The 51,242-nt window shown below is 73.8% G+C and carries 46 protein-coding genes, 1 tRNA gene and 1 other RNA gene; 11 read left to right on the top strand and 37 right to left on the bottom strand.

The window, feature by feature from the left end:
* Positions 1 to 213: 213 nt before the first annotated feature.
* On the bottom strand, positions 214 to 3,105 hold the full coding sequence (locus FMEAI12_RS23210) for an FtsK/SpoIIIE domain-containing protein (RefSeq protein ID WP_112107825.1): 2,892 nt from the start codon (positions 3,103 to 3,105) through the stop codon (positions 214 to 216).
* A gap of 491 nt (positions 3,106 to 3,596) precedes the next feature.
* Between FMEAI12_RS23210 and FMEAI12_RS23205 the strand changes: the two genes are divergently transcribed.
* Entirely contained in the window at positions 3,597 to 4,175 is a 579-nt protein-coding gene (locus FMEAI12_RS23205; RefSeq protein WP_235014346.1) for a hypothetical protein, read from the top strand.
* A 61-nt stretch (positions 4,176 to 4,236) separates the two neighbouring features.
* On the opposite strand, the gene FMEAI12_RS23200 is transcribed toward FMEAI12_RS23205, so the two are convergent.
* The 14 genes from FMEAI12_RS23200 to FMEAI12_RS23135 form a co-directional block, all read right to left on the bottom strand.
* Positions 4,237 to 5,049: an ABC transporter permease gene (locus tag FMEAI12_RS23200; RefSeq protein WP_020462472.1), complete on the bottom strand. Its 813-nt coding sequence runs from the start codon at positions 5,047 to 5,049 to the stop codon at positions 4,237 to 4,239.
* Positions 5,046 to 6,083, bottom strand: a complete 1,038-nt coding sequence (locus FMEAI12_RS23195) for an ATP-binding cassette domain-containing protein (protein ID WP_112107824.1) — start codon at positions 6,081 to 6,083, stop codon at positions 5,046 to 5,048. Before FMEAI12_RS23195 ends, FMEAI12_RS23200 begins: the two co-directional genes overlap by 4 nt.
* Before the next feature lie 63 nt (positions 6,084 to 6,146).
* On the bottom strand, positions 6,147 to 6,773 hold the full coding sequence (locus FMEAI12_RS23190; protein ID WP_112107828.1) for a MerR family transcriptional regulator: 627 nt from the start codon (positions 6,771 to 6,773) through the stop codon (positions 6,147 to 6,149).
* Between the two features lie 360 nt (positions 6,774 to 7,133).
* The gene (locus FMEAI12_RS23185) at positions 7,134 to 7,619 is read right to left on the bottom strand and encodes a bifunctional nuclease family protein (RefSeq protein ID WP_006540374.1); all 486 of its coding nucleotides are present in this window, start codon (positions 7,617 to 7,619) and stop codon (positions 7,134 to 7,136) included.
* Between the two features lie 159 nt (positions 7,620 to 7,778).
* Entirely contained in the window at positions 7,779 to 8,594 is an 816-nt protein-coding gene (locus FMEAI12_RS23180; protein WP_071063911.1) for a MerR family transcriptional regulator, read from the bottom strand.
* A 16-nt stretch (positions 8,595 to 8,610) separates the two neighbouring features.
* Positions 8,611 to 9,156 (bottom strand): FHA domain-containing protein, encoded by a 546-nt coding sequence (locus FMEAI12_RS23175; RefSeq protein WP_020572244.1) that lies wholly within the window; start codon positions 9,154 to 9,156, stop codon positions 8,611 to 8,613.
* A 409-nt stretch (positions 9,157 to 9,565) separates the two neighbouring features.
* A complete protein-coding gene (gene gcvH / locus FMEAI12_RS23170; protein ID WP_112107823.1) occupies positions 9,566 to 9,946 on the bottom strand; it encodes a glycine cleavage system protein GcvH in 381 nt (126 codons plus the stop codon).
* A gap of 114 nt (positions 9,947 to 10,060) precedes the next feature.
* The gene (locus FMEAI12_RS23165; RefSeq protein ID WP_112107822.1) at positions 10,061 to 10,912 is read right to left on the bottom strand and encodes a DUF881 domain-containing protein; all 852 of its coding nucleotides are present in this window, start codon (positions 10,910 to 10,912) and stop codon (positions 10,061 to 10,063) included.
* The gene (locus tag FMEAI12_RS23160; protein ID WP_112107821.1) at positions 10,909 to 11,259 is read right to left on the bottom strand and encodes a small basic family protein; all 351 of its coding nucleotides are present in this window, start codon (positions 11,257 to 11,259) and stop codon (positions 10,909 to 10,911) included. Before FMEAI12_RS23160 ends, FMEAI12_RS23165 begins: the two co-directional genes overlap by 4 nt.
* A complete protein-coding gene (locus FMEAI12_RS23155; protein WP_112107820.1) occupies positions 11,256 to 12,173 on the bottom strand; it encodes a DUF881 domain-containing protein in 918 nt (305 codons plus the stop codon). The genes FMEAI12_RS23160 and FMEAI12_RS23155 overlap by 4 nt, the downstream gene beginning before the upstream one ends.
* Before the next feature lie 67 nt (positions 12,174 to 12,240).
* Positions 12,241 to 14,757, bottom strand: a complete 2,517-nt coding sequence (locus tag FMEAI12_RS23150; protein WP_071063728.1) for a mannose-1-phosphate guanyltransferase — start codon at positions 14,755 to 14,757, stop codon at positions 12,241 to 12,243.
* A 26-nt stretch (positions 14,758 to 14,783) separates the two neighbouring features.
* Positions 14,784 to 15,386: a CDP-alcohol phosphatidyltransferase family protein gene (locus FMEAI12_RS23145; RefSeq protein ID WP_112107819.1), complete on the bottom strand. Its 603-nt coding sequence runs from the start codon at positions 15,384 to 15,386 to the stop codon at positions 14,784 to 14,786.
* Between the two features lie 226 nt (positions 15,387 to 15,612).
* Positions 15,613 to 16,656 carry a C40 family peptidase gene (locus tag FMEAI12_RS23140; protein WP_112107818.1) on the bottom strand — a complete coding sequence of 348 codons (1,044 nt, stop codon included), beginning with the start codon at positions 16,654 to 16,656 and terminating at the stop codon, positions 15,613 to 15,615.
* Between the two features lie 395 nt (positions 16,657 to 17,051).
* Entirely contained in the window at positions 17,052 to 18,413 is a 1,362-nt protein-coding gene (locus tag FMEAI12_RS23135) for a class F sortase (protein WP_235014345.1), read from the bottom strand.
* A gap of 351 nt (positions 18,414 to 18,764) precedes the next feature.
* Between FMEAI12_RS23135 and FMEAI12_RS23130 the strand changes: the two genes are divergently transcribed.
* Both FMEAI12_RS23130 and FMEAI12_RS23125 read left to right on the top strand, forming a co-directional pair.
* The gene (locus FMEAI12_RS23130) at positions 18,765 to 19,259 is read left to right on the top strand and encodes a hypothetical protein (protein WP_235014344.1); all 495 of its coding nucleotides are present in this window, start codon (positions 18,765 to 18,767) and stop codon (positions 19,257 to 19,259) included.
* A gap of 144 nt (positions 19,260 to 19,403) precedes the next feature.
* Positions 19,404 to 19,477: transfer RNA gene (locus FMEAI12_RS23125), tRNA-Pro, on the top strand.
* 750 nt (positions 19,478 to 20,227) lie between these two features.
* Here FMEAI12_RS23125 and der read toward each other — a convergent pair.
* The 9 genes from der to FMEAI12_RS23080 all read right to left on the bottom strand — a co-directional run bounded on the left by der (position 20,228) and on the right by FMEAI12_RS23080 (position 29,356).
* Positions 20,228 to 21,616, bottom strand: a complete 1,389-nt coding sequence (gene der, locus FMEAI12_RS23120; protein WP_071063738.1) for a ribosome biogenesis GTPase Der — start codon at positions 21,614 to 21,616, stop codon at positions 20,228 to 20,230.
* A 112-nt stretch (positions 21,617 to 21,728) separates the two neighbouring features.
* Positions 21,729 to 22,658, bottom strand: coding sequence for a 1-acyl-sn-glycerol-3-phosphate acyltransferase (locus FMEAI12_RS23115; RefSeq protein WP_112107816.1), 930 nt, complete (start codon positions 22,656 to 22,658; stop codon positions 21,729 to 21,731).
* Positions 22,655 to 23,485: a (d)CMP kinase gene (gene cmk / locus FMEAI12_RS23110; RefSeq protein WP_071063742.1), complete on the bottom strand. Its 831-nt coding sequence runs from the start codon at positions 23,483 to 23,485 to the stop codon at positions 22,655 to 22,657. Before cmk ends, FMEAI12_RS23115 begins: the two co-directional genes overlap by 4 nt.
* 213 nt (positions 23,486 to 23,698) lie before the next feature.
* The gene (locus FMEAI12_RS23105; RefSeq protein WP_112107815.1) at positions 23,699 to 24,889 is read right to left on the bottom strand and encodes a prephenate dehydrogenase; all 1,191 of its coding nucleotides are present in this window, start codon (positions 24,887 to 24,889) and stop codon (positions 23,699 to 23,701) included.
* On the bottom strand, positions 24,886 to 25,665 hold the full coding sequence (locus FMEAI12_RS23100) for a pseudouridine synthase (RefSeq protein ID WP_071063746.1): 780 nt from the start codon (positions 25,663 to 25,665) through the stop codon (positions 24,886 to 24,888). Before FMEAI12_RS23100 ends, FMEAI12_RS23105 begins: the two co-directional genes overlap by 4 nt.
* Positions 25,662 to 26,396, bottom strand: a complete 735-nt coding sequence (gene scpB, locus FMEAI12_RS23095; protein WP_112107814.1) for an SMC-Scp complex subunit ScpB — start codon at positions 26,394 to 26,396, stop codon at positions 25,662 to 25,664. Before scpB ends, FMEAI12_RS23100 begins: the two co-directional genes overlap by 4 nt.
* Positions 26,393 to 27,379, bottom strand: a complete 987-nt coding sequence (locus FMEAI12_RS23090) for a ScpA family protein (RefSeq protein WP_235014347.1) — start codon at positions 27,377 to 27,379, stop codon at positions 26,393 to 26,395. The genes scpB and FMEAI12_RS23090 overlap by 4 nt, the downstream gene beginning before the upstream one ends.
* A gap of 184 nt (positions 27,380 to 27,563) precedes the next feature.
* Positions 27,564 to 28,253, bottom strand: a complete 690-nt coding sequence (locus FMEAI12_RS23085) for a M50 family metallopeptidase (RefSeq protein ID WP_112107812.1) — start codon at positions 28,251 to 28,253, stop codon at positions 27,564 to 27,566.
* Positions 28,254 to 28,366: 113 nt separating this feature from the next.
* The gene (locus tag FMEAI12_RS23080) at positions 28,367 to 29,356 is read right to left on the bottom strand and encodes a ParA family protein (protein WP_112107811.1); all 990 of its coding nucleotides are present in this window, start codon (positions 29,354 to 29,356) and stop codon (positions 28,367 to 28,369) included.
* A gap of 549 nt (positions 29,357 to 29,905) precedes the next feature.
* Between FMEAI12_RS23080 and FMEAI12_RS23075 the strand changes: the two genes are divergently transcribed.
* Entirely contained in the window at positions 29,906 to 31,006 is a 1,101-nt protein-coding gene (locus FMEAI12_RS23075) for an S-(hydroxymethyl)mycothiol dehydrogenase (RefSeq protein WP_112107810.1), read from the top strand.
* 126 nt (positions 31,007 to 31,132) lie between these two features.
* Entirely contained in the window at positions 31,133 to 31,780 is a 648-nt protein-coding gene (locus FMEAI12_RS23070) for an MBL fold metallo-hydrolase (protein WP_112107809.1), read from the top strand.
* Positions 31,781 to 32,233: 453 nt separating this feature from the next.
* On the opposite strand, the gene FMEAI12_RS23065 is transcribed toward FMEAI12_RS23070, so the two are convergent.
* On the bottom strand, positions 32,234 to 32,737 hold the full coding sequence (locus tag FMEAI12_RS23065) for a lipopolysaccharide assembly protein LapA domain-containing protein (RefSeq protein ID WP_071063760.1): 504 nt from the start codon (positions 32,735 to 32,737) through the stop codon (positions 32,234 to 32,236).
* 120 nt (positions 32,738 to 32,857) lie between these two features.
* Between FMEAI12_RS23065 and rnpB the strand changes: the two genes are divergently transcribed.
* Positions 32,858 to 33,273: RNase P RNA component class A (gene rnpB, locus FMEAI12_RS23060), an RNA gene on the top strand.
* A 231-nt stretch (positions 33,274 to 33,504) separates the two neighbouring features.
* Here rnpB and FMEAI12_RS23055 read toward each other — a convergent pair.
* The gene (locus FMEAI12_RS23055; protein ID WP_235014343.1) at positions 33,505 to 34,719 is read right to left on the bottom strand and encodes an ABC transporter substrate-binding protein; all 1,215 of its coding nucleotides are present in this window, start codon (positions 34,717 to 34,719) and stop codon (positions 33,505 to 33,507) included.
* A 165-nt stretch (positions 34,720 to 34,884) separates the two neighbouring features.
* Positions 34,885 to 35,892, bottom strand: a complete 1,008-nt coding sequence (locus FMEAI12_RS23050; protein ID WP_235014342.1) for a hypothetical protein — start codon at positions 35,890 to 35,892, stop codon at positions 34,885 to 34,887.
* Between the two features lie 427 nt (positions 35,893 to 36,319).
* On the opposite strand from FMEAI12_RS23050, the gene FMEAI12_RS23045 reads away from it, so the two are divergent.
* Both FMEAI12_RS23045 and FMEAI12_RS23040 read left to right on the top strand, forming a co-directional pair.
* Positions 36,320 to 36,946: an RNA polymerase sigma factor gene (locus FMEAI12_RS23045; RefSeq protein ID WP_200835390.1), complete on the top strand. Its 627-nt coding sequence runs from the start codon at positions 36,320 to 36,322 to the stop codon at positions 36,944 to 36,946.
* Positions 36,943 to 37,935 carry a hypothetical protein gene (locus FMEAI12_RS23040; protein ID WP_112107805.1) on the top strand — a complete coding sequence of 331 codons (993 nt, stop codon included), beginning with the start codon at positions 36,943 to 36,945 and terminating at the stop codon, positions 37,933 to 37,935. Before FMEAI12_RS23045 ends, FMEAI12_RS23040 begins: the two co-directional genes overlap by 4 nt.
* Before the next feature lie 103 nt (positions 37,936 to 38,038).
* Here FMEAI12_RS23040 and FMEAI12_RS23035 read toward each other — a convergent pair whose 3' ends face one another.
* The 3 genes from FMEAI12_RS23035 to FMEAI12_RS23025 form a co-directional block, all read right to left on the bottom strand.
* Positions 38,039 to 39,175: a bifunctional RNase H/acid phosphatase gene (locus FMEAI12_RS23035; protein WP_112107804.1), complete on the bottom strand. Its 1,137-nt coding sequence runs from the start codon at positions 39,173 to 39,175 to the stop codon at positions 38,039 to 38,041.
* Positions 39,176 to 39,345: 170 nt separating this feature from the next.
* Positions 39,346 to 40,089 (bottom strand): zinc ribbon domain-containing protein, encoded by a 744-nt coding sequence (locus tag FMEAI12_RS23030; protein WP_112107803.1) that lies wholly within the window; start codon positions 40,087 to 40,089, stop codon positions 39,346 to 39,348.
* 11 nt (positions 40,090 to 40,100) lie between these two features.
* Positions 40,101 to 41,057 (bottom strand): Nif3-like dinuclear metal center hexameric protein, encoded by a 957-nt coding sequence (locus FMEAI12_RS23025; RefSeq protein WP_112107802.1) that lies wholly within the window; start codon positions 41,055 to 41,057, stop codon positions 40,101 to 40,103.
* A gap of 174 nt (positions 41,058 to 41,231) precedes the next feature.
* Between FMEAI12_RS23025 and FMEAI12_RS23020 the strand changes: the two genes are divergently transcribed.
* Together FMEAI12_RS23020 and FMEAI12_RS23015 are read left to right on the top strand one after the other, a co-directional pair.
* Complete coding sequence (locus FMEAI12_RS23020) at positions 41,232 to 41,453, top strand: hypothetical protein (RefSeq protein ID WP_020462551.1); 222 nt, start codon at positions 41,232 to 41,234, stop codon at positions 41,451 to 41,453.
* A gap of 235 nt (positions 41,454 to 41,688) precedes the next feature.
* Positions 41,689 to 43,965, top strand: a complete 2,277-nt coding sequence (locus FMEAI12_RS23015; protein WP_112107801.1) for a hypothetical protein — start codon at positions 41,689 to 41,691, stop codon at positions 43,963 to 43,965.
* Between the two features lie 31 nt (positions 43,966 to 43,996).
* Here FMEAI12_RS23015 and FMEAI12_RS23010 read toward each other — a convergent pair whose 3' ends face one another.
* The gene (locus FMEAI12_RS23010) at positions 43,997 to 44,365 is read right to left on the bottom strand and encodes a hypothetical protein (protein WP_020462553.1); all 369 of its coding nucleotides are present in this window, start codon (positions 44,363 to 44,365) and stop codon (positions 43,997 to 43,999) included.
* A 187-nt stretch (positions 44,366 to 44,552) separates the two neighbouring features.
* Here FMEAI12_RS23010 and FMEAI12_RS23005 point away from each other — a divergent pair, with 187 nt between their 5' ends.
* Positions 44,553 to 45,227: an LON peptidase substrate-binding domain-containing protein gene (locus FMEAI12_RS23005; protein ID WP_071063780.1), complete on the top strand. Its 675-nt coding sequence runs from the start codon at positions 44,553 to 44,555 to the stop codon at positions 45,225 to 45,227.
* A gap of 44 nt (positions 45,228 to 45,271) precedes the next feature.
* Here the strand turns inward: FMEAI12_RS23005 and FMEAI12_RS23000 are convergent, their stop codons facing one another.
* The 6 genes from FMEAI12_RS23000 to FMEAI12_RS22975 form a co-directional block, all read right to left on the bottom strand.
* Entirely contained in the window at positions 45,272 to 45,961 is a 690-nt protein-coding gene (locus FMEAI12_RS23000) for a hypothetical protein (RefSeq protein WP_200835389.1), read from the bottom strand.
* Positions 45,962 to 46,118: 157 nt separating this feature from the next.
* Complete coding sequence (locus FMEAI12_RS22995; protein ID WP_112107800.1) at positions 46,119 to 47,087, bottom strand: ABC transporter permease; 969 nt, start codon at positions 47,085 to 47,087, stop codon at positions 46,119 to 46,121.
* A complete protein-coding gene (locus FMEAI12_RS22990) occupies positions 47,084 to 48,046 on the bottom strand; it encodes an ABC transporter ATP-binding protein (RefSeq protein WP_020462557.1) in 963 nt (320 codons plus the stop codon). Before FMEAI12_RS22990 ends, FMEAI12_RS22995 begins: the two co-directional genes overlap by 4 nt.
* 145 nt (positions 48,047 to 48,191) lie before the next feature.
* Positions 48,192 to 48,836, bottom strand: a complete 645-nt coding sequence (locus FMEAI12_RS22985) for a DUF6308 family protein (protein WP_020462558.1) — start codon at positions 48,834 to 48,836, stop codon at positions 48,192 to 48,194.
* A 306-nt stretch (positions 48,837 to 49,142) separates the two neighbouring features.
* A complete protein-coding gene (locus tag FMEAI12_RS22980; protein ID WP_235014340.1) occupies positions 49,143 to 50,024 on the bottom strand; it encodes a hypothetical protein in 882 nt (293 codons plus the stop codon).
* A gap of 473 nt (positions 50,025 to 50,497) precedes the next feature.
* Positions 50,498 to 51,242 (bottom strand): RluA family pseudouridine synthase (locus FMEAI12_RS22975; protein WP_112107826.1); only part of this gene is annotated, 745 nt, incomplete at its 5' end.

The raw sequence follows: 51,242 nt of genomic DNA, 5'->3' as shown, positions 1-51,242 counted from the left end.
CTGCCGGGGCGCTCCCGCCGCCGCTCACGCTCCCGTTCCCCCGCCCGTGGCCGAGGTTGGGATCGGGACCGGAGCCGGGGTCGGGAGGCCCCAGCCCGCCGCTGGCACCCGCCCCGGCAGCGTCGGGACCCGTCGGGAGTCCATATGGATCAGCCACCCTCCGCGCATTCCCCGCCTCGGGCGGATCACTCACCCCACGCCGGCCCGCGCCGCTCACACCGCCGCTCCGCTCTCGGCCGCCGACCCCGTGCCGAGCGGGGCGAACGGGACGACGGTGCGCGGCTCGGCCTGGGCGTGCCGGTCGAACAGCACCGCCCGGTTCGGCGTCGTGCCCGCCGTGACCGGACGGTGTCCCGCCAGGCCGAACAGGTCACCACCGGGCAGGCCCGTCGCCGCCCAGGCCGCGATGTCGTCCCGGTGCCCCGGGCCGAGGTCGTCGACGAGCCGGGACGGCGCCCGCCACCAGCAGAGCAGGTGCACGCCGGTGGCCGGGCCACGCCGGGTCAGCGTCCGCAGGTCGTCGAGACCGGACCGGCGCGACGCGTCGTCGCGCGCCTCGAGCCCGGCGCGGCCGGCGTCCATCGCGAACACGACGATCAGCCGCATGCCCGCGGCGGCCTCGCCCCGCCCGGCCAGCGCGGCCTCCTCCCGGGCCCGGATCTCCGCCGCGGCCGACCCCAGCACCCCGCGCAGACCGGTGACGTCCGTGACATGGGTGGGATGCCCGGAGCGCCGCAGGACGTCCGCCATGACCTCGGCCGCGGCCACCGTGGCCGGATCGGCGGCGACCACGTCGACGACCAGCCCGCCGCGCGGCGTCTGGGCACCGACGGACACGGCGGCCGCCTGGACCATGCCGACCGCCTCGCGGCGCAGCGGGCCGAGGATCGCCAGGTGCCGGCCCGGCAGCCGGGCGAGCCGCACCCCCACCGCCGGCGGGGCCAGGTCCAGCGGGACGCCGACGAAGGCCAGCGGGTCCCCCGCCGCCTCCCCGGGCAGCGGCGCCGGCCGCCCGGCCAGCGCCTGGAAGGCCGGGTTGTCGGCGAGGACGGCCGGCGCGTGGCCGACGAACACCCGCGGCGCCCGCATCGGCGGGACGGCCCGGGCCACGAGGGCCTCGATCCGCTCCCGCAGCCCGGCGATCACCTTCGGGTCGGGATAGGCCACCCGGACGTGCTCGTTACCGATCGGATGGCCGTTGCGCCGGTTCACGATGGCCTCGCCGACCCCGGACAGCGCGCCCGCCGCCTCGTTCGCGGTCGACAGCAGAACCCGGGACTCGGAGATCGACGTCCGCAGCGCGACGCGCAGCGCGAACTGGCCGAAGATCGATCCGCGCTTGCCCGCGGTCGCGTCCAGGGCGTCGATGCCGGACAGCGTCTGGCTGGCCAGCAGCAGGTGGATCCCGTAGGCGCGGCCCTGGCGGGCGATCACCTCGAGCAGCGCGACCGCCTCCCGGGCGACCGCGTCGAGTGGGGTGAGCATGACCTGGAACTCGTCGATCACGATCAGGGTGCGCGGCCAGGCGGAGCTGCGGTCGGCGGCACGCAGCCCGCGCAGGTCGCGCGCGCCGACGGCCCGCATCGTCACCGAGCGCCGCTGCATCTCGTCCCGGGCGGCGCGCAGCACCGCGACGCCGAACTCCCGGTCGCTCTCGATGCCGACGGTGTCGGCGTGCGGAAGGTAGAAGGGGTCGCCCGGACGCGCGGCGAACTGGGCGAACTCCAGGCCCTCCTTGAAGTCGAGGAGGTGGAAGCGGAGCTGGTCCGGGCCGTAGCGGGCGGCCAGCCCGTAGACCACGTCGAGCAGCAGGGTCGACTTCCCGGCCCCGGCCTGGCCGCCCACGAGGCCGTGCACGGTGTCGTCATCGAAGGCGAGGGTGACCTCGCCGTCCGGGCCGTGCGCCACCGGGACGGAGACCCCGGCCGAGCTCTCGTACTCCCAGAGCCCGGCGGGCAGCAGGCCACCCAGGTCCGGCGCACGGGCGGCGGCGCGCTCCACCCCGGCCGCGACCCGGGCGGTGACGTCCGAGACGACCACCGACGGCGGGGGGGCGTCCAGGACGCAGCCGAGCAGGCCGGACAGGGTGGTGCGCCAACCGCCGGGCATCCCGCCGTCGCTCTCGCCGCGCAGGGCCAGCAGCTCGACCGCGGTGATCGTCTCCGCGTTCGGCAGCCGCCCCGCGGCCCGCCCGCCGGGGACGTCGACCCCACCGCCCCCGGGTTCGACGACCGCGATGACGTGCACCCCGCACGAGGGGCCCTGGGAGGCCACCGCGTCCAGCGCACGGGCGGCCTCGTCGGGCAGGGACGGCCAGCCCAGCAGCACCAGCAGCCGCCACGGCTCCGACCGGGGCAGGCCGGCGTCCTCCCGTTCGCGTAGCGAGTCGAACCGGCCGGCGAGGCGTTCGACGGTGATCCGACCGACCTCGCCGGAGAGCTCGGCGAGGGCGAGCTCGAGGCGCGCGCGGCTGGTCAGCGTCGGGCCGACGACCCCGGCCACCCGCAGCGGGGCGAAAGCGGCGAGGCCGGCCCCGAGCTCGTGCGGGTCGTAGACAGTGATCCGGACGCCACCCGGGGGGACGCTCGCCAGGATCCGGGTGAGCAGGCCGCGGACCAGGCCGACCGCCTCGCCGCGGCGGGGGCGGGTGGTCTCGATCTGGAGGTTTCCCGCGTCGAGCAGCGGCACCGCCAGCGGCACCTCGACGGTGCGCTCGCCGCGGGCCAGCGGCGGCACGAGGATCCGGCCCAGCCGCCACAGCCCCGGCCGGACCGGTGGCCCGGGCGTGGGGTCGGCGCCGCCCGCGGGCAGTGTTCCCCGCCACTCCGGCGCGTCCCAGCCGGCGCCGGCGAACGCGGGCGCCTGCCGCCGGGCGAGCGCGCCGGCCTCGCTCAGCGCGAGCGCGACCTGGTCGAGATCGCCGGCGAGGTCGGCCGGCACCGCGCCGAGCGTCTCCGGGTCGAGCGCGGCGGCCGACGGGACGGGCAGCGCGCCGGAGGCCAGCTCGGTCGCCTGCTCGTCGAGCTGGTCGGCGAGCGCGAGCGCCGCCTCCAGGCTCTCCGTGATGCCGGAGACGAGCAGGCGTGCTCGCCGCGTGCCCGACACCGCGACCTCCTCGCGACAGACGACCGGAACGTCTCCTGACCGGGCCGCGTCCGCGACGCCACGACACCCGCCGCCACCTGACCTGGTGCCAGCTGGCGGATCACCACCAGCGATCAGTCACTGGCACACCACGCTAGCGACCGTTGCGTCACGTCGGGCCGTTTCACCGCATGCGGAACCGGCGACCACCCGGGTGTCTCCGGCCGGTGTCCCCGGCCAGTTCAGCCGATAACCGTGGGAAACACCCGATGATGAACTGGACCGTACCGGATGCCCGCCGGGACACCGACGGTTTATCCGCTGTGTCGCGCGTGTTCAATGGCCCGGCGGAGGAGCATCGACGTGGACGCCGTACGGGAGGCACACAAGTGGCGGATCCGGGGCGCATGTCCGGCCTGGACGCGGGGTCGGAGACCGAACCGGACGGGCTGGCGGGCCCCGGGGCCCCGGCCGGCGTTGGTGGCGGCGGCGGTGCGGGCGACGTGGATAGCGTGACCGGTATGGAAGGCGTGGCTGGTCTCGACAGCGTGGCTGAAGTTGACAGCGTGGCGGGTGGCCCGCTTCAGGCCGCCGCCGCGGCGGAGGCGCCGGCGGACCGACCGCTGGCCGTCATCGACGTCGACGGGGTGGTCGCCGACGTGCGGCACCGCCTGCGCTTCCTGCGGGCCCGCCCCGGTGACTGGGACGCGTTCTTCGCTGCCGCGGACGTCGATCCGCCCCTGGTCGAGGGGGTGGAGCTGGTGCGCTCGCTCGCCCGCGACCACGAGGTGCTCTGGTTGACCGGGCGCCCGGAGCGTTCCCGGGCCGCGACCGAGCGCTGGCTGCGGGAACAGGGGCTGCCCCTCAACGAGCTACGGATGCGCCCGGACGCGGACCGCCGCCCGGCGCGGATCTTCAAGCGCTCCGAGCTGCGCCGGCTCGGCGTGCACCGCCGGGTCGCCGTCGTGGTCGACGACGACCCGGCGGTCGTGGAGCTGCTGCGCGCCGACGGCTGGCCCGTGCTGCGCGCCGACTGGGTCGCCTACGAGCCCACCCTGGGCAACGCCCAGAACACCGAGGGACGCACCTGAGGCCGCGGCCCGCCACGATCGGGCCCTGCCGCGATCCGGGCGGCCTGATCTCGCGGCCTCGTCAGCCTGCGGCGTCCCTTCGGAAGGCCCGGACGGCCAGCGGCCCGAACAGCAGCAGGATCCCGCCGCACCAGGCGAGCGAGAGCAGCAGGTCGTCAGCCACCGGGCCGCCGAGGAACAGGGCGCGCACGGCATCCACCGTGACGGTGACCGGCTGGTGGTCGGCGAACGCCTGCAGCCAGCCCGGCATCGTGTCGACCCGGGCGAAGGCGGAGCTGGCGAAGACGAGCGGGAAGACCCAGATCATCCCGCCGGACTGTGCCGCCTCCGTGCTGCGGACCGACATGCCGATCACCGCCGACACCCAGGAGAAGGCGTAGGAGAAGATCAGCATCACGCCGAATCCCGCCAGGATGGCCGGAACCGTGGTGTCACCGAAGCGGAAGCCGACCGCCAGGCCGACCAACAGCATGATCAGGATGATGAAGGCGTTACGGACCAGGTCGGCGAGTGTCCGCCCGGTCAGCAGGGCCGAGCGGCTCATCGGCAGCGACCGGAAGCGGTCGATCAGCCCCTCCTCCTTGTCGTTGGCGAGGCCGATCCCGGTCATCATCGCGCCGAAGATCACTGTCTGCACGAAGACGCCGGGCATCAGGAAGTCGACGTAGTCGAGATCCGGGCCGACGTCGATCGCGCCCCCGAACACGTAGCTGAACAGCAGGACGAACATCACAGGCTGGATGGTCGCGAAGACCAGCAGCTCGGGCACCCGCCAGGTCTTCATCAGGTTGCGCCGGCACATCACCCAGGCGTCGAGGAGCTCCCAGGTCAGCCGGCTCCGCCGCGCGACGGGTGTCAGGTCGAGAGTGGTCATGCCTTCACCAGATCCCGCTCGTCGTCGCCGGTACGCGGGCCGGGAGGCCCGTCGTCACCGCCCGGCCCGCCGGGGCCGGTCGCACCCGTCGGGGCGGCGCCGTGACCGGTCAGGGTCATGAAGACGTCGTCGAGGGACGGGCGGTGCAGCGCGACGTCGACGATCGTGACCCCGATCTCGTCGAGGCCGCGCACGACCTCGGCGAGGATGCCCGCGCCGGAGACCGGGACGCTCACCCGGCGCTCGTCGGCGTCCACGGTGGCCGCGCCGGTACCGGACCGGGCCAGCACCTCGGCGGCACCGCCGAGGTCGCAGCCCTCGGCCACGGTGATGTCGAGCCGGTCGCCGCCGATCTGGCGCTTGAGGTCGTCGGTGGTTCCCTCGGCGATGACCCGCCCGGTGTCGACGACGGAGACCCGGTCGGCGAGCTGGTCGGCCTCCTCCAGGTACTGCGTGGTGAGCAGCACGGTGGTGCCGTCGCGCACGAGGTCGGCGATCACCCGCCACATCGCCTGGCGGCTGCGTGGGTCCAGCCCCGTCGTGGGCTCGTCCAGGAACAGCACGGCCGGCGCCATGATGAGGCTCGCCGCGAGGTCTAGGCGCCGACGCATGCCGCCCGAGTACGTCTTCGCCTGCCGCCCGGCGGCCTCGGCGAGGTCGAAGCGCTCGAGCAGCTCGGCCGCCCGCGCCCGCGCGGTGCGGGCTGACAGCCGGTACAGCCGGCCGAACATCTCCAGGTTCTCCAGGCCGGTCAGCCGCTCGTCGACGGCCGCGTACTGGCCGGTCAGGCCGATCCGGGGACGGACCAGCTGCGGCTGGCGCAGCACGTCGACCCCGAGGACCTCGGCCCGCCCACCGTCGGCGGCGAGCAGCGTGGCCAGGATGCGGACAGCGGTCGTCTTGCCGGCCCCGTTGGGGCCGAGAACGCCGTGGACCGTGCCCTCCGCGACGAGGAGGTCGAGCCCGGCGAGGGCCGTATGTCGGCCGTAGCTCTTGCGAAGGCCCTCGACGAGGACCGCGGGATGATCCGTCACACGGGGACCGTACGCCAGGCCACCGACAGTTCCCCAATGGTTTTTCCCCGCGGGGCGTGCCGATCAGGCCGAGCTGCGCCGCCGCCGGCGGTGGGCCAGCTCGTCGCCGGGGTGCGTCGCCGCCGGGTTGCCGGGGCGCTCGCAGGGCAGCTCCGCGAGCTGGCCGCGCATGTCCTCCAGCGCCCGCCCGACCGCGATCGCGAAGACGCCCTGACCACCCCGGACCAGGTCGATCACCTCGTCGTCCGAGGTGCACTCGTAGACGGTCGAGCCGTCGCTGATGAGGGTCAGGTGGGCGAGGTCCGCCACTCCCCTGGTCCGCAGATGGTCGACGGCGGCCCGGATGTTCTGCAGCGACACCCCGGCTTCCAGCAGCTTGCGGACGACCCGCAGGACCAGCACGTCGCGGAACGAGTAGAGGCGCTGGCTGCCGGACCCGCTCGCCCCGCGCACGCTGGGTACGACCAGGCCCGTGCGCGCCCAGTAGTCAAGCTGGCGGTAGGTGATGCCGGCCGCCGAGCAGGCCGTCGGCCCGCGGTATCCGACGTCGTCACCGGGCGGCTGCGGGATCTCGTCGCCGAAGAGCTGACCCTGCTCGATCATGGTCGTCCGCTCGGCATCCACCCAGGCGGGATCGGCTTCCTCCGGCGCCACCCGCGCGGCTGCTCCGATCGAGGTGCCACCATTCACCAGTCCCATCCTCCGGACAGTCCGGGAGCCTCACGGCCCGCCCGCTGACGACACCGCCCACACCGGCGCCGCGCCACACGCCCACCAGCCCGGGCCCGCGCCGCGTCGGCGGCGGGGCACCGTGGCCGCCCCCGGCGGCGAACGGCGACGCATCCCCGCGCCGGCCGGCGCACCGGATAGGCAGTCGGTTCGCCCGACCGTAAGGGCGGGGCATCGTCTCTTCAATGATCCAAGCCGGCGTGTCCGTAGTCCAGCGGACATGCTGGCCGCACCAGGACAAGTGTGCGCCCAACCGGACGAGCTACCCCGCTCGGGTCACATCCGGCGCGGCACCGGGCCTCGCGGCCCTCCGAGCCTGGTTCAGGAGCCCGGCGTGTTGAAATCCTCCGGCGAGATGGTGTCCAGGAACTCCCGGAACTTCTCCAGCTCGCTCTCCTGCTCCTGTTCCTGCTCCTCCGGGACGGTGATCCCGGCCTCGGCCAGGACCGCCTCGACCCCGTACACGGGCGCGCCCATCCGCATGGCCAGGGCGATCGCGTCCGAGGGGCGGGCGGAGACCTCCACGCCGTTACCGAACACCAACGTGGCGAAGAAGACTCCGTCCTGCAGGTCGGTGATGGTGACCTGGGTCAGCTCCGTCTGGAGTGCCCGCAGCACATCCCGCATCAGGTCGTGGGTCATCGGCCGGGCCGTGGTGATGCCCTCCTGGGCGAAGGCGATCGCCGTCGCCTCGACCGCGCCGATCCAGATCGGCAGGTACCGCTCCCCGCCCACCTCCTTGAGCAGGACGATCGGCTGCTTCGACGGAAGCTCGACACGCACGCCGACGATGTCCAGCCGATGCACCGATCTACCTCCTAGCGCAGGTGGGGTAGGGCGGGACGCTGTGACCGGAGCCAGAAAACCCCACGGGGAGACAGTATCCCCGCTACCGCCCCGCGTCAGCGCGCCCGCCAGTTCTCACTTTCCGTGGAAGATGGCGCCGTTTTGGGTGACCGTGCCCCGCTAGCCTGGCCGGCTGCCGGTCAACCGGGTCCGCAACAGCGCGGCATGCATGCGCACCAGCAGGGTGGCGAGCTCGTCGGCGGTCTCCGCGGCGCGACCATCCGACTCCGACAGACGACCGGACCGCAGCGGCGCGACCGCCGCCTCGATGAGACCTGCCTCACGATCCGCCGCCGCGCGGGCGGCACGCAGGTGCCGCGCCTGGACGCCGTGCGCCGCGAGCAGGGCCACGGTACGGGCCACCAGCAGGGCGTCGGAGTCGTAGTAGCCGCCGCCCGCGATCGGGCCGACGAGCCCGTTGCCCTCCAGTTCGGCCAGCGAGTCGTCGTCGAGGCCGCTGGCGGCGAGCAGCTCGCGGCGGGACAGACGGACCCGCTCCGCGCCCAGCAGGCCGTCCAGGCCGCGGACAGCCGGCCGGTCGGGCACGGCACGCGGGCCCGTCCGGGGCAGCGGGGTGTCGCCTCGGTCGAGCGCCGCGAGCTCCTCCTTGATCACGCGCAGCGGGAGGTACCGCTCACGCTGGGCGTGCAGCACGTGCCGCAGGCGCATGACGTCGTCGAGCGAGTACTTCCGGTAGTTCGCGCTGGTGCGCGCCGGCTCGACCAGCCCCTCGGACTCCAGGTAGCGGATCTTCGAGAGGGTGATGTCGGGGTACTCGGTGCGAAGTCTGTCCAACACCTCGCCGATGTTCAGGGTCTTCGCGGCATCCTCGGGCCGCTGTCCCGGGCCGCCCCGCCGCGACGATCCCGGCCGGGACTCCTCCGCACGACCGGACGAGCGCATGGGTTCCGCCGCGGCGCTGCTGCCGCCGCTCACCTCGTCGTGGACCTGTTCACCGAACCCCGACCCCCCCATAGGTCGCGCCCGTCAGGAAGACCAGGCGGAACTTGCCGATCTGGACCTCGTCGCCGCCGGTGAGCTCCGCGGAGTCGATCCGCTCCCGGTTCAGGTAGGTACCGTTCAGGCTGCCGACGTCACGCACGGAGAATCCCTTGGTGTAGGGCGACCGGTGGAACTCGGCATGCCGCCGGGAGACCGTGACGTCGTCGAGGAAGATGTCGCTCTCCGGATGGCGCCCGACGGTGGTGAGATCGGCGTCGAGAAGGAACCGGCTGCCCGCGTTCGGGCCTCGCTTGACGACCAACAGGGCCGAGCCGGGCGGAAGCGCGTCGACGGCGGCGACGGCGTCGCGCTCGGTCGACTCGTCGACGTGGTCACCCTCGATGCCGGAGAGCGCGGCGGCCAGGTTGAGCGTCGACGTCTGCTCCGCGGGTCGCTCCGGCGCCACGGGCTCGCCCGGACGCACCAGAGGCGACCCGCACCGCGCGCAGTACAGCGCGTCGGACGGGTTCTGCTGGCCGCACCTCGTGCAGAACACAGTCTCGTCCGCTTCCTGCCGGATGCCCGCAGGCGGGAGCCCGGCCGCTCGGTCCGCCGCCCTGACGGCGGCAGGAATGTTCCCCGACAGGGGCCTGACCCGATGTGATCGGGCACTCACCCCGCGCGAACGGCCGAACGCGGCGGTGTCCGCGGCCGATGCCGTCACGGCGCACTTCGAGGCTAGTGCATCAGGCGCACCGTCGTGAAAAGGGTGCGTCGGGTGTTTGTTCGGCGTGGCGCCACCGCACACGGGCGGTGGCCGCCCTTCACTTGACATCGGACGAGGTAGGACATAACCAGGCCAATGCGCATAGCACCGTCCAATGACCGCGCCCGCCCCGGGAACGCCCGTCCCGGAATGACAGTCCGGCCACGAACTTCACGCCGGCCGCGAACTTCCCGCGCGGCTACTGCTCCTTGACGTGCTCGCGGTAGGCGGCGGCGTCGAGCAGGTCGTCGAGGACGGCCGCGTCCACCACCGTGACCTCGACCAGCCAGCCCTCCCCGTAGGGGTCGGAGTTCACCAGCTCGGGAGCGGCGACGAGCGCCTCGTTGCGGGCCGCGACCTCACCGGAGACGGGCGCGTAGATGTCGGAGACGCTCTTGGTCGACTCGACCTCGCCGCACGGCTCCCCGGCCGAGACGGCCTGCCCGACCTCGGGCAGCGACACGAAGACGATGTCGCCGAGTGCCTCCTGCGCGTACGCGGTGATGCCGACCCGCACCCTGTTCCCTTCGGCCCGGGCCCACTCGTGCTCACGGGTGTACTTCAGGTCGTCCGGGTACACCGGAATCGCCTCCTGCGGTCGTGGTGCCGAGCGCCGGCACGGGCGTCGACGGACGCATGGGACCGTCCGGACGGCCGGCGCCCACCGCGACGGCGTCGTCGCGGGGCACGCCCCTCAACCGGCTGGACGGGCAAAACGGGGGGTCGGAACGGCCCGCAGCGCCCTGATCTCGATCCGATCCGAGTTCGTGACCTCAGCATGCGCGCCATCCCGGGTAGCTACCGTATCGAGCACTCCGCCAGGAATCCGCATTGCCTGGGCAAGCGTGTGCGCGTCCCCGACCACGCGCAGGTCGTAGGGCGGCACGGCACTGCCGCCGTCCACGGTCATACCGCCGCCGGGAGCGTCGACGATGTAGGTGGAGGCCACAACACGGACACCGGAGAGCTCGATCGCCTCGGCACCGGCGTCCCGCAGCTCCTGCAGGGCGTCGACGAGGATCCACGCCTCGACGGTCCCCCGCGGGTCGTCGATGCGGAGGGTGACGCCCGGCCCGGTCGCCGGGCCGGTGCCGGCGAGTACCGCCAGGGCCTCGGCCTCGCGGCGGGCCCGGTCGAGGTCGGCGTCGCCGCGCGCGCCGTCGGCGACCGCGGCGCGGGTCTGCTCGAGACCGGTGGCCTCCACCTCCAGCCGCCGCCCGGCGACGGCGAGGTCCTCCAGCTCGGTGGCGAGCTCGTCGGGCCGGGCCGCCGCCAGCCGCTCGGGCGTGTCGGCGATCCGGATCATCACGGCGACACCGAATCCCAGCACCGCGAGCAACAGAACCGTCACGTATCGCAACAGCCGCACCCGGGAGCCGGTGCCGCCGCTCGTCGCCTTCCCGACAGTCGGGTGCACGACAGCGGGGCCGCCGCCGGCCGGCCCCGTGGTGTCCGGCGGCTCCCCGAGCGGCGGCTCACCGGGAGGCGACTCGCCGGGCGGCGGCACGTGGAGCCGAGGAGTGCGGGACGGCAGCTCGTCGGTCACAGTTTCAGCAGCGATCGGCGGACCGCGCTCGCGTTGGTGAAGATCCTGATGCCGAGGACGACGACCACCGCGGTCGACATCGCGCCGCCGACGCCGAGCGCGTCGCCCAGCGCGACGAGCGCCACGGCCAGCAGCACGTTCGACAGGAAGGACACGACGAAGACACGGTCGGAGAAGACCCGCTCCAGCGCCGCGCGCAGGCCCCCGACCGCCGCGTCCACCGCGGCGACCACCGCCACCGGCAGGTACGGGTCCAGCCAGGTCGGGGGCTTCGGCGCGACGAGGAGCCCGGCGACGACGCCGACAACGAGCGCGAGCAGGCCGGTGATCGCACCTTCACGGGTCAAGATCCGCTCCCTCGGGCATATCGGAGGCTCGGGCTGGGGGCCGGCGGCACGGTGACGTCGTCCAGGCGGGCGACGGTCACGGCGTTCGGGGGCGCGCCCATCCGGGTGCGCAGGCGCAGCGTGACCGCCGCGGCGGTCACCCCCGGAACGATCGTGTCAGGGTCCCCGACGACGTCGACCACGTAGGGTGCCGCGACCGGGCTCAGGCCGACCAGGATCGTGTCGCCCGCGGCGCGCACCGCGCTCAGCGCGGTCAGCCGGACCCCGTTCACGGCGATGGCCTCGGCGCCGGTGGCCCACAGCGCGTTCACCATGTCGGCCAGGTCGTGGTCGGCGAGCCGGCCGTCGGGGCCCTGTGCCGTCGGCCGCGGGTTGCCCGCGTCGGCGGGCGGCCCGGCCGACGGGTCGACGAGGGTCACCCTCGCGCCGAGGCCGCGTGCCGGCGCCAGGCCGGCCGGCGCCGCGAGCGCGTCGATCTCGGCGTTCGCGACCGCCCAGAGCCCGTCGGCCGTCCGGCGCCGGTTCACCAGGCCCTCAGTGGCGGAGCGGAGCACGGCCACCGAGGAGGCGAGGCCGTCCCGGTGGGTGGAGCGGGCCTCGTACTCGGCGCTCAGCCGCGCCCGCAGCCGCTCCCGGGACGGCGCGTCATCGACCGCCTGGCGCACGCTCACGGCGACAAGCAGGCCCGCGAGAAGCAGCGTCAGGGGCAGCAGCAGCCGCCTGGCCCACCCGCCACCGCGCCGACCGCCACCGCGCCGACCGGCTCCGCGCGCGGCGTTGGAGTCCCGCGCGTAGGCGGGCTCGAGCGCGTCGGCCACGATCCGCTCGAGCACCGTCGCCGCGGCGCCGCCCGCCAGCGGGCTCCCCCCGCTCGCGCGCGTGGTCAGCCGTGTCCGTCCGTGCACATCCGGCATTCTCGCCGATGGCCGGCTGGCCACTGTGGCATACCCGTCGCGTTCCGCCGCCGGGAAGCCATTACGATCATGGACGGTTGACGGGAGCCTGCTCCGGCGGCACCGTCTCCACGACGGCGCTCCACCGGCGCACCAGCTTCTGCGCGCCACCCAGATCCGCCGCCTCGGCCCACAGGTGGGTCACCGCCTCGGACGGGTCGGGCAGCACCAGCACCCAGGATCCGTCCGGGCCGACGACGCGCACCCCGTCGGTGGTGTCGACCTGGTCGCCCGAGTCGACGTCCACCGACTCGACGACGCGGCGCATGACGGTGCCCTTCTCCGCCCACGGTGTGGGCACCGACGCCCGCACCATCGCGACCGGAGGGATCCGCGCGTCTATCGCGCTGAGCGTCAGCCTGGTCCGGGCGACCAGCGCGACCAGCCGGACGAACGCCGCCAGGCCGTCGATCACGGGGGCGAACTCCGGCACGACGAACCCGCCCCGCCCGTCGGCGGCGAAGACGATCGGCTCGGCCTGCACGACCCGGGAGAGCTCGGAGCCGGACATCGACATCCGCCGCACGGTCAGGCCGTGGAAGCGCCCCACCTGGTCGGCGACCCGGGTGGTGGTGACGGGCACCGCCGCCTGGGCGCCGCGGTTCTCCGCCGCGACGAGGTCGAGCATGACCAGCAGGGCCCGCTCGTCGCTGATGAGGTCGCCGCGCTCGTCGACGATGGTGATCCGCTCGCCGATGTGGTCGAAGCGGACCCCGAACGCGGCGCGCGAGCTCGCCACGAGCGCGCCCAGCCGGTCCAGGGCCCTGCGCTCCTGCTCGGCGCCGGGCTCGGGGTAGGTCTCGTCCAGCCGGCCGTTGACGGTCAGCACGTCGACGCCGAGCCGGCCGAGCAGGGTGGGCAGCAGCAGCGACGCCGCTCCCCCGGACGGGTCGACGACCACCTTGAGATCCGCCTCGGCGAGCCCGCTGGTGTCCACCCGGTCGAGCAGGTCCTGGGTGTAGACGTCGGCCGTGCGCGCCGGGAAGCGCAGGTCGCCGATCTCGCCGGGGAACGCTCGGCGGAACTCCTGCCGGGTGAACACGCGGTCGAGCTTGCGCTGCGCGGCCGGGGAGAGATCGTCGCCGTCGGCGTCGAGGAAGACGATGTCGATGCGCTCGGCGTCGCCCGGCTTGGAGCGCAGCATGATTCCGCCGGCCGCGTCCGAGGTGCGGACGTCGAAGCGCGCGACCGGCAGCGGGGCCACCTCCAGGTCACGGACGTTGATCGCGCCGGCGGTGAGGGCGCTGATCACGGCCCGTTTGAGGGCCCGGGCCGCGCGCGAGCCGTCCCGCGCGGTGGTGACGGTGGAGCCCTTCTTCAGCGTCGTCGCGTACGCGCTGGCCAGGCGGACCACCAGCTCCGGTGTGATCTCCGCGTTGACCAGTCCGGAGACCCCACGCGGGCCGAACAGCGACCGCTGCCCGCGCGACTCCCAGATGACGCTGGTGTTGACGACCGCCCCGGCCTCGATGGTCTTGAACGGGTAGACCTTGACGTCATGGGAGACGAACGCCTCCTCCTGGATGACGCACTCGTCGCCGATGACCGCGCCCTCCTCTATGCGCGCGGCCCGCAGCACGTCCGTGCTCTTGCCGATCACGCAGCCGCGCAGGTTCGTCCGCGGGCCGATGAGCGCGTTGTCCTGGACGACCACCCGGTGCAGGAAGGCCCCCCGCTTCACCACCACGTTGCTGCCGAGCACGGTGAACTCGCGCAGCTCGGCGCCGGCCTCGACCTTGCTGTAGTCGCCGACGACCAGCGGTCCCTTGAGGATGGCGTCGGGATGGACGTCGGCGTCCTCGCCGATCCACACCCCCGGGGAGACCTCGAACCCGCCGATCGAGACGTCCACCTGCCGGTTCAGCACGTCCGCCTGGGCGCGCTGGAAGCTGGCGATGGTGCCGACGTCCTCCCAGTAGCCGCCGGCGACATAGCCGAACACCGGCGCCCCGGCGGCGACCAGCCGGGGGAAGACATCCCCGGACCAGTCGACCGCCTCGCCGGCCGGGACGTGGTCGAGGACCTCCGGCTCCATCACGTAGATGCCGGTGTTGACAGTGTCGGAGAACACCTGGCCCCAGGTCGGCTTCTCCAGGAACCGGGAGATCCGCCCGTCCTCGCCGGTGATCACGATGCCGAACTCGAGCGGGTCGGGCACCGACTTGAGCGCGACGGTGACCAGCGCGCCCTGCGCCCGGTGGTAGGCGACGAGGTCGGTCAGGTCGATGTCGGTCAGGGCGTCACCGCTGATGACCAGGAACTCCTCGTGGCGCAGCGCGTCCTCGGCGTTCTTCACGCTGCCCGCGGTGCCCAGCGGCGTGGTCTCCGTCGCGTAGGACAGGTGCATGCCCAGCTCGTCGCCGGAGCCGAAGTAGTTGCGGATCATCGCCGCGAGGAACTGGACCGTCACCACGGTCTCGTCGAAACCGTGCCGCTTGAGCAGCCGCAGGACGTGCTCCATGATCGGGCGGTTGACGACCGGCAGCAGGGGCTTCGGCAGGTTCGCGGTCAGCGGCCGCAGCCGGGTGCCCTCGCCGCCCGCCATCACGACGGCTCTCAAGGGTTACCTCCCTATTTTCGCGCCGCGGCCAGGCGGGCGCGTTCCCCGGCCAGCCGGCGGGCCTGTTCTGCGTAGAGGAGGCCGGACCACCAGTAAAGAGCGATACCCCAGATGGCGAACGCCCACCCGAGCGGGCGGGCCGCCGTCGCCAGCCACGAGTCGCCGGCGGACAGCAGCAGGAGCGGGAAGGCGTACAGCAGGTTGAAGGTGGCCGCCTTGCCGAGGTAGTGGACGGGCAGCGCGGCGCCCACCCCGAGCCGGCGCAGCACGGGCACCAGGCCCAGCAGCGCGACGTCCCGGGCGACGAGCGCCAACGCGAACCACAGCGGGACGATGTCGCGCAGGGTGAGCGCGGCGATGGTCGCGAAGATGTAGAGCCGGTCGGCCAGCGGGTCGAGAGTCACCCCGAGGCGGCTGGTCTGGTTCAGCACCCGGGCGAGCTTGCCGTCCAGGTAGTCGCTGATGCCGGCGAAGGCGAGCACACCCAGCGCGGCACCGTCCGCCTCCGGGCCCAGCGCGAGCCAGAGGAAGAGCGGCACGCCCAGCAGGCGCAGACCGGACAGCAGGTTCGGGATGGTCCAGATCCGGTCGGAGGCCTGCGTCTCCGCCGTCACGCCGCGTCCCTCCTCCCCGACCCGGCCGCACGAAGACGGGCGCCGACGGCTCGCGCGCCGACCGCTGGACGCGGGTCGTCGGCTCTGACGCTAGCGGATAGGCGCCGGCCGGGTCGCCGAGTGGTAGCCGCCGTCCGGGCCCGGCGTGGTGCGGGACGGCGCGCGGCCAGGTGCGGGAGCGCGGGGCGGCACTCGGCCCGAACCGGGCCGAGTGCCGCCCCGCGCGTCACATGATCCGGCCGACCTTGTAGGTGGAGCTGTAGATCGGGCGGAGCGACACCACACCGCCGGTCTGCGGCGCGGCCCACATGTAGCCGTTCCCGGCGTAGATGCCCACGTGGTAGATGTTGCCCTCGGTCCCGTAGAAGATCAGGTCGCCGGGGCGCTTACCGGACTGCGGCACGTGGGTAGACACGTTGTACTGGCCCTGCGCGGTGCGCGGCAGGGAACGTCCGAGCTGCTTGAAGACGTACTGGACCAGGCCGGAGCAGTCGAACGAGTAGGGGCCCTCCGCCCCCCACACGTACGGCTTGCCCTTCTGCAGCGAGGCCAGGTAGACGGCCTTCTCCCCGATCGAGCTGCCCGGGATCACCGACGGGATGGCCTGGCTGACGGCCGGGCGGGGCGCCGTCGGCGCCTTGATCGTGATCGTGGCCGCGCCGGCCAGCGAGGGCCGCAGCGCGCTCGTGCCGTCGAAGACGGCGGTGATCGTCGTGGTGGTCAGCAGCCGCGCGGTGATCTGGGCCTGACCGTTGGTGTCGGTCGTCAGCGCCGTCGAGGTCTGCCACTTCGGCCCGTTCACCACGACGATGCGGACCCGCTGGTTGGCCAGCGGAGCGCCGCCAGCCTCATTGGCCCGGACGGTCAGCACCACCGGGGCGTTCGGCGCGACCGTGGTGTTGTCCGCCGTCAGCGAGACCTTGGTGAACATCGGCTCGGAGGACGCGATCGCCCCCGCCAGCGGCGCGGCGGCGGCCGCGGCGTCCGGCGCGGCCGTCCCGCCCTGGCCCGGCAGAACGGAGGCCGTCTGGGTCGCGCCCGGGTCGATGGACGCGGTGCCGTCCGGGGTGGCCGGCACCGTGGCGGCGAAGGCCGCCGTCGAGGCCGCGAGCGTGCCCGTGGTGAACGCGGCGATCGTCGCCGCCCGACGAGGCGGCTGGGAGGTGCGCCGCCGGGCGCCCGTACCCGATCGGGCGTTCGAGGGGCGCTGTCGCCCCTTGACGAACTGCTCCCAGTCCTCGGGCAGCCAGGCAATTCCACGACGGGGCAACGCGTGTCCTTCTCTCTACCGGCGCCTGTGAGGCGCTCTGCCGCGCTCGGCATCGCACACCGACCCGCCGGCCAGCACGGCCGGCGGGACCGGATCGGCCGTCCGGCGGCCGGACGGATCGCCCGGTCACCGGGACCGCCGAGGTCCCTCGTCCTGCCCCGCCTGTCTCGGAGGGGTCGTCGGGCCGGGGGCAGGACACGGCGCTTCGGCTCGACGCTTTACATACATCGGACGGTGCTCGGCACTCTCAAATAGCTGTGCACGCAGGTGCCGATGCTGAAGATAGTGGACTTCGGCACTTGCCCGACAATCACCCCCCTCACAACAATCGCCCACCTTCCCGGAACGCGAGGGTTCGATCACGACATGGAAATAGCCGCTTACTTTCCGTCGGATCAACACCCGGCGGGCGTGGGGCGGGCGGGCCGTGACGGCACCCGGGGAGAGGCCGCTGATGCCTGCCTGATATGGGCATTCGGGCTTCCGGCGCCAGCCGGGCGGATCATCAGGGCGACGCGCGCCGGAACGCCCCCGCACGGGCCGCCAGACCGCCCCGGACGTGGCCTTTTGGGTCCGGGCGCCAGCGACGGCGGGTCTGCGCGGCCACACCGGGCAATACGCGTGAAACAGAATGGGCGGGGCGGGCTCGACCTTCGTGGGGGGCGCGCGACCGCCGCGGAGCGCCCGCAAAGCACATTGGGGCCACCGCGAAACATCCGGCGAAAGGTCGCCGGCCGGCTCAGCCGGTTGGGGCCGGCGGAGCGGGGGCGTTCGGCGCCGCGCCCGCGCCCGCGCCTGGCACGGGCGCGGCGGGCGCGGGCATGGCCGTAGCGGGCGTGACAGGCACGGGCGCGACAGACACCGGGGCTGCGGGTGCCACCCCGACCGGCACAGGGATGGCGGGCGCCGGCGCGACTGGAGCGGGCACAGCCGGCGCGGACACGGCCGGCGCGACTGGAGTGGACACGGCCGGCGCGGACACGGCCGGGGACGGGGACGGGGCCGGCGCGACTGGAGTGGGCACAGCCGGCGCCGGGCGGCTGGGCGCCCGGCACGGACGGGCTGTTCGCGTGCGCGTAGACGATCAGATTGCTCAGGTAGTGGTTCGTGTCCTCGTCGAACGCCCCGCCGCAGGTGATCAGCCTCAGCTCCGGCCGGCCCACCGCGCCGTAGACGCGATCGGTCGGGAACGCCTTCTTGGTCGTGTCCTCCGTGCGGTCGACCGTGAATGTCGTGCGCAGCCCGGTCGGCGAGGTGACCTCGATCTGGTCCCCGGCGCGCAACGCCCGCAGGCGGTAGAAGACGGCCGGCCCGGAGGTCGAGTCGTAGTGGCCGACCAGCACCGACGGGCCGAGCGCGCCGGGCGCCGGGCCCCGGTCGTACCAGCCGACCTCCTGCCACTTCTTCGGCACGGCCAGCGAGCCGTCGGCGTTCAGCCCGAGCCGGACGATCGCCGCGTCCACTCCGATCGCCGGGATCCGCACCCGCGTCGGGTCGGTGACCACGACCGGCGGGAGCACCGGCACCGGCGCGGCGGCCGCCGGGCCGGTGGGCGCACCCGTCCCGTCCAGGGCGCCGGCCTGGTCGATCGCGGTGCCGAGGCCGGCGACGTCGACCCTCTCGGTGTCCGAGGGCGGGGCGGGATCGGACTCGGTCAGCCGGAACCCGCTCCCGACGACCAGTACCACGCCCGCGACGAGCAACAGGCGGGAGAACGTCATACGCACCGGCGACCGCTCCGTCGCTCCACGCTTCACGACTGTCTCCGTCCAGCGACCGTCCATCGACACCGACCCACCAAGAACTACGCAAGGTGATGGTATCGAGCCTCGGCGGTAGCCGAGCGTAGTTGCGCGTCGAGTCGCGTGACGCGAACGACCCACGCCAGGACCACATCCGGCAAGGAGGTGTGAGGCGGTCGCGCGCCGCAGCTCAACCCATGTCCCGCAATGGATGCCGGTCCCGCGCCGGTCGCACCCGCGGCCCGTTCGGACCCGTCGCACCACGCCGTCTCGCTGCGTCCCATCCCGACCACTCCTCGCTATGGTGTCACTCGCAGTGACCAAGCAATAACCATGCGTGAGAGAGGGGACCAGATGAGGAAGGGAATGGGACGGAGCGCCGCGCTTCTCGCCATGTCGAGCGCGGCAACCGTCATCCTCAGCTTCGGACCCGGACTGACGGCCGCGCACGCCGACATCTTTGACGACAAGGGTCGGTGCGACGACAAGAAGTCCGAGGAGTGGGACATCTTCGGCGACAAGGACAGGGACGACAAGGACCGCGAAGGCGACAAGGAGGCCCGTGCCTTCGTCGACGACAAGGACGCCGTCAAGGACGACAGGGACAAGGACGACAGGGACAAGGACGACGACTGGTTCGACGACAAGGACAAGGACAGGGACTGCCCGGTCGGCGTCGTCGCCGGTGCCGGTGTCGGTGTCGGTGCGGGCGCCGGAGGGGCCCCGGTCGGCGGCGTCGGCGCGGGCGGTGGCGGCACCGCGGACAGTGGCAACTCGCCGCTGCTGCCGATCGCCGGGGCCGGTCTCGGTGCCATCCTGATCGGCGCGGGCATGCGCCGCCGCGGCCACGGGTCGATCTGAACCGACCGCCCCCCAGGAGCCTAGGACGGATCGGCCGGTGTGGTCATGTCGCGCCGGCCGATCCCCCGGGACGGACCTGAGCCGGTGTGTGAGATCGACCCCCACCACAGCGCCGGATCTCCGGTAGGGTAGCGTTCGTCAGCACGGGACGTGGCGCAGCTTGGTAGCGCACCAGACTGGGGGTCTGGGGGTCGCAGGTTCAAATCCTGTCGTCCCGACACAAAACGGTTTACCGCCCGCTGGACAGGCAGAAGCCTGGTCAGCGGGCTTTTTCGTGCTGTCGGGACCACCTGGCCGATCCCGGTTGAAGGGCTCCGCCTCGTCCCCGTTGGGACCTCGGGACCTGATCCGTCAGGTGCCGCGCCGCCCGGCAGCTCCCCGCTTCCGGGCCACGACGAACCGACGGCACCGGATGCAGGAACGTCACGCTGTCGTCAGCGCGAGGTATGTCCACCCGACTCCCGTTGTTTGCGATCAGGCGCCCGACACCTCCTCCTGCATGACTGGACGCATGTCCGGGGTGATGCTCTCTGTCGGGAGCGAGCTCATTCCGCAGCCGTGTCTCGATGGCCAGGGACGCCAGCTCAGGCAGGAAGACGATGAACAGCACTGCGTCCGAAGCTCATCGGGATCCGGTGCTCACCCCGCAGGATCCCCGCCAGATCGGTCTCACGTTCGGGATCCCGGGCGGATTCGTGAAGGGACCGGATCGGCCTGCTCAAAGACTGCGCTGGTCACCCACCCAAGCCGGGCTCGGAGCCGGTGCGGCGGCCGGGCTCATGGCCGGCTTCATGGCTGACCTCGCGAAGGGACTTCCTCAAACCGCGGCAGGCTGGCACCGCCTACCAGTTCCGCCATGCCGAGCTACAACGGCACCAGGCCGAGCGGCCGCGCTCTGCTGTACCGGCACACCGCTCCGTCACCACCGAGAAGGAGCGCGGGTACGACAGCACGGCTCAGCCCCGGGGCTAGCGGTGGCGGTCGGGACGCTCGCGGACCCGGATCGAGATCTCGATGGGCGTGCCGGCGAAGCCGAAGTCCTCGCGCAGTTTGCGCTCCAGGAAACGCCGGTAGGCCGGCTCGAGGAATCCGGTGGTGAACACGACGAAGCGCGGCGGGCGCACCCCGGCCTGGGTCGCGAACAGCACCCGCGGCAGCTTCCCGCCACGCGACGGCGGCGGCGTGGCCGCCACGACCTCGCCGATCCAGGCGTTGAGGCGGCCGGTCGGGATGCGCGTTCCCCACGAGTCGAGGGACGTCCGCAGCGCCGGGGCGAGCCGGTCGGTGGCGCGGCCGGTGCGGGCCGAGATGTTCACCCGCGGCGCCCAGGCCACCCGGCCCAGCTCGCGGACGATCTCCTGCTCCAGGTCGAGACGGCGCTCGGTGTCGAGCGTGTCCCACTTGTTGAAGGCGAGGACGAGGGCCCGGCCGGCGTCGGTGACCATGCTGATGATCCGCTGGTCCTGCTCGGTGACCGGCTCGTCCGCGGCGAGCAGGACGATCGCGACCTCGGCGGCCTCCAGCGCGGAGGCGGTGCGCAGCGACGAGTAGTACTCGGCGCCGGAGGCCTCCTTCACCCGCCGCCGCAGGCCGGCGGTGTCGATGAACATCCAGGTCTCGCCGCCGACGGTGACGAGCTCGTCCACCGGGTCGCGGGTCGTACCCGCGACGTCGTGCACCAGCGAGCGCTCGCTGCCGGCCAGTTTGTTGAGCAGGCTGGACTTGCCGACGTTCGGCCGCCCGATCAGCGCCACGCGCCGGGGGCCGTCCTCCTCGGTGAACCGCTCGCGGGGTGCCTCGGGCAGCACCGCGAGGACGGCGTCCAGCAGGTCGCCGCTGCCCCGGCCGTGCAGCGCGGACACCGGGTACGGCTCGCCCAGCCCGAGGCTCCACAGCGCGGCGGCGTCGGCCTCCGTGCGGGCGTCGTCGACCTTGTTCGCGGCGAGGATCACCGGCCGGCCCGACCGGTGCAGCACCCGGGCGACGGCCTCGTCGGCGTCGGTCGCGCCGACGGTGGCGTCGATCACGAACAGCACGCCGTCGGCGGTGTCGAGCGCGGCGCGGGCCTGGTCGGAGACCCGGGCGGCGAGGCCGCGGGCGTCGGGCTCCCAGCCGCCGGTGTCGACGAGGGTGAACCGGCGGCCGTTCCACACCGCGTCGTAGGCGACCCGGTCACGGGTGACGCCGGGGACGTCCTCGACGACGGCCGCGCGGCGGCCCAGGATGCGGTTGACCAGCGTCGACTTGCCCACGTTCGGCCGGCCGACGACGGCGAGGACGGGCTGCCCTCCCGCCAGCGGGAGGGCAGCGCCCACAGGGCCGTCGTCGACGGACGCGGCGAGATCTTCGGTGTTCATGACGGCTGCACTCCGCTTGGGCTGGACATCTCGGTGAACTGACTGCGAGCTGTCCTTCCGCGGACGGCGGACCCGTCCGGCGCACTCGGAACAAACAGCGATCCGGTAGAACTTACTCCGCCGCCGACGAATCCCGGCTCTCGCCGGCACGCACCGTCGCCAGATGATCCGCCAGCCGGACCCGGATGTCCTCCGCCACGGCGGCCAGAGCCCGCCGCGAACGCGGGTTCGCCGGCACCTCCACCTCGAACGGCTTGCCGAACACCACCCGGACCTTCACCGACCGACGCGGCCACTTGGCGCCCCGGGGCAGCGCGGCACCGGTGTTGATGCAGGCCACGGGAAGGACACGGCAACGCCCGTGCACGGCCAGGTAGGCGATGCCGTGCTGGACGGCGGCCATCTCACCGCTGCCCCGGGTGCCCTCGGGGAACACGCCGATGGCGCCGCCGCGGGAGAGCTCGTCGAGCGCGGTGTGCAGGGCGTCGCGGTCCGGGCGGCCGCGGTTGATCGGGATCTGGCCGACGAACAGCAGCAGCCTGCCCAGGATGCCCTTGTACATCTCGGACTTCACCAGGCACCGCACGGTGCGCGGCGCCTCGATGACGACGAGCGGCCCGTCCATCCAGCTGCTGTGGTTCCCCGCGAAGATCAGAGGCTCGCCGTGCGGGACGTTCTCCCAGCCCTCGTGGACCACGTTCATCACCAGGTGGTTGAGGACCTGGCGGACCGGCGGCTTGAGCACGCGGTGGGTGATGTCGTTGAACGGCTTCGACGCGGCACCGCGGTGCGCCGGCGCCCCGACCGAGGTCGCCGGACGGACCCGCTCGGCCCGGGCCCCACTCGTCGCCGACTCGACGCCGCTCGGAGCTGGCACGACGGCCTTCGGCGCCGGCTCGACTCCGCCCGCGGCCGGAGCCGCCGGAGCCGACTCGACCGCGGCGGGCTCGACCGGAGCGGGCTCGACCGGAGCGCCGGCCCCGGCTACCGGCTCGGCCACCGGCCCGTCCGGCGTGTCGAGCCGGCCGTCGGCGGCGGTCATGAGGTCGTGGCGAGCACGTGCTCGCCCTGGCGCAGGACCTCGTCCACCACCTCGGGGACCGACAGCGCGCTGGAGTCGAGGACGATCGCGCCCGCGGGAATGGACAGCGGGTCGACCGTGCGCGAGCTGTCGAGGGCGTCACGGCGGTCGAGCTCGGCCAGGGTGCGGGCCACGTCGTCGACGCCCTTCTCTCCCAGCTGCCGGGACCGCCGCAGCGCGCGCACCTCGGTGGACGCGGTGAGGAAGACCTTGACCGGGGCGTCCGGCGCGACGACCGAGCCGATGTCGCGGCCCTCGACCACGATGCCGCCGGCGACGAGGGCCTCGGCGATGATCTCGCGCTGCTGCGCGACCATCCGGGCCCGCACGGCGGGCACGGCGGCGACCGCGCTCACGGCGTTCGTCACCGCCCGGGTACGGATCTGCTCGTCGACGTTCACCCCGTCGACGGAGATCGACGGGCGGTCGGGATCCGTGCCGACCGTGAGGACGGTGCGCTCGACGACCTCGGCCACCGCGGCCGGGTCCTCGATGTCGATGCGGCGCTCCAGGGCGACCTGGGTGACCGCCCGGTACATCGCCCCGGTGTCCAGGTAGCGCAGGCCGAGCCGGCGCGCGATCTCCCGGGAGACGGTGCTCTTCCCGGAGCCGCCCGGGCCGTCCACCGCGACCACGAGACCGGTGGGGGCGGCGGGGGCGGCCCCGGCGGTCACCGGGCCCGGTACCGAGGGCGCCACCGTCGTCCCGGGGCCCCCCGTCCTGAAAGCATCGTCGTGGCTGCCGGTGGCCGAAGCCCCCGGCGAAGCGGACCCGTCGTCGGGGCTCACCCGTCTCCTCCGTCCGGACGCGTGTCTGTGCGACCCGCATGTTCCTTCGTCCACGCCAGGCCGGCGGCGTCTCGGACCCGGGCCGACGGCCCGGTCGCGGCCGGGGCGGCGCGGCGCGCCCACCCCGACTGTCTCCGGGCCGGAAGTCCCAGGCTGGTGGTCCCTAGAACACCTGCCGGACGGCCAACCCGGCTCAGGCTACTCGCTGGTCCGTCACGAGCGCCGATATGCCGTCCATCCGGCCCGCGTCAGCCGTTCGACGAGTCCGTCCGCGCCGTCCGGATCGACCGCGATCTCGACGATGCCGGCGGGGGCGTCCAGGCTGTGCTCGAACGGCCCGACGTCCTCGATGTTGACGTCCCACCCGCCGATCACGGCGAACAGCGCCGCGAGCTGGCCGGGACGGTCGTCGAGCACCACACCGACCCAGCCCCACGGAAGTGCCCGGGCGCCGGCCTTGCGGGGCAGCAGCGACCGGCCGTGCCGCCCGCCGTGGATCGCCGCCGTGACCGCCTCGACCACCTCGTCACGGGTCCCCTCGGCGAGCACGTCCGCGAGGTGGGTGAACTCCCGCCCCAGCCGGCGCACGCGCTCGGCGATGGGCCCGCGGTTGCCCTCGATGATCGACGCCCACAGGACGGGGTCGCTGTCGGCGAGGCGGGTCGTGTCCCGGAAGCCCTGGCCGGCGAACGGCAGGTCGTGCGAGTCGAGGCCGAGCAGGCTCCCGGCGAGCACGCTCGCCACCAGTTGCGGAACGTGCGAGAGGACGGCCATCGCGGCGTCGTGGCGCTCGGGGGTGGTGCGCACCGGTGTCGCGCCGCAGGCAAGGGCGAGGGCGGCGGTCGCCGCGATCGCGTCCGCGCCGGTGTGGGCCACCGGGCAGACCGCCCACACCCGCTCGGCGAACAGGTCCGCGCGGGCGGACACCGCCCCGTGCCGCTCCCGCCCGGCGATCGGATGGGCCGGGCACCAGGCCCCGAGATCACAGCCGAGCTGGACGGCCTCGACCAGCGGGCGGGTCTTCACGCTGCCGGCGTCGCTGACCGTCGTCGCCAGGCCGCCGCGCTGCAGGTCACGCAGCTCGGCGGCGACGGTGGGCAGCGGCGTGGCGATCACCGCGTGGTCGACCCGCTCGCCCTGCCAGGGCCGGCCGGCGCCCATCGCCTCGGCGAGCTTCACCTGGGCGCCGTCGGAGTCGCGCAGGAACACCTCCACGCCGCGCCCGGACAGTGCCAGCCCGATGCTCGTGCCGATCAGCCCGGACCCGACGACGGCCACCCGGCGCAGCTCGGGCAGGTGCGCCGGATCCCACGCGGGCGAGCCCCCCGCGGCCGCCTCGACCCCCGGGCGGACGTAGGGCGGCGAGAACCGCCCGGCCGCCGTGGGGGGCTCGCCGGGACTCACAGCCCGGTCGCCTTGTAGAGCGCCCCCACCTCGTGCCGGGTGAGATGGCGGGCGCGGCCGGCCCGCAGCGTGCCGAGCGTCACCGGGCCGAACGAGACCCGGACGAGGCGGTGCACCGGGTGCCCCACGGCCTCCATCATGCGGCGGACCACGTGCTTGCGGCCCTCGTGCAGGGTGAGCTCCATCATGACCCGGGACGCGGCGACGTCGACGATCCGGGCGGCGTCGACCGAGACGGGGCCGTCCTCGAGGGTCACCCCCGAGCGCAGCCGGCGCGGGACGTCGCGACGGACCGGGCCGCTGATCTCGACCAGGTAGGTCTTCGGCACGCCGAAGGACGGGTGGGTGAGCCGGTGGGCGAGATCGCCGTCGTTGGTGACGAGCAGCAGGCCCTCGCTGTCGCCGTCCAGCCGGCCGACGTGGAACAGGCCGACGGAGCCGAACTCGGTGAGAAAGTCGGCGATGGTCGGCCGGCCGCGGTCGTCGGACATCGCCGACAGCACACCGCGCGGCTTGTTCAGCGCCAGGTGCACCAGCCCGGTGCGGGTGACGACGCGCTCGCCGTCGACCTCGATCACCGCCGTCTCCGGGTCGACCCGACGGCCCTGCTCGCGGACCACCTCGCCGTCGACCCGGACGCGACCGGAGTCGATCAGTTCCTCGTTGTGCCGGCGAGAACCGATGCCGGCGGAGGCCAGCACCTTCTGCAGACGGATGCCCTCGGACGCCGGGTCCCGGCGGCGGGTGCCGGGGGACTCGGATTCGGTGCCGTTCATGACGCCACGATGTCATCGACATCGTCCACACCCGGCAGCAGGGGTGCGAGCGGGGGCAGTTCGTCCAGGTCACGCAGGCCCATGCGTTCCAGGAAGTAGTCGGTGGTGCGGTACAGGATGGCTCCCGACTCGTGGTCGTGGCCGCATTCCTCGACGAGGTTGCGGGCGGTGAGGGTACGGATGACGCCGTCGGCCGAGACCCCGCGCACCGCGGAGATCCGGCCGCGGCTGACCGGCTGCTGGTAGGCGACGATCGCCAGCGTCTCCAGCGCGGCCTGGGAGAGGCGGGCGGACTGGCCGGCCAGCACGAAGCGCTCGACCCACGGGGCGCACTCGTCGGCCGTGTACAGCCGCCAGCCCCGACCCACGTGGCGCAGCCGGAAGCCGCGCCCGTCCCGCTCGTACTGTGCGGCGAGCTCGGCGAGCAGCGCCTCGACCCGCCGGGCGGGGATGTCGAGTGCGGTGGCGAACTCGGCCACGCCGACCGGGTTCTCCGCGACGGTCAGCACCGCCTCGACGAGCGCGATGTCGGATGGCCGCTCGCCCGCGGGCGGAGCCGGCGGCACCCGCGGGCCCGGCGACCGGGGCGGAGCCGGCGACCGGGGCGGAGCCGGCGACCGGGGCGCGGGAACCGCCCCGTTCGTGCCAGCGGGCGCGCCCGTGCCGGTGGGCCCGTCGGTGCCGGCGAAGCCGTCGGCGCCGACTGGCCCGTTGGTGGAATCAGGGGTCACGCGGTCGGTCTCCTCGGTCGCCTCGGCCGGCGGCGGCCGTCGAGCGGATCGTCCTCAGCTCCGGTGCCCTCCCCCGCTCCGGCACCGGCACCGGCGGCGGTGTCCCCGGCGGGGGCGGTGCTCACCACAGGGGCGAAGGGCTCGTCCGGCTCATCCTCGCCAGAGTAGAGCGAGGCACCGACAGGACGGTCGTCGTCCTCGGGGCGCGCGACCCAGCGGACGATGAGCTCACCGAGCGGGCGCTCCTGCTCGAAGACGATCCGGCCCTCCCGGAACAGCTCCAACAGGGCCAGGAAGCGTGCGACGACCTCTATCGTCTCGGCCAGGCCCGCACACAGCGCGGTGAACGACGCGGCACCCAGCTCCCGCAGCATCCCGATCACCGCGATCATGTGCTCGCGGACGCTGACCCGGGGCAGGTGGACGTGGTCGGTGGCCACCTGCGGGGGCAGCGGCGGCTCACGCAGCCGGGCGGCGAGCGCGGCGAGCTCGGACGGCCCGATGCTGATCTGCACCTCGGGCAGCGCGGCGGCGTAGCGCGGCTCCAGCGGCACCGCCCGCGGGACGAACCTCGACTCCAGCGCCATCATCGCGGTGAAGATCGCGGCGGCCTCCTTGTAGGCCCGGTACTGGAGCAGCCGGGCGAACAGCAGGTCACGGGCCTCCAGCAGGGCGAGGTCCTCGGCCTCGTCGTCGGAGATCGCGCCGGGCAGCAGGCGGGCGGCCTTCAGGTCGAGCAGCGTCGCCGCGATCACCAGGAACTCGGTGGCCTGGCCGAGGTCGAAGTGCTTGCCCAGCCGCCTGATGTGCGCGACGAACTCGTCGGTCACCTGCGACAGCGCCACCTCGGTGACGTCCAGCCGATGCTTGGCGATCAGCGAGAGCAGCAGGTCGAAGGGGCCGGAGAAGTTCTCCAGCTCGACGACGAACGGCTCGGTGCGCCCGCCACGCGCGGTCGGCGCGGCGGCCCCGGCGGCCTTCATCGGCCTGGCGGGTCCGGTGGACCCTGTGGGAGCAGTGGGCCCGTTGGGCACCGGTTCGTCCGCTGCCGGGCCGAGCACGCCCACACCGGTGGCCGTGTCTGTCCCGGACGAGCTCATACGGCCACGTTACGCCCTGTGACGTATCGTCCCGACGTGCACACCGGCCGCACCCACCTGGGCCCGCCTACGGCAGATCGATCCCGATCAGGGAGCCCAGGCCGCGGGTGAGCGGCCAGATCAGCTGACCGATCACCGACGGGAACCCGGGGAACAGCACCGGCAGGATGATCACCGCGAGGAGGATCACCACCCCGACGTTGCCCTCGGCGAGCCGGTGGTTCGCCTTGCGCCAGCCCTCGGACTGCGGGCCGAGCAGGAACAGGATGCGCCCGCCGTCCGTCGGCGGCACCGGGACGAGGCTGAGGATGCACAACGACCCGAAGGTGATCGCCATCCACAGCAGCAGCTCCACCGAGAAGGTGCCGCCGACGATCTCGGCCGCGCGGTCCCCGGTGTCGATCACTGCGCGCTGCGTGAGCGCGCGTGCGCCGGCGAGCGACGCGAGCGCGAGCAGCGCGTAGGAGAGCGGGCCCGCGAGCAGGGCGGCGGCCACGTGGAAACGGCGCTTGCGCCAGACGTCGTTCATCCGGATCGGCTCCGCCCACCCGGCACCGCCGATGAGCACGCCGACCCAGCTGAACGGGCTGATCCGCTGGGTGCCCACCCCGGCGGTCAGCCGCCCGGAGCGCCTCGGGATCGGGTCACGGGCCAGCCGGGCCGCGAGGATCTGCGCACCGTCGTGGACGACGATGCCGATGACGAAGGCGAGCACGATCCCGAGCAGCGCCGCGGGCTCGGCGAGGTGAAACAGCACGGCTTGTCGTCCGTCCCCGATCCGTCGTCCTACCTCCAGGACCCGCCGACCGGGTCCCGCTGCCTACCGGCCCACCGGCTGGCCGACAGGTCAGCCGGGCGGGCCGGCCCGGGTCACCCGACCGCGGGCGGCGTCGCGTAGCGCGCCATCAGCTCCCGGGCCAGCCGACGGTATCCGGCCGCACCGACAGATGTCGGCGCGTAGGTCGTGATCGGCTCCCCGGCCACGGTGGTCTCCGGGAACCGTACCGTCCGGTTGATCACCGTGTGGAAGACCTCTTCGGGAAACCGCTCGACGACCCGGGCGAGCACCTCGCGAGCGTGCAGCGTACGAGCGTCGTACATGGTCGCCAGGATGCCCGCGAGCTCCAGGCGGGAGTTCAGCCGCTCGCGCACCTTGTCGATGGTCTGCAGGAGCAGCGCCACCCCGCGCAGCGCGAAGTACTCGCACTCCAGCGGAACCATGACGGCGTCGGCGGCCGTCAGGGCGTTGACCGTGAGCAGGCCCAGCGACGGCTGGCAGTCGATGAGGATGACGTCGTAGACGTCCATCACCGGGGCGAGGGTGCGGGCCAGGCTGTGCTCGCGGCCGACCTCGGTGACCAGCAGCACCTCGGCGGCCGACAGGTCGATGTTGCTCGGCAACAGGTCGAGGCCCTCGACCTGGGTCTCGACGATGGTGTCCTGGATGTCGGCGTCGCCGCCGAGCAGCAGATCGTGCACGGTGACCTCGAACTGCATCGGGTTGATGCCCAGGCCCACCGAGAGCGCACCCTGGGGGTCGAAGTCGACGAGCAGCACCCGCCGGCCGTACTCGGCGAGCGCGGCCCCCAGGTTGATCGTGCTCGTGGTCTTGCCCACGCCGCCCTTCTGGTTGCACATGGCGACGACCCAGGCGGGGCCGTGTGAGCTCAGTGCCGGCGGGACGGGGAACACCGGCATCGGACGCCCGGTCGGACCGGGCTTGCCGACACCCTCGTCGGGTTCCTCGCCCCCGACCTCAAGCCGGCCGTCCTCGGACAGGCGGGGCTCGCCGACCGTCACCTCACCGTAGTAGCGGCGGCCCGGCGGACCGGAGACCGCGGCGGAGTCGGAACGGACCACGGTGTACCTGCTCCTCACGACTGCTCGGGCAGTCCCTGCGTGAATACTTCTGGTTCGGGTGCCCCTGCTTCGGCTGTCTCAGCTTCGGGTGCGTCCGCATCAGCTGATACCGCATCAGCTGTTACAGCGTCGGCTGTTACTGCTTCCCGGCGGAGGTCTCCTCCTGTGACGAGCAGAAACGGACCGGTTGGAGCGTACCGACCCGGACCCGGTATCGGCGGTCTCGGGGGCCGCCAGTCGGCGTGTCGCGTTCCTCGCCTCATGTGTGACTCGAACTTCGGTGCCCACCCGGCGCGTTTCGCGGCGATATCTGCGGTACTTCATCTTGCGCTCCATGTACCCGAAGCGCACGTTGCCGCACACCGTCGCCTACGTCACCGCGTACCCGCCGCCTACGTCGCCGCCGCCGGACCGGACGCCGCGGGCGCAGAGCCGCTCCCCCGCCCGCCGGCTCCGGTTGCGCGACGACATTGCGGTGAGATGACGGTCGGGTGTTGGCTGACGTCCAGGTGAGTCGGTGATGACACGGCGATGGTGAAAGGGAGTGCCATGACGGATGGCCCGCAGGCAGTGACGGTGGAGGCGGTCGTCGCGGTCGAGAAGGGCGCGCCGGTGGCGCTGACACGGATCATCGTGCCGCCGCCGGGCCCCGGGGAGGCCCGGGTCCGGGTGCAGGCGTGCGGGGTGTGCCACACCGACCTGCACTACCGCGAGGGCGCGATCAACGACGACTACCCGTTCCTACTCGGCCACGAGGCGGCCGGGACGGTCGAGTCCGTCGGCGAGGGGGTCACCTCGGTCGCCCCGGGTGACTACGTGGTGCTGGCCTGGCGGGCGCCGTGCGGGACGTGCCGGTCGTGCCTGCGCGGGGCGCCCTGGTACTGCTTCGACTCCCGCAACGCCGTCAACCCGATGACGCTGCAGGACGGCACCCCGCTCTCCCCCGCGCTGGGCATCGGCGCCTTCACGCCGCTGACACTCGTGGCCGCCGGGCAGTGCGTCAAGGTCGACCCGGCCGTTCCGCCGCAGGCGGCGGGCCTGATCGGCTGTGGGGTCATGGCCGGCTTCGGCGCCGCGGTGAACACCGGACGGATAACCCGCGGCGAGACGGTCGCCGTCTTCGGCTGCGGCGGGGTCGGCGACGCGGCCATCGCCGGCGCGTCGGTCGCCGGCGCGCGCCGGATCATCGCCGTCGACGTGGACGACCGCAAGCTCGAGTGGGCCCGCGGGTTCGGCGCGACCCACGTCGTGAACTCCCGGAACGAGGACCCGGTGGAGGCCGTGCGGGCGCTGACCGACGGCAACGGGGCGGACGTCGTGATCGAGGCGGTCGGCCGCCCCGAGACCTACCGACAGGCCTTCTTCTCCCGCGACCTGGCCGGACGGCTGGTGCTCGTCGGCGTGCCCGACCCGTCGATGACCGTCGAGCTGCCGCTCATCGAGGTGTTCAGCCGCGGCGGCTCGCTGGCGTCGTCCTGGTACGGCGACTGCCTCCCGACCAGGGATTTCCCGATCATCATCGACCTGCATCGCGGTGGCCGGCTCGACCTGGCCGCGTTCGTCACCGAGACGGTCGGCATCGGGGACGTCGAGCGGGCCTTCGAGCGGATGCGGCGAGGTGACGTGCTGCGCAGCGTCGTCCTGATCTGAGCGCCCTCCCGTTCCGGTGAATCCGGACGGGTACAGCGGGCCGACGAAGTGCCTCAGGGGCAGGCCGGACGGGTACGGTCGTCCCGGGTCGGCCGGTGCACGAACCGGCGCGGAGAGGAGTTTCCTGTGGCGGTCAGCGGCGGTCAGCGGATCGATCGGGTGATCACCCGCGGTGACTTCACCCTCGACGGCCAGTCGTTCACCGTCGACAACAACGTGTGGCTCGTCGGTGACGAGCAGTCGGTGGTCGTCGTCGACGCGGCCCACGACCCGTCCGTCATCGAGGCCGCGGTGGACGGCCGGCGGGTGTCCCTGATCATCGCGACGCACGGCCACAACGACCACATCAACGCGGCTGCCGAGCTGGCCGACCGGGTGCGCGCCCCGATCGCGCTGCACCCGGCCGACGCGGTGCTGTGGCGGCAGGTCTACCCCGAGCGCGGGCCGGACGAGGCGCTGCGCGACGGCCAGGTGATCCCGATCCCGGGCGGTTCCCTGCGCGTGCTGCACACCCCCGGCCACTCCCCGGGCGGCGTCAGCCTGTTCGGGGAGATCAACGGCGACCCCGTGCTGTTCAGCGGGGACACCCTGTTCCGCGGCGGCCCGGGGGCGACCGGCCGGTCGTTCTCCGACTTCCCGACCATCCTGAGCTCCATCCGGGCGAAACTGCTCACCCTGCCCTCCGGGACGGTCGTGCACACCGGCCACGGCGACGACACGACCATCGGCGAGGAAGCCGTGGACTACGACGACTGGGTGCTCCGCGGCCACTGAGCTATTCCGGTGCGGCGATCACCGTGAAGCCGTCGGCGGCGCGTTCGAAACAACCCGCGTTTGAACGTGAAGGCGGCGCGCCTGTCGTGCGGTACGCGGTGTGCGGGACCGGCCGTTCCCGCGGGATTTCCCGCCGAGATCCGAGGCGGGATCAGAGCCGATCAGAGCCGGGATCAGATCAGCGTTCGTGCGCCGCATTCGCCGGGCTGATCGCCTTCGTATTCGCCTGGGCATCGGCGGTAACGAACCACCGGTCGAGGCGAAGGCGAAGTCCACGAAACCCGGACAGATCATGATGACCGGCGCGACCGGCCGGCAGAACACACCGGCAGAACCAGCGGATCGGCTGATCCGTGCACCCGGCCCGGTTCACCCGGTCGAGCTCGATCTGTCGGGTGAGGCGGGCCGGGTGGCGGAGCGGAAGGGTCAGCCGGCTCGGGCGGCTCGGGCGGCTCAGGCGGCTCGGTCCTCCCGGCGGAGCTGGCGCAGCTGCCGGCGCAGCCTGATCTGTGGGATCACGCCGATCAGAAGCCCGACCAACAGCCCCGCGGCGGCGGAGGCGGCCAGCGCGGCGGCCACCGACATCACCTGGGTCGACCCGAACAGCCAGATGCTCACCCGCTGGTCGTTCTTCACCACGAACACGATGACCGCGATGGCGATCAGCAGCACCAGCACGGTGATCGCGTAGGTCGAGTAGGCGACGCCCCGGCGGGCGGCCCGGCCGGCCCCGCGACCGGTGGGCCCGGTACCGGTGCCTGGCGCGCCGGGAACCGCTCCGGGCACCGCCGGCGGAACGGCACCGGACGCAGGCGGCGCCGGCGGGACCGCGCCGGCCGGCGGGTACGAGCCCGGGACGGAGGTCGGCGGGCCTCCGACCGGAACGCCCGCGGCCGGCCCGGAGGCCACCGGACGCGGCTGCTCACCCCCGCCACCTGGCTGCTGTGGTGCCGTCATCGCCCGCCCCCTACCCATCGGTACCTGTCGGGCCCGCGCGGTCGGGAGTCGCTCCCCCCCGCCGCCTCACCCCGTGCCCGAAGTCTAGGACGGCCAGTGCCATATGCTGAGCAGCGCGGACGAGTTGGCCGGACGGTCGCGTCGGTACCGGGGCGCGAGCCCGGGTGCCGCCGAGGAACGTCCGGGCTCCACAGGGCGGGGTGGTGGGTAACGCCCACCCGGGGTGACCCGCGGGACAGTGCCACAGAGAACAGACCGCCGGTGCCGCCATGGCGCCGGTAAGGGTGAAACGGTGCGGTAAGAGCGCACCAGCGCCCGGGGTGACCCGGGCGGCTAGGTAAACCCCACCCGGAGCAAGGCCAAGAGGCCCCGGCCGGTCACGGTCGCGGGCTGCGCAGGCGTCTGAGGGCTGCTCGCCCGAGCCTGCGGGTAGGCCGCTGGAGGCCGTCGGCAACGGCGGTCCTAGATAGATGACCGTCACCGGCAAGCCGCGAGGCGACCCGGAACAGAACCCGGCGTACAGGCCGACTCGTCCGCCCCATCACAGCTTGCGACCTGGTCGCACTGCGCGCGGTCCTGGCGCCGATCGTCTGGCGGGTCGTCACCCGACCCACGGCGCAGGAGCGGATCTGCTCCCGCGGCGCCGGCGTGGCCGGTGGCAGACGTCGGGCTGGCTCCCGCGGCCTGCGGTTCGGGCCGACGCCACCCCTGGCGCCAGCGATCGTGACGCCCCTGTCCTCAGGCCGGCCGACGCGGACCCCAGGCGGTCAGCCGGCGATGCCGTCGGCGCAGAGGCGGGGGCGGGTGACCTGGAACGCGGTCCCGGTGGGATTGATCTGGACGAAGGCATAGCAGTTGAGCGGCTGCGTGCTGTTGGTGGTCAGGTTGACGGGTTCGATCAGGCCGCCCGCGTCGTAGCCGGTGACCTTCCGCAGCGCGCCGATGAAGCCCTCGCGGGTGGGGCAGTCGCCGGCCAGGTCGAGCCCACGCAGGAACATGTCGCTGTAGACGTACGCATGCAGGGCGAACTGCTGGTCGGGCTCGACGGTTTCGGGTGCGTAGCGGGTCATCGCCGCGCGGTGGCGGTCGATGGCGGCGCCGCCGACCTCGAAAGGACGGGAGTACACCGGGAAGGAGACACCCGCGAGCTCCTGTCCCAGCACGGGTAGCACCGCGCTGTCGTAGCCGGTGAACGAGACGGTGGTGGCGAGTCGCAGGTTCGCCGCGCGGGCGGCCTGCACGACGTCGGCCATGTCCTCAGGGGTCGTGAAACCGATCAGCGCGTCGGCGCCGGCAGTGGCCAGCTCCCGAACCACCCTGGCAGGGCTGTCGCTGCCGCGGGCGTAGGAGATGGCATCGGTCGAGGTCAGCCCGATCGACTGGAACGCGGTCCTGTACCACGTGACGGCATCCACCGTGGACGCCGGAGTTCCCGTGGTCAGGATGCCGACCCTGCTGCCGCCGCCGTTGGCCCGGACGTAGCGGCCGACGGTCTCAGGGGAAGCCTCGTACATGTCGGAGAACAGGTTCGGGTATTCGGCCCAGGACTGCAGACCGAAGCCGACGACGGGAACCTTTTGCGCCGCGAGGCTTTCCAATGAGCTACCGAGAGCGGTGGTGACCGTCACGAGACCGAAGACCCCTTCGTCCCGGAGAAGTTCCTCGGTGACGGTGGCGCTCTGGGCGAGCGTGTTCGTATCGTCACGCCACTCGTAGACAACCTTGCGGCCGTGTATCCCGCCCTCAGCATTGACCAGGCCGATTCTGGCGTCCACTCCGGACCGGGCCGAGGCGATCGCGGTGCTTCCCATGCCCGACTCGGAGTACACCAGACCGAGCTTCACCTGGTCGGACGTCACCCCGGGGCTGGTGCAGGCGGCTCGTGGGCTCCCGGCGCTCGAACCCGGGGAGCAGCTCGTCAACCCGGTGGCAACGACCACAGCCGTGAGCCCCGACAGCGTCCTGACGCGACCTAAACCCACGCTTTCCTCCACGGAAGACAAACTGGGGATGACGTTCTACGGCGCGGCGAGCCACGCCGTCCATTCCTCAGAAATTGTACTCCGTCTAAATTATCGATCCAATTCAACCGGCAAGGAGGCATAGCCGGAACACGCAAAGGAAGGCTGTGAGTACAGAACGCAGGGTCAGGTAGTAAGGCGGGGCGGCCGCCAGGTCCGGAGACGTTCGTCGAGGTCGTCGAGGAGGGAGTGCCATCCGAGGTAGCCGCGGGCCTCGCCGACGAACCGCTCGGCGCGCCCGCCGATGACGATGCTCGGGCGGTGGCGGGAGATGTACAGCGCCTCGTCGACCAGCTCGACGGCGTGGTCGAGGTCCCGCCGCTTGGCCGCTGCGGTGGCCGCGGCGATCCGGGTCATCGAGCGGAGCCCGGTGGCGCCTACGGCGTCCAGGTGGTGGATCGCCGCGTCGGTGTAGACGCTCGCCGCGCCCGGCATACCGAGCTCGACGTACGCGGCCGCCGACAGCTCCGACAGCGTCAGCACGTGCAGCGTGTCGATCGAGAACCCGGGGCGGCCGAGCTGTTCGGCGCTCAGTGTTCCCGCGATGCTCCAGGCCCGGCCGACCGCCTCGTGCACCGCCCACCGGTCACCGAGAGTGCCGTGCGCTCGAGCCTCGATGGCGGCGGCGCGGGCCGCGGCCGGGCTCCCGCGGCCGACCAGGGCAGCTCCCGACGCCGCGAGCGCGACCGCGTCCGCCGGCCGGCCGGCCTTGCGCGCCAGCGACGACTGCCACAGCCGCACCCAGCACATCAGCTCCTCGTCGCGGGCCTCGGCCGCGTGCACGAATGCCTCCTCGAAGGCGAGGACGGCACCGGGCAGGTCGCCGAGGTCGTGCCGGGTGGCTGCCCAGAGGGCGACGAGCCGGCCGGCGGCCCGGTGCAGCCGCAGCCGCGTCGCCTGCGGAACGACGTCACGCTGCAGCAGCGAGCGGACGACGGGGAGGTGACGGCGCAGGTGGACGGCGGTCGCCCCGATCGGGGCCCGCTCGTAACCCGCGGTGAGCTGGGCGACCCTGTCGTCGAGGTGGTCGAGCACATCGCTGGACGGGCTCATGCCGCCGCCTCGCGGGACGAGGAGGTCCAGCGGGAACAGGACGCCGACCGCGATGAGTCGACGCCGCGAGGTGGCGTCCATCGATTGCGTCCTCCGCTGTTTCCTCCACCGGCTCCGCCGGATCCACCGAGTGGCACGGTGGCGGGCGTCTGATGTGTCCGAAGTGGCGTGATCCGGGACGGTGTCATCCGAGGTGGTGCTGTCCGAGGTGTGACGGTCCAAGGCCCCCGTGCTTGGCGCATGTCCCGAATCCTGCGAGCCCGGAGGCATTCCGTCACCCTCAGGTACCACGCAAGGACACAGATCGGCCTCGCGGCCGTACGCACACGTGTCCGACCGCTCCGTCTCTGCTGGTCCCGGCCCGGAACGTTCGGTCCCGGCAGGCCGTTCGGTCCCGGTCGTGGACGTTCGCGGGAACCGGATCGGCGCGGCGGACCAATACGTAATGTGAACAGACACCCACCCGGAAACCCGGCGGCGAATTCCGGCATCAGCGACGACCGAGCTGGTGAGGCATGACGGTGATCCCGACCGACGCCGACCTGCTCGTGCGGTCCTGCGTGAGCCCGAGGTCTTCGCCGACCTCTTCGAGCGCCACGGTGACCGGGTGCACCGGTACCTGGCCCGGCGGGCCGGGCCGGACCTCGCCGAGGACCTGGTCTCCGACACCTTCGTCGCCGCCTTCGAGCAGCGTTCCCGGTTCGACCCGGCGCGCGGGCCGGACGGCGCGCTGCCCTGGCTGCTGGGCATCGCGACCAGGATCTTGCAGGGCCACCGGCGGGCCGAGGCCCGGCGCTGGCGGGTGTTGGAGCGGGCACTGCCCGACCGGCCAGAGCCCGCGGCGGCGGACCGGGTCGCGGACCGCGTCGACGCGAACGCCACCGTCCAGTCCCTGGTCCGCGCGCTCGCCGAGCTCCCCGACGGCGAGCGGGACGCGCTGCTGCTCCTGGCCTGGGGAGACCTGCGGTACGAGGAGATCGCGACCGCCCTCGCCGTGCCCGTCGGCACCGTCCGGTCGCGCATCCACCGGGCCCGCAACCGGCTGCGCGCCACGCTGGCCGCCGATCCGCTGGCCGCCAGGTCGGCCCCGACCCGCTCCGACTTCCGTCCTTTTCTGGAGAGTGAGCCATCATGACCGACGACCTCGACCTGCTGACGCGGCTCGGCGCAGACGTGCCGCCGCTTTCGGCGGAAGGCCGGGCCCGGGTCCGCACGCGGCTGTTCGCCGCTGCGGCCGGGACCGCGAACGCGCCCACGCACGCTGAATCGAACGCGGTAATGGGAGCGGACGGCGCGCGTCCGTCGCGCCGGGACCTCCTGGAGCGGGTCGACGGCCCGGGAACGCCGCCGCGACGCCGGCGCCGGGTGCTGCGTCTCGGTGTGGTCGGGGCGGCCGCGGCCGCCGTGTCGCTGACCGCCGCGCTGGTGCTGCCGGGATCGGCATCCCCCGCCTACGCGCTGAGCGAGGAGCCGGACGGGACGGTGAAGGTCCAGATCAACGAGTTCCGCCAGGCCAAGCAGCTGGAGGCCGACCTGCGGGCGGCCGGGATCAACGCGGTCGTCGACTTCGTCCCGATCGGCCAGACCTGCCAGCAGCTGCGTGGCGGCGGTGCACCCCCGGCGGGCAGTGACGTCACGCCGCCGGCGGAGGGTGGCGTCTCGAACGGCGGCCAACCCCCGGATTCCGCGCCCGGCACGGTGGCCGAGGGCGCCGATCCGGCCGGGACCGGCGCCGCCGAGCGGGGAGCGGTCGGCGGCTACCCGAACGGATCCGGCGCGCGGGACCGGAACGGACAGGACCCGAGCGGGCAGACCCAGGCGGGGGCTCCGGCCGAAGCCGGAGAAGAGCCCGCCGTCCTGACCGTCGACGCCGGGCCGGAGGAGTCGACCGCGTTCGAGGTCACCCGGGGTGCGCTCAAGCCCGGCCAGTCACTGGTGATCGTCGGCAGCTACGACGAGGCGGACCCGAGCCGCCCGGGCACGATCTCCTCGGCCGTCGTCGAAGGCCAGGTCGCGCCGTGCACCCCGGTCCGCGCCGGCGGGGCGGGGGCGCAGCCCGGGCTCGGCACCGGGGTCGCTCCCAGCGGTGCCCCGGGTGGCGCACCCGGCGGCACCGAGCACTGAGCACCCGCGCCGCGGCCAGCCGGGCTGCGTACCGGGACCACCCTGGCGGGTCGACTCGCCAAGATGACCCGACGCGCCTACGAACCGGAACCGCCCGGCGGCCCTACTCGCCGGGAATGACCAGATGGGCGACGTGGTGGGTGTCGTTGAAGCCCCGCAGCACCGCGGGTCCGTCGGAGTACCAGTCGATGGTGGTGATCGACACCAGGTCCAGGTGCAGCCGGTAGAGCACGGTCGGCTCGGCGGCGAGCGCGAGCTGGGTGAGCCCCTTGATCGGGGTCACGTGCGAGACCACGAGGACGCGCCCGGCGGGATACCGGGCCATGATCCGGTCGCGGGCCGCCGCGACACGGGCGACCGTGCTCAGCAGGCTCTCCCCGCCCGGCGGCGGCACTGAGGGATCGGCGAGCCAGGCGTTCAGCTCGTCCGGGAAGCGCTCGCGGACCTCGGCGAACGTCATCCCCTCCCACGCGCCGAAGTCGGTCTCCCGCAGGTCCTCGTCGATCAGGTAGTCGCGGCCCAGCGCGTCCGCGGTCTGGCGGGCGCGCTTGAGCGGCGAGCTGATCACGGCGTCGAACGGCTCGCCGCGCAGCCGGTCCGCGGCGGCGGCGGCCTGCTCCAGCCCGAGGTCGGTGAGTGAGGCCTCCACGGTTCCGCTGAACCGCTTCTCCACCGACAGCGGCGTCTGGCCGTGGCGGAGCAGGACCATGGTGATCGGCGGAGCGGGCGGGGCCATCCAGCCGGAGAGCCGGTGCGTGGTGGGCGCCTGGTGCGGCAGCGGGTCCGGCGACTGCGGGACGGAGGGTTCCCAGGACCGGCCGGCGGCGGCGGCGTCCATCGCCTCGTTCGCCAGCCGGTCGGCGTCGCCGTTGCGGGCCCGGGGCACCCAGACGAACCGGACCCGCCCGAGCCCAGCGGCGATCTCGGCGGCCTGGGCCGCCAGCGGGCGCATCGACGGGTGCTTGATCTTCCAACGGCCGCTCATCTGCTCGACGACGAGCTTGGAGTCCATCCGGACCTCGATGTCGGCGCCCGGGTCGAGCTCCGCGGCGGCCCGCAGGCCGGCGAGCAGGCCCTCGTACTCGGCGACGTTGTTGGTGGCCGTGCCGATCGAGGCGGCCCGCTCGGCCAGCACCTGGCCGGTGCCGGCGTCCCGGACGAGGGCGCCGTACCCGGCGGGCCCGGGATTGCCGCGGGATCCTCCGTCGGCCTCGACGACCAGTCTGCGCCCAGCGCTCATGCCGCCACTCCCCTCTGCTCGTCCGGCTCCCGCGAGTCTGCTCGGCCGGCTCCCGCGAGGGGCTCGTCCACCCCTCGGAGGGGAGTCACCCCTCGGGGGGGATAGAAGACTTTACCGGCCGCTCGGCGATGTGGACAGCGGGCGGCCGGACGCGTGACGTCAGCGGGTGGTCACAGCCCGGACTCGGCCGTCCTGACCAGGATGCGTCGACACTCCTCGCACCGCACGACCTCGTCGGCCGGGGCGGCGGCCACGGCGCGCAGGTCCCCGCCGGAGAGCTCCAGGTGGCATCCCTGGCAACGGCGGCGGACCAGCACGGCGGCGCCCACCCCGGCGGAGGAGCTGCGAACCCGCTCGTACAGGACGACCAGCGGCTCGGGCAGGGCCGGCGCGAGGGCGTCGCGCTCGGCGCGGCGCTTCGCCGCCTCGGTGTCGATCTCGCCGAACTGCTCGTCACGTCGCTCCTCGGCGGCCCGGCGCTCGGCGGCGACCCGCTCCTGCTCGGCGACCAGGCCGGCCAGCCGGCTCTCCAGCGCGTCGACGGCCTCCATGCGCTCGAGGGCCTCGTCCTCGAGGACGCCCTGCCGGCGGGCCAGCGAGGCGAGCTCGGCCTGCAGGTTCTCCAGCTCGCGCGGGTTGGCGACCTGACCGGACTCGAGCCGGGCGCGGTCGCGGTCGGCGCGACCGCGGACGAGCTCGATCTCGTTCTCGAGCTTCTGCTGGGCACGGCCGATGTCGGCGATTTCCGTCCGTACCCGGACGATGTCCGAGTCGAGCCGGTCGAGGGCCTCGGAACGCTCGGCGATGGTGGCGAGCTCAGGCAGGCCGCGGCGGCGCACGGCGAGCCGGTCGAGCGCGGTGTCCAGCGCCTGGAGGTCGAGGAGGCGAAGCTGGGTTGCGGGATCGGCCTTCATGGACTCCTCGCCTAGAGCCTTTCTTCCCGGCGTGCGCCGGGCGCATGGGATGGGACTGGCAGGCCGGTGGCGGGCTCGCGCCACGTGGGCGCGGCGCTCACATGCAGCTGCCAGGGATCGGTGACGAGTGTGGACACCGAGGTACTCACCGTACGTCCCCGGGCCGCGAGGCCGGCGCGCAGCCGGTCGGCGGCGCCGGCGAGCCAGGGCCACTCGCTGGCCCAGTGCGCCACGTCGACGACGTCGAGCGGGTGGGCGCCGACCGCGTCGAGGGTGTGATGGTGCCGGCCGTCCGCGGTCACCAGGACGTCCGCCCCGGCCGCCGCGGCGGCGCCGACGAGCTCGCCGCCCGCTCCCCCGCACACGGCCACCCGGTGGACCCGCCGGTCCGCCGGACCGGTCGCCCGCACGCCGCCGGCGGTCGCCGGCAGGGCCCGCGCCACCCGCTCGCAGAAGGCGCCGAGCGGTTCGGGGGCCGGCAGGACGCCGACCCGGCCCAGGCCGCGGCACTCGGTGCCGGCGTCGGTCCGCCCGCGGGCCCGCGCGTCGGCGCGGGCCCCCGCGCCGGTCGATCCCGTTGCCAGCGGGTGGACCTCGCGCAGGCCGAGCGCGGCGGCGAGCGCGTCGCTGACGCCCGGGTCGGCCACGTCGGCGTTGGTGTGCGCGGTGAACAGCGCGACACCGGCCCGGACCAGGGTCGCCACCACGCGCCCGCCGACGGTCGTCTCGGCGACCGTGTGCGCGCCGCGCAGGAACAGGGGATGGTGCGTGACCAGCAGCTGGGAGCCACTCGCCGCCTCGGCGGCGACGGCGGGCGTCGGATCGACCGCGAACAGGACGTCGGTCACGGGGGCGTCCAGGTCACCGACCGAGAGGCCCACCGCGTCCCACGACTCCGCCCAGGCCGGCGGGAAGCATGCTTCGAGAACGGAGACGCAGTCACGGACCGTCGCACCAACGGAGGTCATCCCCGCGACCCTACTCGGATGGTCAGCAGACGGTCAGCCGGCCGGGTCGACCGGTGGCCATCGCGCTGGTTCCGGACCGGGTGCCGTCACTTCATCCCGGCATGACCCGTAACGTCACCCCTGGCGTAGGACGTCCGCACGGGGTTACCACGCCGTGGAGAAGGAGCTCGAGTAATGGCTGACGTGTCGGTACGGTTCCAGATCGCCGGGGATTCGGAGATCGTCCTGAACCTGGCGACCCCGCAGGCCGTACGGCTGGTGGAGGCGCTGATGGGCAAGGTCGCCGACGCCATGGCGGCGCCGGAGCGGCTCGCCGTCGGCACATCCTGGCAGCAGGGCCCCCCGGCGGCGCCGGCGCCGCCGGCGTTCAACCCCGGGCAGCGACTGCCCCAGTAGAGCGCCCCGCGCCCAGACGCCCTCGGCGGCACGCGGGCGTCCTCGGCGGGACACCCGACGGCCCCCGGCGGCACACATCCGGTTGCCTTCGGCGGCACACAGAGCTGACAACGGCGCGAGCGCGCGTGCTCGCGCCGCGGGTAGTCACTGCCATCACCAGGAATCCGACAACAACGTCGACGCAACGCGATACAACTCCGCAGAGCATTCTCTACGAAAGGACACCCGATTAGCTATGGCGGGGGACGTGCCGGCCGACGAGCGGATCCTCATCACGCTGGATGACCCCGGCCCCGAGGCCGACGCGCGGCGCGGCCTGATCGGTCTGTCGCGAAACGCCGCCGGTGGCGCCGAGGGTGAGCTCCCGGATGGTTCCGCCGGCGACGTCGGTGGCTCCGGCGGAACCGGTGACGCCGGCCCGTCCGAGATCTCCGGCCCGAGCGGCCCGGGTGACCCCGGTGCCCAGGACGTGACCGAGGACCCCCGCCACCGCGAGCGCGCCATCCACCGCTACGGCCGCGTCCGGGTGGTGGGCCGGCCGCTGGCGACCGCGGCCGTGGCCACCGCTCGCGGGGTCTCCGCCGGCACCACCCCGGTGGACGGGACCGTCGTGTCGACGCTGAGCCTGCCCGGCGGGCTGGACCGAACCGAGGCGCTCGGGGTCGAGGCGTTCCGCCTGCGCGCGGGGGACGACTACCGCCGGCGCAAGCGCTCGCGGCCGCGCGACGCCGCGCCCTGGGACATGAACCGGCCGTGCACCGACATCGCCCCGCCGCGCGGCTCGGCGGGCCCAGGCGCCACCCCGCTCGCACCCACCGTGCGCTCGCTGCTCAACGGGCTCGGATCGGACGCCTCGGGACCGGAGGCGACCGGGTCGCCCTCGGGCGCGGCCGGGACGGGCACGGCCGGAGCGCCGTCCGCCGGAGCGCTCAGCAGTTACCTGGAGGGCTCCGTCGCGGTCGGGCTCATCCTCGTCGAGGGGCCGACGCCGGCCCTGCAGCTCTCCGCCGCGGAACGCACGAAGATCGTGGCCGAGGTGCAGAACGGCCTGTCCTGGTACGCGACGCAGAACCCGGCGGCCGAGCTGACGTTCAGCTACGACATCCAGATCGTCCGGCTGCCCACCCCCGCCAACCCGTCCGCGAACGACCTCGAGGCCCTCTGGCGCGACCCCACGATGAGCCGGCTCGGCTACGCGGCGAACTTCGACGGTGTCTACGACTACGTCGAGGCGCTGCGCGCCCGGCTGCGCACCCGGTGGGCCTACTGCGCGTTCGTCACGAAGTACCCGCTCGGACACTTCGCCTACGCGTCGATCGGCGGCCCGCGGATGGTGCTCGCCGCCGACGCCGACGGCTGGGGCCCGGACAACATCGACCGCGTGTTCGCGCACGAGACCGGCCACATCTTCGGGGCGCCGGACGAGTACGGCGGCGCCGGCTGCGACTGCGGCGGGAGCTGGGGTCGGTACGGGGTGCCCAACGGCAACTGCGACTCCTGCGCGCCGGCGCCGGTCGACTGCCTGATGCGCGCCAACACGTTCGCCCTGTGCCGGTACACGCCCGCGCACCTCGGCTGGGGCCACGGCGTGAGCGGCAACCCGGTGCTCCTCCAGGCGAAGGGCCTGGGCGTGCGGGGCAACTTCGACGTCGTCGCGCCGTCGGCCTACGCCGGCCTCACCCACGTCTGGCGGGACAACGACGCCGCCGGCGCACCGTGGCGGGACCCATGGCAGACCGCGCAGGCCCTCGGCCGCGTCGACGCGGTGACGATGGTGCAGAGCACCCTGGCGAACCCGGGCCCGCTGGAGGTGGCCGTCCGCGTGGGCTCGCGGCTGTTCTTCCTGTGGCGGGACAGCACCGGGGCGTTCCAGTGGCGCGCGCCCGTCCAGCTCGCCCAGGGCGTCGGCGGCGTCCCGTCGCTGGTGCAGAGCCGGCTGGGCGGCAGGGGCAACTTCGAGCTGCTGGCCCCGGCCGCCGATGTCGGCATCATGCACATGTGGCGCAACCACGACGTCTACGGCTACCCGTGGAGCGCGCCGAAGCTGTTCGCGGCCGACCTGGGACGGGTCGACGCGGTCAGCCTGATCCACGGGACGCTGGGCGGCGGGGCCGGGATGCTGGAGGCCGTCGCCCTGGTCGGCACCCGACTGGTGCACCTGACGCGCGACCAGGCAGCCGTCTGGCGCACCGGCGGGATCTTCGCCGAGGGGGTGTCCGGCAACCCCGCGCTGATTCAGAGCGTGTTCCCGGGGGCGCGCAACTTCGAGGTCGTGGTGCCGTCCGCCGGAACCGGGCTGATCCACTTCTTCCGCGACAACAACCGCGCCGACCCGGTGTGGAGCGGCCCCCGCCCGTTCGCGGCGGAACTCGGGCATGTGGACGCCGTCTCGATGATCCAGAGCAACTACGACGGGAACCTCGAGGTGCTGGCCCGGGTCGCGAACCGGCTGTACCTGCTGTACCGCTCGGGCGCCGCGGCCGTGTGGTCGGCGCCGCGCCGCGTCTTCTGACCCACCGGCGGGGCGGGCCGTCCGACTCCGGTCAGCGGGGCGGCTCGCCCGGGGCGGCGGGATCGTCCCACCGCCGGCCCTCCCCCGGGCGGGTCGGCTTGCTCCGGCCGCGGGCGAGCCAGCCGTCGACGAACAGCCCCTCCTCGGGGGCGAGCGTCTCGCGCAGCGCCGGCGGGACGTCCGCCTCGAGCACGGCGACGACCCCGGCGAGCTCACCGGTCGCACCGATCCGGTCCGCGGGCAGCACGACGAGCGCGAGCCGCGGTGGCAGCCGGGACGTCACCTGACCCCAGCCGGCGACCAGGTCGAGCACGGCCCGGGCCGCCTCGGGATCGGGCCCCAGCACGAGGAGCAGCTCGCGCTCGGTCCCCCACGTACCGTCGCGGTTCTGATCAGGCACCCGCGTCCTCCGTCCTGCGGGCTCGCGCCCGCGCAACCGCTCCCCCGCCGTGATCGCCACCACCCCCGTCATGACAGCCGCCACCACCAACGCGGATGGACGCGGCGGCCGGTACAGGACAGGCTGGGAGCATACGGGCCCGCGCAACGGGTCGGTGACGCTCCGGCGAAGGGGGTGAGGGAGACGGATGGGTGAGCGCCTGCCACTGTTTCCACTCGGCACCGTCCTACTTCCAGGTCTGCTGATGCCGCTGGAGATCTTCGAGGAACGCTACCGCGTACTGATCCGCGAGCTGCTCGAGATCCCCGACACCGAGACCCGCCAGTTCGGGGTCGTCGCCATCCGCCGAGGCCGGGAGGTCGGCCCGGCCGTCCCCATGATCCACGAGGTCGGCTGCGCGGCGCTGCTGCGCCGCGTCGAGGCGCACCCGGACGGGCGCTTCTCCATCGTGACCGTCGGCGGCCCGCGCTTCCGCGTGCGCTCCGTCGACGAGGGTGACCGCCCCTACCTCGTCGGGGACGTCGACTTCATGACGGACCCGGTCGGTGACGAGGCCGACGCGACCACCAACACCGCGGTGGTGGCCCGGCTGCTGCGCGAGTACACCGAGCGGCTCGCCGCGAGCGGCACCGTCGAGATCAAGCTGCCCGACCTGCCGACGGACCCGACCGCGCTGTCCTACCTGGTGGCTGCCGCCGTGGTTACCGACATCACCGAGCGGCAGGGGCTGCTGGCCGCGCCCGACGCCGCGACCAGGCTCCGGGCCGAGCGGGCGCTGCTGCGCCGCGAGCTGGGCCTGCTGGAACGGATCACCACCGTGGGCTCGAACGAGCTGAGTCGCATCAAGCCGAGCTCCAACTGACCACGCACGCTCGCTGAAGGCGCACGGTCACTGAAGGCGCACGGTCAGCGCCGCCGCCGGGGCCATCCGGGCGCGGTGCCGCCCGCCCACAGCGCCACCGACAGCACGAGCAGCGCGACACCAGGCAGGACGAGGTAGAGCCCGGTGGCCCGCACCTGGAAGTCGACCAGGTCGCGCAGCAGCGGGGTGGCGTTGGGCGGCAGCGCGTCCAGCACCTGGCCCGAGCGGCGCAGGTGCCCGACCCAGCCGGCGAGCAGCGAGCCGCCGATCCCGCCGGCGGCGAGGCCGATCGGCACCGGCCAGCCCGCGTCCGCCGCGCGCAGGTAGGCGACCAGCCCGCCCACGAGCCCCGCGACCGCACAGATCATGGCGAAGTAGGCGTCGATCGTACTCTGCACCCCGAACACCGACATCGCGCCGGAGAGCACCGCCTGGACGTCGAGCCGGGGTGCGCTGACCGACCAGAGCAGGCCCAGCAGCGGGCCGACCAGCAGCATCGCGAGTGCGCACACGAGCCCGGCGAGCAGCCCCACCCGGCCGGTGATCGGCTCCGCCACCGCCGGCTCCGCGGGCGGCTCCACCGCCGGGTACGCGGCCGGCTCCACCACCGGATACGCGGCCGGCTCCCCGGCTTCGGTCATACCGCGGGGTTCGGCGATGCCGCCGGTCTCGGGCTCCGCCTCGGGACGGGAGCACGCCCGCGCGCCCCGGCTGTCGCCCGGCCACTCTGCCACGACCCGTCCGTCTCCTCGCCTGCCGTACCGGTCCACCGACCCGGATCCCCGGGGGGTGAGTCGACCGCCGTCGGCACCGAGCCCGGGGGTCGACCGTACCCGCCTTCTCCACGGCCGCGCCGCGCCACCGAAGCGGCCGCGATGCCCGGATGCCCGCTCAGGACCGGCCGGCGTGCCGCAGCGACCGCACGGCGACGACGAGCGTCACCGCCGCGACCGCCGCGCAGACCGCGAGATCGACCGTCACATGCGCCCAGTCCACCGCCGGGGCGAAGCCCTCGGCGAGCGCGTCCACCGCGTAGCTGCTGGGCAGCAGATCACGGGCCAGCCGGCCGATGCCGGGCAGCCGGTCGGCGGGGATCACACCGAGGAAGAGCACCACGCTCATGCCGAGCTGCCCGGCGACCGTGGCCAGCTCCGGCTTCGGCGCCAGCAGGCCGATCGCCGCGCCTATCCCGGCCAGGCTGGCCCCGGCGAGCACCGTCACCGGGATCAGCAGCCACAGGCCGCCCATCGGCAGCCCGTAAAGGAGCGAGCCGACCACCACGGTGACGACCGTGCCCGGCACCGCGAACGTCGCGTACGACGCGGCCGTGCCGAGCACCACCGCGGCGCCGGGGATGGGCAGCGTCAGGTAGTAGTCGAGCGCCCCGGCCGCACGCAGGGCCCCGAACCGCTGCGCGAGCAGGTTGAGCGCCACGAAGGCCACGACGAGCACCGTCGAGCCGGCCACGACGGAGGCCGCCGCGGAGTCGTCGCCGACGTCGACGATGCCCCGCAGCAGGATCATGATCCCCAGGGACTGGAACGCGGCGACGAACAGCAGCGGCACCCGGGCCACCCGGGCACGGGCCAGCTGGCCCCGGTAGACGGCCGACACCGCCGCCGGGAAGGCGGTCGGCGGGGGCAGCGGCACGGGCGCCTCCTCGGCGGCGGCCCCGGCCGCGGCCCCGCCGGATCCGGCGGCTGCCCGGCCCTTCCTGCCGGCCTTCCTCCTGCCCGTCTTCCCGCCCGCACGACCGGGTGAGCGGTCCTCAGACGGCACGGCGGCCACCCCGACACCCGTCGCGGGCGGCAGACCGGCCGGACCCGCGGGGGTGGCGGGGTGAGGAGTCGTCAGGGTCATGTCCGCTCCAGATCACGGCAGGTTCCGCCGAGAGTGAGATACACGTCCTCCAACGACGGAGTCGCGAGACTGAAGTCGTCCAGGGCGGCGAACGCCGGCCCCGTGGTGAGGCGACCGAGGGCGTCCCTGGCCTCGGCATGGGCCAGCCGGGTCGTCCATCGGCGGCCGGTCACCCGCGCCGTGGCGGCGAGTCGGGCCACGGTCGGGTCGTCGACCGGCGGGTCGTGCCGCCAGACCAGGTCCAGCCGGACGTCGTCGGAGACCGACGCCTTGAGCCGGCCCGGCGAGTCGCAGGCGATCACCCGGCCCGCGTCGAGCACGGCCACCCGGTCCAGCACGGTCTCGGCCTCCAGCACGTTGTGTGTGATCAGCACGACCGTGGTGCCGCGCGCGGAGCGGCGGCGCTCCAGCGCCGTCCACACCGAACGGCGGGCCACCGGGTCGAGGCCGGTCGTCGGCTCGTCGAGCACGAGCACCGGGCGCTCGCCGACCAGGGTGGCCGCGACGCAGGCAAGTCGGCGCTGGCCGCCCGAGAGGCGGCCGAGCGGGCGGTTCACCACCTCGCCCAGGGCGAGCTCCTCGATCACCTCGTCGCGCTCCCGGCGGGCACCCGCCCGGGACAGGCCACGCAGCCGCGCGGTCGTCTCCACCGCGACGCCCACCGGCAGCTCGGCCAGCGCGAGATCGTCCTGGCCCAGGTAGGCCGCCATCCGGGCGGCGGTTCCGGGACGGCTGACGACGTCGTGCCCGAACATCGTGATCGAGCCGGTGTCGGGGCGGAGCAGGCCCATGAGCTGGCGGACGAGGGTGGTCTTGCCGGCGCCGTTCGGACCGAGCACGCCGAAGACCTCGGCCGGACGGACGTCGAGGTCGATCCGGTCGTTCGCGAGGACGGCGCACTCCCCGGCGCCGTGCCGCCGGGTGAGGCCACGCACGGCGTAGCTCAGCACGGCTGCCATTCTCGCAGCCGACACGCCGAGCGGAGGCCGCGGGCCGATGCCGCCGACGTCACACCGGCGACACCTACCACCCGCGTGACAGCGGTGTCACACACCCAGAGCACCCGTCCCACCGCCTCGTGCCATGCCATCGGACCGGACGGGATCAGACCGCGCTGCTCATCCAGACGACGATGTCGAGGATGCGCAACGGGGTCACCGCCGGGCCGCCCGGCGGCACGAGACCGGTGAGCCGGCGGAACTCGTCGGCGTTCTCCCGCAGGTCGTACTGCATGGCGCGGACGAGCAGCTGCATGTACTCCCGCCACGACCGGCCGTCGCGCGGCGACGGGGGGACACAGTCCTCGTGCTGGTAGAAGATCCGCACCTTCGAGTCGAACAGGGGCACCAGCGCCGGGCGCTTGCGGTGCAGCACCTTGGCGATCAGCGAGCCCTTGACGTCCCGGTCCGCGACGTCGGGGTCGTCCAGCGGGTCGTAGAGGGCCGCGACCAGGTCGAGGGTCACCTCGTCCGCCTCGATCAACTCGATCCCCGGGGGGAGCCGGTCCAGCGCCCGCTGCAGCAGCGGGGTCAGCGCGGTCAGCGTGTGCATCCGGTCGAGGTCCACGTTCACACCGAGCAGACAGGGCGACAGCAGGTCACCCGTGCACAGCAGGTCCGGGTCGCCGTTGGTGACGAGCCCGTCGTAGTAGGGGTACGCGTACCGCAGTCCCCGTTTGCGTGGTCCCAGGTACTCCTCGAGCAGGCTTTCCGCGTCGAAGACCTCCCGGGTGCCCCTGGCCAACCTCACCCGAGTGCCCCCTTCGTCATCAGGCGGGCCGTCCGTCGCACGGCCGCCGGTCAGGTCCCCGCCGCCCGGCCGTACCGGTGGACGTCCCATGGACCTGGTGCAATCCTGCCCTGTCCCGGTGGGGCGGTGGAAGACGACCCTCCTGACGGCCGCCGTGCCGGGCCGATCGCGGCGGTCGGCGGCTCCCCACGCGCGGCGTGGCGGGGGCCCCGCCGCCCGGCCGTGCCCGCCCCCAACGTGCCGGGTGGGCACCTCGGGGGGTGGGAGCACCCGTGGCCCACGGCACCCGGGACCGCGGGCGCCCGCTCAGCGCGGGTCGGGCTGCAGCGGGAGGAAGCGCACGGTCTCCGGGGAGATGCCGGGCGGGGCCGGGTCGACGACCCGCACCCCCTCGATGTGTCCGAGGTCGACCAGCCGGGCCGCCGGCGCCCGCACGACCGCGCCGAACAGGCAGCCGCACCGCGCGCGCAGCGCCGTGGCCTCCTGCCGCGCGTGCTCGGCCTCGGCGGGGTCCGTGGCGCTGTGCGCGCGGGTGTCGGCGGCGTCGGCCTCGCTGTCGAAGGCGGCGGTGAGGTCCGCGACCGGGTCGCGGACGGTGGCGGCCATCACCGCCCCGTCCGGCGGGACGCCGAAGAACACCTCGAGCGTGCGGTAGGCGGTGAAGATCTGCAGCATCTCGTCCGGCGTGCGGTAGCCGGCCAGGCTGACGACGGCGTAGAGGTCGGCGTCCGGGGCCGCCCGGGTCAGGCCGTCCAGCTTCGCCGCGGCCTCGGCGGCGTACGTGGCGGGCGACTCACCCACGGCCGGGCCGACGGTGACCGTGGGCTCGACGGGCCCGGCCGGAGCGTTGCCGGGGCCGGGGCCGGGGCCGGGGCCGGGTGCATGGCTGCCAGAGGGATCGGCGCCGCGCAGCATCGTGGTCACGGCACCGACGACGATCAGCACGACCAGCCCGAGCACGAGCAGCCGGCCGATGGCCTCGAGGGCGCGCCCGGTGATGACGCTGGCCCGGCCCGGTGGCGGGGGGCCGTCGCCGTCGACGTACGGGCCCCCGCGTGCCGCCCACGCGCGGCGCAGGCGCGCCCGAGGGCGGTCGCGTGCGCCGGCGAGACGGCCGGCGACCGACTCCAGCACCCGGCCGACCGGCGGCAGGGCGGCGTCGTCGACCCGGTCGAGCAGTCGGATCACGGAGCGTCCCAACCCGCCCGGCGGGGAGCCGTCGCCGGGCACGTCACCCGCGGGCTCAGCGGGCCCCGCGGACGGCGCGGGCCCGGCGGATTCTGTGGACCCGGTGGATGCTGTGGGATCGGCGGGATCGGCGGCTGAGGGATCAGCGGCAGCACCGTCGTCCGGAGGAGAGCCGCCCAGGGGGTCCTCGTCCAGGATGCCCTCTCGCAGGGGGTCCTCTCTCGAGGGACCGTCGACCGAGAGAGTGCCCCCCGAGGGACCGTCGGCGGCGGGCGGGGCGCCGGAAGGCGGGGCGCCGGCAGAGGGGCCGCTGGCCGGCGGCAGACCGGAGGCGGTCACCGCCGCGGCGTCGTCCGCGGGTTCAACGGGCGTGGGTTTCTCGGGCGTGGGTTTCTCGGGCGCGCGGACCGCCTCGGGGCCTTCGCTCGAGGACTGTGCGGAAGGCGGGCCGGGGTCCGCCGGCACCGGCGTCCTCACGTCTGGTCGCGCAGCCGCTTCACCGCCTCGGCCAGGTCGTCGGGATCGGGGCTGATGAACTCGACCCAGGTGCCGTCCGCCGGGTGGGCGAAGGCGAGCCGGGCGGCGTGCAGCCACTGCCTGGTCAGCCCGAGGCGCTGGGCCAGCGTCGGATCCGCCCCGTAGGAGAGGTCGCCCACGCAGGGATGCCGCAGCGCCGCCATGTGCACCCGGATCTGGTGGGTGCGGCCCGTCTCCAGCCGCACCGACAGCAGCGAGGCGGCGCGGAACGCCTCCTCGGTGTCGTAGTGGGTCACGCTGGGCTTGCCGTCCGCGACGACGGCGAACAGGCCGGGCCGGCGGGGATGACGGTCGATGGGGGCGTCGACCGTCCCGCGCAGCGGGTCCGGGTGCCCCTGGACGACCGCCCGGTACTCCTTCTCCACCTCGCGTTCCCGGAAGGCCCGCTTGAGAAGGGTGTAGGCGCGTTCACTCTTCGCGACAGCCATCGCCCCGGTCGTGCCGACGTCCAGGCGGTGCACCACGCCCTGGCGCTCGGCCGAGCCCGAGGTGGAGACCCGGTAGCCGGCGGCGGCGAGCGCGCCGATGACCGTCGGGCCGGTGAACCCCGGGGCCGGATGGGCCGCCACGCCGACCGGCTTGTCGACGACCACGATGTCGTCGTCGTCGTGCAGGATGCGCAGGCCCGCGACCGGGGTGGGCTCCACCGTGAGCGGACGGGGCGGGGCGGGGAGGGCTACG

The sequence above is a fragment of the Parafrankia sp. Ea1.12 genome, assembly GCF_900465275.1.
In the GTDB taxonomy this organism is placed as follows: domain Bacteria; phylum Actinomycetota; class Actinomycetes; order Frankiales; family Frankiaceae; genus Parafrankia; species Parafrankia soli.
This window is presented reverse-complemented; position numbering and strand designations above follow the sequence as displayed.

Excerpts from the sequence above, each read along its gene's own strand:
- der (WP_071063738.1), bottom strand. The coding sequence starts at position 21,616 with ATGAACACCGAAGATCTCGCCGCGTCCGTCGACGACGGCCCTGTGGGC.
- FMEAI12_RS23020 (WP_020462551.1), top strand. The coding sequence starts at position 41,232 with ATGGCTGACGTGTCGGTACGGTTCCAGATCGCCGGGGATTCGGAGATC.
- FMEAI12_RS23155 (WP_112107820.1), bottom strand. The coding sequence starts at position 12,173 with ATGCCGGATGTGCACGGACGGACACGGCTGACCACGCGCGCGAGCGGG.
- FMEAI12_RS23005 (WP_071063780.1), top strand. The coding sequence starts at position 44,553 with ATGGGTGAGCGCCTGCCACTGTTTCCACTCGGCACCGTCCTACTTCCA.
- FMEAI12_RS23035 (WP_112107804.1), bottom strand. The coding sequence starts at position 39,175 with ATGAGCGCTGGGCGCAGACTGGTCGTCGAGGCCGACGGAGGATCCCGC.
- FMEAI12_RS23115 (WP_112107816.1), bottom strand. The coding sequence starts at position 22,658 with ATGACCGCCGCCGACGGCCGGCTCGACACGCCGGACGGGCCGGTGGCC.
- FMEAI12_RS23050 (WP_235014342.1), bottom strand. The coding sequence starts at position 35,892 with ATGGACGCCACCTCGCGGCGTCGACTCATCGCGGTCGGCGTCCTGTTC.
- FMEAI12_RS23200 (WP_020462472.1), bottom strand. The coding sequence starts at position 5,049 with ATGACCACTCTCGACCTGACACCCGTCGCGCGGCGGAGCCGGCTGACC.
- FMEAI12_RS23025 (WP_112107802.1), bottom strand. The coding sequence starts at position 41,057 with ATGACCTCCGTTGGTGCGACGGTCCGTGACTGCGTCTCCGTTCTCGAA.
- FMEAI12_RS23030 (WP_112107803.1), bottom strand. The coding sequence starts at position 40,089 with ATGAAGGCCGATCCCGCAACCCAGCTTCGCCTCCTCGACCTCCAGGCG.
- FMEAI12_RS22995 (WP_112107800.1), bottom strand. The coding sequence starts at position 47,087 with ATGACCCTGACGACTCCTCACCCCGCCACCCCCGCGGGTCCGGCCGGT.
- FMEAI12_RS23075 (WP_112107810.1), top strand. The coding sequence starts at position 29,906 with ATGACGGATGGCCCGCAGGCAGTGACGGTGGAGGCGGTCGTCGCGGTC.
- FMEAI12_RS23100 (WP_071063746.1), bottom strand. The coding sequence starts at position 25,665 with ATGAACGGCACCGAATCCGAGTCCCCCGGCACCCGCCGCCGGGACCCG.
- FMEAI12_RS23130 (WP_235014344.1), top strand. The coding sequence starts at position 18,765 with ATGGGACGGAGCGCCGCGCTTCTCGCCATGTCGAGCGCGGCAACCGTC.
- FMEAI12_RS23065 (WP_071063760.1), bottom strand. The coding sequence starts at position 32,737 with ATGACGGCACCACAGCAGCCAGGTGGCGGGGGTGAGCAGCCGCGTCCG.
- FMEAI12_RS23040 (WP_112107805.1), top strand. The coding sequence starts at position 36,943 with ATGACCGACGACCTCGACCTGCTGACGCGGCTCGGCGCAGACGTGCCG.
- FMEAI12_RS23090 (WP_235014347.1), bottom strand. The coding sequence starts at position 27,379 with ATGAAGGCCGCCGGGGCCGCCGCGCCGACCGCGCGTGGCGGGCGCACC.
- FMEAI12_RS23150 (WP_071063728.1), bottom strand. The coding sequence starts at position 14,757 with ATGGCGGGCGGCGAGGGCACCCGGCTGCGGCCGCTGACCGCGAACCTG.
- FMEAI12_RS22990 (WP_020462557.1), bottom strand. The coding sequence starts at position 48,046 with ATGGCAGCCGTGCTGAGCTACGCCGTGCGTGGCCTCACCCGGCGGCAC.
- FMEAI12_RS23015 (WP_112107801.1), top strand. The coding sequence starts at position 41,689 with ATGGCGGGGGACGTGCCGGCCGACGAGCGGATCCTCATCACGCTGGAT.